This window comes from Campylobacter concisus (genome assembly GCF_902460595.1).
GTDB lineage: Bacteria > Campylobacterota > Campylobacteria > Campylobacterales > Campylobacteraceae > Campylobacter_A > Campylobacter_A concisus_BL.
Map to the genome: position 1 here is coordinate 92,154 of NZ_CABPVA010000003.1, position 51,218 is coordinate 143,371.

General features: G+C 40.8%; 51 protein-coding genes and 1 pseudogene. 31 read left to right on the plus strand and 21 right to left on the minus strand.

Annotated elements, in window-relative coordinates:
- Positions 1–115 precede the first annotated feature (115 nt).
- The 10 genes from F3G86_RS06680 (at position 116) to F3G86_RS06725 (ending at position 11,427) form a co-directional block, all read left to right on the plus strand.
- Positions 116–1,063: a formate dehydrogenase subunit gamma gene (locus tag F3G86_RS06680; RefSeq protein ID WP_149723390.1), complete on the plus strand. Its 948-nt coding sequence runs from the start codon at positions 116–118 to the stop codon at positions 1,061–1,063.
- 146 nt (positions 1,064–1,209) lie between these two features.
- Complete coding sequence (gene yedF, locus F3G86_RS06685; protein WP_103570650.1) at positions 1,210–1,812, plus strand: sulfurtransferase-like selenium metabolism protein YedF; 603 nt, start codon at positions 1,210–1,212, stop codon at positions 1,810–1,812.
- The gene (gene selD / locus F3G86_RS06690; RefSeq protein WP_188116436.1) at positions 1,809–2,831 is read left to right on the plus strand and encodes a selenide, water dikinase SelD; all 1,023 of its coding nucleotides are present in this window, start codon (positions 1,809–1,811) and stop codon (positions 2,829–2,831) included. Before yedF ends, selD begins: the two co-directional genes overlap by 4 nt.
- Positions 2,832–2,943: 112 nt before the next feature.
- On the plus strand, positions 2,944–3,573 hold the full coding sequence (locus tag F3G86_RS06695; protein WP_149723391.1) for an NAD(P)H-dependent oxidoreductase: 630 nt from the start codon (positions 2,944–2,946) through the stop codon (positions 3,571–3,573).
- A 120-nt stretch (positions 3,574–3,693) separates the two neighbouring features.
- The gene (locus tag F3G86_RS06700) at positions 3,694–7,746 is read left to right on the plus strand and encodes a diguanylate cyclase domain-containing protein (RefSeq protein WP_223228574.1); all 4,053 of its coding nucleotides are present in this window, start codon (positions 3,694–3,696) and stop codon (positions 7,744–7,746) included.
- Positions 7,739–8,599: an ATP phosphoribosyltransferase regulatory subunit gene (locus F3G86_RS06705; RefSeq protein WP_103617229.1), complete on the plus strand. Its 861-nt coding sequence runs from the start codon at positions 7,739–7,741 to the stop codon at positions 8,597–8,599. The genes F3G86_RS06700 and F3G86_RS06705 overlap by 8 nt, the downstream gene beginning before the upstream one ends.
- A 2-nt stretch (positions 8,600–8,601) precedes the next feature.
- Positions 8,602–9,852, plus strand: a complete 1,251-nt coding sequence (locus F3G86_RS06710; RefSeq protein ID WP_012140419.1) for an adenylosuccinate synthase — start codon at positions 8,602–8,604, stop codon at positions 9,850–9,852.
- The gene (locus F3G86_RS06715) at positions 9,849–10,271 is read left to right on the plus strand and encodes a flagellar export protein FliJ (protein WP_021086090.1); all 423 of its coding nucleotides are present in this window, start codon (positions 9,849–9,851) and stop codon (positions 10,269–10,271) included. Before F3G86_RS06710 ends, F3G86_RS06715 begins: the two co-directional genes overlap by 4 nt.
- Positions 10,271–10,834 (plus strand): MotE family protein, encoded by a 564-nt coding sequence (locus F3G86_RS06720; RefSeq protein ID WP_149723393.1) that lies wholly within the window; start codon positions 10,271–10,273, stop codon positions 10,832–10,834. Before F3G86_RS06715 ends, F3G86_RS06720 begins: the two co-directional genes overlap by 1 nt.
- 92 nt (positions 10,835–10,926) lie before the next feature.
- A complete protein-coding gene (locus F3G86_RS06725) occupies positions 10,927–11,427 on the plus strand; it encodes an NAD(P)/FAD-dependent oxidoreductase (RefSeq protein WP_149723394.1) in 501 nt (166 codons plus the stop codon).
- A gap of 54 nt (positions 11,428–11,481) precedes the next feature.
- Here F3G86_RS06725 and carB read toward each other — a convergent pair whose 3' ends face one another.
- The 12 genes from carB to F3G86_RS06785 all read right to left on the minus strand — a co-directional run bounded on the left by carB (position 11,482) and on the right by F3G86_RS06785 (position 24,944).
- Positions 11,482–14,742: a carbamoyl-phosphate synthase large subunit gene (carB, locus tag F3G86_RS06730; protein WP_149723395.1), complete on the minus strand. Its 3,261-nt coding sequence runs from the start codon at positions 14,740–14,742 to the stop codon at positions 11,482–11,484.
- Positions 14,742–15,497 (minus strand): rod shape-determining protein MreC, encoded by a 756-nt coding sequence (gene mreC, locus F3G86_RS06735; RefSeq protein ID WP_149723396.1) that lies wholly within the window; start codon positions 15,495–15,497, stop codon positions 14,742–14,744. Before mreC ends, carB begins: the two co-directional genes overlap by 1 nt.
- Positions 15,487–16,524, minus strand: a complete 1,038-nt coding sequence (locus F3G86_RS06740) for a rod shape-determining protein (protein WP_002939972.1) — start codon at positions 16,522–16,524, stop codon at positions 15,487–15,489. Before F3G86_RS06740 ends, mreC begins: the two co-directional genes overlap by 11 nt.
- Before the next feature lie 9 nt (positions 16,525–16,533).
- The gene (gene clpX, locus F3G86_RS06745; protein WP_021088133.1) at positions 16,534–17,766 is read right to left on the minus strand and encodes an ATP-dependent Clp protease ATP-binding subunit ClpX; all 1,233 of its coding nucleotides are present in this window, start codon (positions 17,764–17,766) and stop codon (positions 16,534–16,536) included.
- Entirely contained in the window at positions 17,766–18,554 is a 789-nt protein-coding gene (gene lpxA, locus F3G86_RS06750) for an acyl-ACP--UDP-N-acetylglucosamine O-acyltransferase (RefSeq protein ID WP_149723397.1), read from the minus strand. The genes clpX and lpxA overlap by 1 nt, the downstream gene beginning before the upstream one ends.
- A gap of 26 nt (positions 18,555–18,580) precedes the next feature.
- Positions 18,581–19,027 carry a 3-hydroxyacyl-ACP dehydratase FabZ gene (fabZ, locus tag F3G86_RS06755; RefSeq protein ID WP_004317884.1) on the minus strand — a complete coding sequence of 149 codons (447 nt, stop codon included), beginning with the start codon at positions 19,025–19,027 and terminating at the stop codon, positions 18,581–18,583.
- 110 nt (positions 19,028–19,137) lie between these two features.
- On the minus strand, positions 19,138–20,214 hold the full coding sequence (locus F3G86_RS06760; protein ID WP_149723398.1) for an epoxyqueuosine reductase QueH: 1,077 nt from the start codon (positions 20,212–20,214) through the stop codon (positions 19,138–19,140).
- Between the two features lie 26 nt (positions 20,215–20,240).
- Positions 20,241–20,990: an ATP-binding cassette domain-containing protein gene (locus tag F3G86_RS06765; protein WP_149723399.1), complete on the minus strand. Its 750-nt coding sequence runs from the start codon at positions 20,988–20,990 to the stop codon at positions 20,241–20,243.
- The gene (locus F3G86_RS06770) at positions 20,987–21,667 is read right to left on the minus strand and encodes an ATP-binding cassette domain-containing protein (RefSeq protein WP_149723400.1); all 681 of its coding nucleotides are present in this window, start codon (positions 21,665–21,667) and stop codon (positions 20,987–20,989) included. The genes F3G86_RS06765 and F3G86_RS06770 overlap by 4 nt, the downstream gene beginning before the upstream one ends.
- Positions 21,664–22,464 (minus strand): ABC transporter permease, encoded by an 801-nt coding sequence (locus F3G86_RS06775; protein WP_149723401.1) that lies wholly within the window; start codon positions 22,462–22,464, stop codon positions 21,664–21,666. Before F3G86_RS06775 ends, F3G86_RS06770 begins: the two co-directional genes overlap by 4 nt.
- On the minus strand, positions 22,461–23,399 hold the full coding sequence (locus F3G86_RS06780) for an ABC transporter permease (RefSeq protein WP_149723402.1): 939 nt from the start codon (positions 23,397–23,399) through the stop codon (positions 22,461–22,463). The genes F3G86_RS06775 and F3G86_RS06780 overlap by 4 nt, the downstream gene beginning before the upstream one ends.
- Before the next feature lie 12 nt (positions 23,400–23,411).
- A complete protein-coding gene (locus F3G86_RS06785; RefSeq protein WP_149723403.1) occupies positions 23,412–24,944 on the minus strand; it encodes an ABC transporter substrate-binding protein in 1,533 nt (510 codons plus the stop codon).
- Positions 24,945–25,119: 175 nt separating this feature from the next.
- Here F3G86_RS06785 and F3G86_RS06790 point away from each other — a divergent pair, with 175 nt between their 5' ends.
- A complete protein-coding gene (locus F3G86_RS06790; RefSeq protein WP_149723456.1) occupies positions 25,120–28,440 on the plus strand; it encodes a DUF748 domain-containing protein in 3,321 nt (1,106 codons plus the stop codon).
- Here F3G86_RS06790 and F3G86_RS06795 read toward each other — a convergent pair.
- Positions 28,437–28,841, minus strand: a complete 405-nt coding sequence (locus F3G86_RS06795; protein WP_002940014.1) for a hypothetical protein — start codon at positions 28,839–28,841, stop codon at positions 28,437–28,439. The two genes, F3G86_RS06790 and F3G86_RS06795, sit on opposite strands and share 4 nt — an antisense overlap.
- 113 nt (positions 28,842–28,954) lie before the next feature.
- On the opposite strand from F3G86_RS06795, the gene F3G86_RS06800 reads away from it, so the two are divergent.
- The 8 genes from F3G86_RS06800 (at position 28,955) to F3G86_RS06835 (ending at position 34,255) form a co-directional block, all read left to right on the plus strand.
- Positions 28,955–29,158 (plus strand): tautomerase family protein, encoded by a 204-nt coding sequence (locus tag F3G86_RS06800; RefSeq protein ID WP_149723404.1) that lies wholly within the window; start codon positions 28,955–28,957, stop codon positions 29,156–29,158.
- A complete protein-coding gene (gene bcp / locus F3G86_RS06805; protein ID WP_149723405.1) occupies positions 29,155–29,652 on the plus strand; it encodes a thioredoxin-dependent thiol peroxidase in 498 nt (165 codons plus the stop codon). The genes F3G86_RS06800 and bcp overlap by 4 nt, the downstream gene beginning before the upstream one ends.
- Positions 29,653–29,661: 9 nt before the next feature.
- Positions 29,662–30,303: a thiol:disulfide interchange protein DsbA/DsbL gene (locus F3G86_RS06810; RefSeq protein WP_149723406.1), complete on the plus strand. Its 642-nt coding sequence runs from the start codon at positions 29,662–29,664 to the stop codon at positions 30,301–30,303.
- A gap of 100 nt (positions 30,304–30,403) precedes the next feature.
- Complete coding sequence (locus F3G86_RS06815; protein ID WP_002939975.1) at positions 30,404–31,318, plus strand: branched-chain amino acid transaminase; 915 nt, start codon at positions 30,404–30,406, stop codon at positions 31,316–31,318.
- A 16-nt stretch (positions 31,319–31,334) separates the two neighbouring features.
- Entirely contained in the window at positions 31,335–32,447 is a 1,113-nt protein-coding gene (locus tag F3G86_RS06820; RefSeq protein ID WP_004317857.1) for a prohibitin family protein, read from the plus strand.
- Between the two features lie 2 nt (positions 32,448–32,449).
- On the plus strand, positions 32,450–33,184 hold the full coding sequence (gene hisIE / locus F3G86_RS06825; RefSeq protein WP_149723407.1) for a bifunctional phosphoribosyl-AMP cyclohydrolase/phosphoribosyl-ATP diphosphatase HisIE: 735 nt from the start codon (positions 32,450–32,452) through the stop codon (positions 33,182–33,184).
- A complete protein-coding gene (locus F3G86_RS06830; protein WP_149723408.1) occupies positions 33,174–33,704 on the plus strand; it encodes a DUF2393 family protein in 531 nt (176 codons plus the stop codon). The genes hisIE and F3G86_RS06830 overlap by 11 nt, the downstream gene beginning before the upstream one ends.
- Entirely contained in the window at positions 33,704–34,255 is a 552-nt protein-coding gene (locus tag F3G86_RS06835) for a DUF2393 family protein (protein WP_103607799.1), read from the plus strand. Before F3G86_RS06830 ends, F3G86_RS06835 begins: the two co-directional genes overlap by 1 nt.
- Positions 34,256–34,425: 170 nt before the next feature.
- Here F3G86_RS06835 and F3G86_RS06840 read toward each other — a convergent pair whose 3' ends face one another.
- The 3 genes from F3G86_RS06840 to F3G86_RS11030 form a co-directional block, all read right to left on the minus strand.
- A complete protein-coding gene (locus F3G86_RS06840) occupies positions 34,426–35,757 on the minus strand; it encodes an acetyl-CoA carboxylase biotin carboxylase subunit (protein ID WP_004317853.1) in 1,332 nt (443 codons plus the stop codon).
- Positions 35,757–36,209, minus strand: coding sequence for an acetyl-CoA carboxylase biotin carboxyl carrier protein (gene accB, locus F3G86_RS06845; RefSeq protein WP_087583527.1), 453 nt, complete (start codon positions 36,207–36,209; stop codon positions 35,757–35,759). The genes F3G86_RS06840 and accB overlap by 1 nt, the downstream gene beginning before the upstream one ends.
- Before the next feature lie 185 nt (positions 36,210–36,394).
- Positions 36,395–36,556 carry a hypothetical protein gene (locus F3G86_RS11030; RefSeq protein ID WP_188116437.1) on the minus strand — a complete coding sequence of 54 codons (162 nt, stop codon included), beginning with the start codon at positions 36,554–36,556 and terminating at the stop codon, positions 36,395–36,397.
- A gap of 73 nt (positions 36,557–36,629) precedes the next feature.
- Between F3G86_RS11030 and F3G86_RS06855 the strand changes: the two genes are divergently transcribed.
- From F3G86_RS06855 to F3G86_RS06905, 11 genes and pseudogenes are all read left to right on the plus strand, one after another.
- A complete protein-coding gene (locus tag F3G86_RS06855; protein WP_149723409.1) occupies positions 36,630–37,718 on the plus strand; it encodes a nicotinate phosphoribosyltransferase in 1,089 nt (362 codons plus the stop codon).
- Between the two features lie 8 nt (positions 37,719–37,726).
- Positions 37,727–38,221, plus strand: a complete 495-nt coding sequence (locus F3G86_RS06860; RefSeq protein WP_149723410.1) for a chemotaxis protein — start codon at positions 37,727–37,729, stop codon at positions 38,219–38,221.
- A 112-nt stretch (positions 38,222–38,333) separates the two neighbouring features.
- Complete coding sequence (locus F3G86_RS06865) at positions 38,334–39,149, plus strand: menaquinone biosynthesis family protein (RefSeq protein WP_239389814.1); 816 nt, start codon at positions 38,334–38,336, stop codon at positions 39,147–39,149.
- Positions 39,146–39,415, plus strand: coding sequence for a flagellar biosynthesis protein FliQ (fliQ, locus tag F3G86_RS06870; RefSeq protein ID WP_223154231.1), 270 nt, complete (start codon positions 39,146–39,148; stop codon positions 39,413–39,415). Before F3G86_RS06865 ends, fliQ begins: the two co-directional genes overlap by 4 nt.
- A complete protein-coding gene (locus tag F3G86_RS06875) occupies positions 39,412–40,209 on the plus strand; it encodes a UDP-N-acetylmuramate dehydrogenase (RefSeq protein ID WP_149723411.1) in 798 nt (265 codons plus the stop codon). Before fliQ ends, F3G86_RS06875 begins: the two co-directional genes overlap by 4 nt.
- Before the next feature lie 8 nt (positions 40,210–40,217).
- Entirely contained in the window at positions 40,218–40,706 is a 489-nt protein-coding gene (locus F3G86_RS06880; protein WP_107914851.1) for an addiction module antitoxin, read from the plus strand.
- A 62-nt stretch (positions 40,707–40,768) separates the two neighbouring features.
- Entirely contained in the window at positions 40,769–41,866 is a 1,098-nt protein-coding gene (recA, locus tag F3G86_RS06885; RefSeq protein WP_002940852.1) for a recombinase RecA, read from the plus strand.
- Positions 41,866–43,116: a phosphopyruvate hydratase gene (eno, locus tag F3G86_RS06890; protein ID WP_002940828.1), complete on the plus strand. Its 1,251-nt coding sequence runs from the start codon at positions 41,866–41,868 to the stop codon at positions 43,114–43,116. The genes recA and eno overlap by 1 nt, the downstream gene beginning before the upstream one ends.
- Positions 43,117–43,220: 104 nt before the next feature.
- On the plus strand, positions 43,221–43,403 hold the full coding sequence (locus F3G86_RS11035; protein WP_180385140.1) for a hypothetical protein: 183 nt from the start codon (positions 43,221–43,223) through the stop codon (positions 43,401–43,403).
- A 5-nt stretch (positions 43,404–43,408) separates the two neighbouring features.
- Positions 43,409–44,269, plus strand: coding sequence for an AMIN domain-containing protein (locus F3G86_RS06900; RefSeq protein WP_149723412.1), 861 nt, complete (start codon positions 43,409–43,411; stop codon positions 44,267–44,269).
- 33 nt (positions 44,270–44,302) lie between these two features.
- Positions 44,303–44,428: pseudogene (locus F3G86_RS06905) on the plus strand (integrase); the annotation flags it as partial.
- 433 nt (positions 44,429–44,861) lie between these two features.
- Here the strand turns inward: F3G86_RS06905 and F3G86_RS06910 are convergent.
- From F3G86_RS06910 to F3G86_RS06925, 4 genes are all read right to left on the minus strand, one after another.
- The gene (locus F3G86_RS06910) at positions 44,862–45,992 is read right to left on the minus strand and encodes a glycerate kinase family protein (protein WP_149723413.1); all 1,131 of its coding nucleotides are present in this window, start codon (positions 45,990–45,992) and stop codon (positions 44,862–44,864) included.
- Positions 45,989–47,383 (minus strand): GntP family permease, encoded by a 1,395-nt coding sequence (locus F3G86_RS06915; RefSeq protein ID WP_149723414.1) that lies wholly within the window; start codon positions 47,381–47,383, stop codon positions 45,989–45,991. Before F3G86_RS06915 ends, F3G86_RS06910 begins: the two co-directional genes overlap by 4 nt.
- Before the next feature lie 165 nt (positions 47,384–47,548).
- Complete coding sequence (locus F3G86_RS06920) at positions 47,549–48,511, minus strand: phospholipase A (protein ID WP_149723415.1); 963 nt, start codon at positions 48,509–48,511, stop codon at positions 47,549–47,551.
- Complete coding sequence (locus tag F3G86_RS06925; protein ID WP_149723416.1) at positions 48,504–49,067, minus strand: molybdenum cofactor guanylyltransferase; 564 nt, start codon at positions 49,065–49,067, stop codon at positions 48,504–48,506. The genes F3G86_RS06920 and F3G86_RS06925 overlap by 8 nt, the downstream gene beginning before the upstream one ends.
- A 302-nt stretch (positions 49,068–49,369) precedes the next feature.
- Here F3G86_RS06925 and F3G86_RS10785 point away from each other — a divergent pair, with 302 nt between their 5' ends.
- Positions 49,370–49,507 (plus strand): hypothetical protein, encoded by a 138-nt coding sequence (locus F3G86_RS10785; RefSeq protein WP_262974879.1) that lies wholly within the window; start codon positions 49,370–49,372, stop codon positions 49,505–49,507.
- A 371-nt stretch (positions 49,508–49,878) separates the two neighbouring features.
- Here the strand turns inward: F3G86_RS10785 and leuC are convergent, their stop codons facing one another.
- Positions 49,879–51,144 (minus strand): 3-isopropylmalate dehydratase large subunit, encoded by a 1,266-nt coding sequence (leuC, locus tag F3G86_RS06935; RefSeq protein WP_149723417.1) that lies wholly within the window; start codon positions 51,142–51,144, stop codon positions 49,879–49,881.
- Between the last annotated feature and the right edge of the window lie 74 nt (positions 51,145–51,218).

Here is a 51,218-nt window from a genome sequence, read left to right on the forward strand (position 1 = left end):
AAGGTTTGCTTGTGATTAGCTCTGATATAATAGCCGCAAAACGGCATAGCTGTGTGATTTTAGCATATTTAACCAAAGCTTAAATCATTTAAGCTTTAGCAAATAAAGGAATAAAATGACGAGAATTCTTACTCTACTTTTTACATTGTCCGTTGCGGCAATGGCCATTGAAGGACCAACTGGTGTAAATCAATTTGACAGCACCATTTGGGCAGCACAGAGGATAGAAAATATCAAGCCTTATGAGCATGGCTGGGGCCCGATATTTACTTTTATACAAGGCAACGACTACTTCGCGATAGCTGCACTTTCTATCATTTTAGCTGTTATCGGTGCGTTCGTGCTACACTTCTTGATCATCGGACCAAAACACTTTAGTCATGATGGCAAAAAAGTATTTGCGTTTTCATTGATCGAACGTATAGCTCACGGCTTAGCTGCGATCTCTTGGATCATCTTAGTGCCAACTGGCATCATCATCATGTGGGGTGCAGAGCTTGGCGGTGGCACATTTGTGCGTTTCTGTAGATACTTGCACGATATAGCGACTATTATATTTGCTATTTCTGTGCTTCCTATGTTATTTGCTTGGACTATCAGAATGCTTCCAGCTGTTTATGACATCAGATGGATGATGATAGTTGGTGGTTATCTATCAAAGAAGAAAAAACCAGTCCCTGCTGGTAAATTTAACGCTGGTCAAAAGGCATGGTACTGGATCGCTATCCCTGGTGGTATCGTGATGATCATCACTGGTGCGATCATGTATTTCATGGATATTAAAGAGCCTGCAGTTGCTAGTTGGTTTGGTATCTCTCAAATCGATCTTTTAAGATATAGCGTAGTTATCCACAACTGCCTTGGCATCGTCTGTGCGGTATTTTTCTTAGTTCATATCTATATGGCTGCGATCGCTATACATGGCGCTATCTGGTCGATGATCACTGGATACAAAGAAGAAGAAGAGGTCTATGTGCTTCACCACTACTGGTATCAAGAGCTTGTTAAAGAAAACAAGATCCCGGTATCTGACTACGAAAAATCATATACAAATTTAAAATAACTAACCTTGACCTTGCGACTTGCGCAGGGTCAAACTCTCTTTTATAGCAAATTTCAAAGCACAAATCCTTTTAAAAAATTAATATTTTTTAGCTATAATCCAAAATCAGTTTCAAGGTTTGAAATACTAATCACAAAGGAAAAACAATGACAAGAACAATTGATTGTAGAAATTTAGAGTGCCCAAAACCAGTCATCATGACTAAAAACGCACTTGAGGGTTTAAATGAAGGAGAGAGCTTAGAGATCATCGTAAATGCCCTAGCTCCAAAAGAAAATATCTCAAGATTTTTAAAAAATCAAAATATAGAATTTAGCCTAGAAAGCAACGGCAATGAGACTAAAATTTTAGCCATCAAGGGCAAAAGCGCACTTGAGCTTACAAATTTTGACGAATTTGTCTGCGATATAACACCAAAAAACGAAAAAGTGCTCTATCTAAACGAAGAGCGCGCAGGTAGCGGCGAAGTTGGCATAAATTTGCTATCAAAATTCCTAGGCGCACTTCTTCAAGTAGAGAAAAAACCAAAGATAATCATCTGCGTAAATAACGCCGTTAAGATGACCACAAACCGCGCACATCCAAGCTTTAAGCCACTTAAAGATCTTGAAGCTGCTGGCGTTCAAATTTTAAGCTGCGGAAGCTGCTTGGAGGCTTATAAGCTAGTGAGCGATCTTGCAGTTGGCGAAATTTCAAACGCTTATGAGATCATCGACATACTCTCAACTCACGAGCAAATCAAACTATGATCTATCACGACAAAAAGCTTACGCAGTTCGTTAAAGCCGCTGGTTGAGCTGCTAAGCTTGACCCGTCGGGTCTTCACAAAACGATTAGTAGTTTAAATTTATCTCATCCAAACCTGCTCTCAAGCATCGGCTCAAACGAAGATGCGAGCGTTTTTAAGCTCTCAGACGATCTTGCACTCGTTCAGACGCTTGACTTTATCACGCCAGTAGTCAATGACCCATTTATCTACGGTCAGATCGCTGCTGCAAATAGCCTAAGCGACGTCTTTGCAATGGGTGGCGAGGTGATAAACGCCCTAAATATCGTGGGCTTTGATAGCTGCAACCTTGCACCTGAAATTTTAGGCGAAATTTTACAAGGTGGAGCCGATAAAGTAAGAGAGTGTGGCGGCGTCATCGTTGGCGGACACACGATAGAGACGCAGCAGATGTATTATGGGCTAAGCGCGACTGGCAAGGTGAGCCCACAAAATTTCTGGGCAAACAACACAGCAGAAGTTGGTAATGTCCTCATCCTCACAAAACCTCTTGGTAGCGGTATCTTAAGCACAGCGATCAAGGCTGATCTACTAAGCATGGAGCAAATAAATGAGGTCGCAGGCATCATGGCTCAGCTAAATTTCTACGCTCTAAAAGCGCTAAGTGGCATCAAGGTTTATGCTGCTACCGATGTGACTGGATTTGGATTTTTAGGGCATTTAAGTGAGATGTTAAACGACAAGATCAGCTTTAATGTCTTTGAAAAAGATGTGCCAGTGATCGCAAGTGCAAAAGAATTTGCCGATATGGGCATCATCCCAGAGGGAAGCTACAAAAACCGCGAATTTGCAAAGCATTTTGTGAGCAAAGAGGCTGATATATTGCTATATGACGCGCAAACTTCTGGCGGACTTTTGCTAGCTGTTAGCGAAAATGATGCAAATTTAGCTCTATCACGCCTAAAAGAGGCTGGCTATGAGCACTCAGCCATCATCGCAGAAACGATCCAAAAAGGCGAGTTTGATATATTTTTAAACTAGGCTTTTTGCTAAATTTAGCCTAGTTTTCATGCACTAGATGATAAAATTTCTAAATTTCTTTTAATTTACCTAACCGCTTTATAATGTTAAGAAATTTAACAAAGGAGATATGATGAACTATCTTGAAATTTTAAAATTTCGTCACGCTTGCAAAATTTTTGACGAGAGCAAAAAGATAGGCGCTGGCGAATTTGACTTTATCTTAGAGGCTGGCAGACTAAGCCCAAGCTCGACTGGGCTTGAGCAGTGGGACTTTTTAGTCGTGCAAAACAAGGAGCTTAGAGAAAAGATAAAAGCTGTTTCGTGGAACCAAGTGCAAATCACCTCTTGCTCGCATTTGGTTGTCATCTTAGCTAAGATCAAAGAGGTAAAAGTTGGCAGTAGCTATATCGATAAAATGATCGCTAGAAGGGCTGATAAAGATCCTGAAGCTATCGCTGCAAGGCAGAAATTTTATCACGACTTTTTGCTATCAAATTTCAAAAATGACGATGAGCTAACCTTTCAGTGGTCGCACGAGCAGTGTATGATAGCTGCGACAAATATGATGAACGCAGCTGCAAGCCTTGGGATTGACAGCTGCCCGATTGAAGGCTTTGACAGACACGCTTTAAATGAAATTTTAGGGCTTGATGAGAGCGAAAAAAGAGTGGCTATCATAGTGCCATTTGGCTACCGCCTAAATCCACAACCTGAAAAACTACGCAGACAAAGATCTGAAGTAGTTACTTGGATCTACTAAGTCACGGGGCAAAACGCCCTGTGATCTCTTTAAATTTAAACAAAAAGGCATTTTATAAGCTAAAAAAAGTAAATTTGCGTTAAAATCATGGCTAGTTTTAAAAAGCGAGGCTTAAATTTAATGCAAAAAAATAGCGCTAAACCAGTTTTGCAGATTTTTAAGAGGTTCTATGTAAAGATAGCACTACTTCTTTTTGCCTTCATCTTTCTTGCACTTTTTGTCATATTTGCTGGCATAAACGATATAAAATATGAAATTTCAACGCTAAATTTAATCACTAGAAACAATATCGTCAATACATTTGTAGAGGTAAAAGACAATATCACCACAAAGGCAAGACTCATTTCAAACGGCGTAGAGCCATTTTATGAAGATACTGTTGTAAGTAAATTCTACGCCGCTTTTTACGTGATAGCAAAAGATAACTCCTTACTTTATGAGCGTAAATTTGATGATGCCTTTGAGCTTCATAGCTACGATATCTCGTGGTTTTCAGATATCAAAGAGGGCGAGTTTAGGCTCTCTGATAGATTTTACAAAAATAGGCGCTTTAAAGATATCTACATAGCTTACGGGCTAAAAAATGGCAATAAAATTCTTGCCCAGCTAAATCCAAATCTTTTAAAAAACAAGGTCGATACAGGCTACAATAAAAACCTTGCCGCATACGTCTTTTTGGTCGATAAAGATGGCAACCTCTCAAGAGATGAGTTTTATAGAAAATTTATAAAAGAGGACTTTAACAAATACATCTCACAAGGTGGCGAGTTTAAAAGTGACAAGATCATTTTTATGCTAAAGGATATGAATTTTTACAAGATCAGCTACCTAGAAGAGCAAAAGCTATTTGTCATAACAGGCTCTAGCAGACAAGCACAGATCTTTATCCAGCTAGTTCTAGTCGTGCTTTCGTTCTTGTGTTTTGTCACATTTAGCATACTTTGGCTACGTGATAACTCATATATAAAAGATAAAATTCTCTCTCCATTTACTAGGATCGCTCTTTTTGCGGCAGATAAAAGTAAGCCAACTAATGAAGAATTTGACATAAAAGAATTTATCTCACTAAATAACAGCATCAAAAAACTCTACGAAGATAGAGATAAAGCTTACGAGACAGCACAAAGCTACGAGAGTAGATTTGGCTATGTATTTGAAAAGAGCTTTTTAAAGATCGTGGTCTTTGACGCTTATACTGGCGTCATAACGGACATTAGCAACGCTCTTTTAGAAAAACTAGGCTACAAAAAAGATGACGTAGCAGATCTAAATATAAAAGAACTTCTTGAAGATGAGTCTAAGAATTTAGCAGAAGATAGAAAAAATGCTATCAACAATAATCTATCATACGAGGCTAAGCTAAGGCGTAAAAATGGTGAAATAATCGATGTTTTAGTAACCCAAAGTAGCTTTGAGCTAGAAAACACTAGGCTAAATTTCATACTTATAAAGGATATCACTCAAGAAAAGATGACCCAAAGAAATGACGATATCATCAAAAGCTACGTCTTTTTATCGCCAAATGTTATCGCTATCGCTTCAGCAAAAGAGCCATTTTTGATCATCCAAAGCACAAACAATGTCGAGAAAATTTTTAATGTCCAAAGCCAAAGTCTCATAAATTTAGAAGATATCATCGCAAGCGAGGACTTTGATAGCTTTAAAGCTGCCGTGCTAGCAGGTAAAAAAGCCTTTTTGCAAGCAAGCTTTAAAAATGAAGAGCTAAATTTCATAGCAAATATGACAAACGCTTATGGCAAGAAAATTCCATTTAAGATAAAGGCTAAATTTATCGATGCAGACGAGCAAAAGGTCATCTACTCATTTACCGATCTTAGCGATATGTTAAAGCTTCAAGAGAGATTTGAAAAACAAAGCAAAGAGAGCAAGGCGCTGCTTTGGGCGAGTGAAGCAAATGTCTTTACTTGGGATAAAAGAAGCGACATGCTCAACATCTCAGACGAGCTAAGTAAAATTCTTGGCACGCAAAGCACTCTAAATTTCGAGCAAGCAAAGTCGGTCTTTGTCGATGAGTTTGATAGTTTTTATAGCTTTTTTGAGAGCTTAAGAGATGCTCAAACATACATCAAAGATATCAAACTTTATAGCATAGATAAAGAAATTCTACACTTTAGACTAAGAGCAAAAGCACTTGAATACGATGAATTTGGCGAAGTAAGCTTGATAAAAGGCACACTAAAAGATCTTAGCCTAGAAGATAACTTCTTTGTCTGTCAAGACCTACTTGCAAAAATTTTCTCATTTAGCAAAGAAGAGGTCATCTTGCTTGATGAGGAGCTAAAGGTCATTGATGCAAATGATACATTTTTTGAAAGTGCTGGCTCAAAAGATAGTGTATATCTAAAAGATATCACATTTATAAAGCAAGGCTTAAGCGATATAAAGCACCAGATCATAGATACTATAAACAGCGGTGGCTCATGGAGTGGTAAGGTTTGGAGTGAAAATAATAAAAACAAAAGCAAGCTTGAAGTCATAGAAATTTTACCACTCATCGATGCGAGCGAGAAAAGAACTGGCTACATCATGCTCGCAATGCTTGCAAATAACGAAGCTCAAAATGAGAAATATCTAGAATTTATCGCATATCACGATCCGCTCACAAAGCTACCAAATAGATTTTTACTCTACAACAAGCTAAATTCTCTCATACAAAAAAATGAACAAAAAATAGCCGTCATCTACCTTGATATGGATGATTTTAAGGGCATAAACGACAACTTCGGCCACCAAATAGGCGATAAATTTCTAGTAGCTATCTCTGAAAAAATAGGCGCTATGTTTAATGGCAAAAATATCTTTGCAAGGATAGGCGGAGATGAGTTTGTAGGCGTTATAAACTACGAAAATTTAGGTGAAGTCTATGAGATAGCGCAAAATATGCTAAGGCTAGCTTCAGATGAAGTAAAGATAGACGAGCTAAAACTAAAAGCAAGCGCTAGCGTAGGCATAGCCTTGGCTGATAGTGAGCTTGGGGCTGATGATGTGCTACAAAGAGCCGACTGGGCGATGTATCAAGCCAAGATAAGTGGCAAAAACAGAAGCTATACATTTGATGCGAAAAAAGATGTCTATTTTAAGAGCCAGTACGAAGATGGCTCAAAAATTTTAAAAGCGCTTGACGCTGGTGAGATGTTTTTAGAATTTCAACCAGAGATCAGCTTTAGCACGGGTGAGACTTTAAGTTTTGAAGCACTGATTAGATGGAGAAAAGATGGTGAGATCATCTATCCAAGTGACTTTTTACCACTTATAAAGACAAGTAGCGCATCGAGTAATATCGCTTTATTTACGATAAAAGAGGCGCTTTTAGCAAGAAAAATGTGGCTAGAAAATGGCATAAGCGCAAAGGTTCGCGTAAATTTAAGCGTTAAAAAGCTCTTTACAGAAGAATTTTGGCATAAATTTAAAGCGATATTTGACGAGGATAAAAGCCTTGATCCAACTGGGCTTATCATCGATGTTATCGACGCTGCAACAGCTACAAATTTAGAAGTTTTAGAAATTTATGTTAGAAAGTATAAAGAGCTTGGCATACACTTCTCGCTTGACGACTTTGCCTCATACTCAAGCTCGATCGAAGCTCTTGGTATGCTAAAGACAAACCGCTTTAATATAGATAATAAATTTTGCAAACATATCTTTAACTCAAAAGAGGCACTTGAGAGCATAAATATGATAAGGTTTGTGGCTGATAAATTTGGACTAAATGCTACTATAAAAAATATCGATGACAAAAGAACGCTTGAGTTTTTACTTGGCCTTGGTTTTGATAAATTTCAAGGCAACATTTTCTCAGTGGCGCTTTTGGCAAAAGACGCTGCTTCATTTAAATTTGAAAGACCATATCTACACATAAAAGATTATAAAAATAGTGAAAATTTCGAGCTTTTTAAAGGTTTAGTCGTGCTAAAAGAGCTTGCAAATGAAGTGATAACAAATTTAAATCAAGACGACAAACTAGCACAAAGCCTAAAGCAAAAAATAGAAGATGAGATAAAAAATATAGGTAAATTTAATCAAGAAATTTCCATAAATTTAAGCAAACTAGCAAGCAGTAGTGACAGCGGCGAACTCTATAATCTAGCCATGTCCATCATCAAAGAGTGCGATATAAATTTAGGTTTTAGTAAGGAGATAAGAGTTGAGTGATGTAAATGTTTATGAGCACGAGATCCCAAACGGAAGCAAACTTTACTTTGCAAAAAGTGCAAAACTAAAGAGAAAAATCGAGCAAAAAGCGAGTGAAATTTTAGAAGATGAAGGTTTTAGCGAGATCGTAACGCCGTTTTTTTCGTATCATCAACATCTAAGCGTAGATGCGACAAATCTTCTGCGCTTTAGCGACAGTCTAAATCACGAGATAAGCCTAAGGGCTGATAGCACGGTTGATACCGTTAGGATCGTGCTTAGAAGACTTAAAGCGAACGAGCCAAAGAGATGGTTTTACATCCAGCCAGTCTTTCGCTACCCAAGCCAAGAAATTTATCAAATAGGCGCTGAGCTTATCGGCGAAAACGACATTTTAAAGAGTATAAACATTGTAGCAAAGCTTTTTAGCGAGCTTGAGATCGGCGCTTGTTTGCAGCTTAGCAATATGCAAATCCCAAGGATAATTTGCGAAATTTTAAACTTAGAGATAGAAATTTTTGAAAATTCATGGCTAGAAAAAATTTTAGCCCAAAACGTGCCGTGGCTTAGCAAACTAGCCCTTTTAAAGGACGCTAGCGAGCTTGATGAGATAGTAAATTTAGTCCCTGATAAGCTAAAAGAGGCGCTAAAAAATTTACAAAGCGTAGCCAAATCACTAGAATATAAAAATTTAAGAATAGTTCCGCTATATTACTCAAAAATGAGATATTATGATAGTTTATTTTTTAGATTTTTAAAAGACAACGCCATCTTAGCAAGTGGCGGAAACTATGAAATAGACGATATTTCAAGCAGCGGGTTCGCTGTATATACTGATGCATTGATAGAAGAAAAAATTAATTTAAGGAAGTAAGAATGAGAAAGGCTGATTTAGTAGTTGGTGTTCAATGGGGTGATGAGGGCAAAGGCAAGATAGTTGATATGCTAGGACTAAACTATGACATGATTTGTCGCTCTCAAGGTGGCCACAACGCTGGTCATACGATCTGGGTCGATGGCGTAAGATACGCACTTCACCTTGTCCCAAGCGGGATTTTGCACAAAAATATCATAAATATCATCGGCAACGGCGTCGTTGTCTCTCCAGAGGTGCTCATCACTGAGATGGCGCAATTTGACAACTTAGAGGGCAGACTTTATATAAGCGACAAAGCGCACTTAAATTTAAGCTACCACAGTCAAGTCGATCAAGCAAAAGAACGCTTAAAAGGTGAAAAAGCGATCGGAACGACTGGCAAAGGCATCGGACCAACATACGCAGATAAGATAAGCAGAAGCGGCCACAGAGTTGGCGAGCTACTTGAGCCAGAGCGCTTGTGCGATGCTTTGATGCATGATTTTGAAACAAATAAACCAGTATTTGACGCTCTTGGCGTAAAGATACCTGAAGAAAATGAGCTACTTGAAGAGCTAAAAAGATATAAAGAGGTGCTTGCTCCATTTATCGCAAACACTACAAATTTAGTTTGGAAAGCGCTTGATGAAGATAAAAAAGTCCTACTTGAAGGCGCTCAGGGCACACTTCTTGACATCGATCACGGCACATATCCTTATGTAACTAGCTCAAATACCATAAGCGCTGGCGCTTGCACAGGCCTTGGGCTAAATCCAAAAGAGATAGGCAAGGTAATAGGCGTCATCAAAGCATATACAACTCGCGTAGGACACGGACCTTTCCCAACTGAAGACAAAGGCACGAACGGCGATAAGATGTGTGAGATCGGTAAAGAATTTGGCACAACAACAGGCCGCCGCAGACGTTGTGGCTGGTTTGACGCAGTAAGCGTAAAATACGCTTCAAGACTTGATGGCGTCGATACTTATGCGCTTATGAAGCTTGATGTGCTTGATGGCTTTGAGGTGGTAAAAATTTGCAAAGCATATCAATATAACGGCGAAACTATCGACTACGTGCCAACAGATCTTGAAAATGCAACGCCTATCTATGAAGAGCTTGCAGGCTGGGACAGCGTAAAAGGCATCAGCAGGTATGAAGACCTGCCAGCAAACGCAAGAGCTTATATCGAGCGTATCGAGGAGCTAACTGGCGTGAAGGTCGGCTATATCTCAACAAGCCCTGAAAGAAGCGATACGATCATTAGATGAAAAGTAAATTTACCTCCGTCGTCCGCGTCAAAAAGCAGGAGATGGATAAGGTAGAGGCTAAGCTCGTCGTTGCTAGGCTAAATGTAAGAAATGCTGAAGAAAAAATAGCACTCTTAAGGGCTAAGCTCAACGAGTTTAGCCTGCCAAAAAGTGGCAACATAGGCGAGCTAAGAGAAAATTTAGAGCTCATAAATATAGCAAGAGCCGAGCTAAGTGCCTGCAAAGAGAGCTTAGAGATAGCAAAAAAAGAGGTCTTGCACTACGAGCACAAATATAAAAATGCAAATTTAGAGTATGAAAAGATGAAATATCTAGAAAAAGAAGAATTTAAAAAAGAGATAAAACGCATACAAAAGGCTGAAGCGCTTGCTCTTGATGAGTTTGCGGTTATGAAATTTGCAGCCAAAAGCGAGGCGTAATGAGAGCTGTTTTACTCTTTTTTATAGTTATAAATTTTGCATTTTGCTTTGAAGTGCCGGTTGATTGCACTCAGATCTTTGAAGCTAGAAAAGAGGAAATTTCAAAGGAGCTTGAGGTCATCGACGAGCAGCGCCAAGCCCTAGAGGTCTTTCGAGCAAGCTCGGCTGCAGCTTATGAAGAAAACAACAAAAAGCTCGCCAAAAAAGAGGCTGATCTAAATGCGACGATGAAAGTGATCGAGCAAAAACGCAAAGAGATCGACGAAGTTGTCGCTAAAAATGAGAAAATTTTAAAAGAGCTTCGCACGATGACTACCGATAAAGTCAATGAATCCTACGCCAAAATGAAAGATGGCGCAGCAGCCGAAGTGCTCTCGCAAATGCCAAGATCAAACGCTGCTACCATACTTTACGCCCTTGATGCAAAAAAGATCTCAACCATCATGGCCAAAATGGATCCAAAGGTTGCCTCTGAGATCACAGCCCTACTTCAAAAAGGCCCTCCATTTATCGACGAAAAAGGCGATATGCCAGCCCCTGCTGGAAGTATAAATATGCAGTAAATTTAACTTACTGCTGCTCTATAAAAGCCAAATTTAACTAATAAATTTAACCTATTTGCTCACCCTTTCTCAAATTTTTACCCCCGCTCTTGTTGTATAAATTTAGTGGCGATGTGCTTTTTACGCACAGGGGCGTAAGTGGTCCAGTGATACTAAACGCCTCACTTTTTTGGCAAAAGGGGCGAATTTGCATAAATTTTTTGCCTAAATTTAGTGAGAAAAATTTAGTAAATGGCAAAAAACAGCTTAGCTCTGTTTTGCCTTTGCCAAAGAGATTTGTACTTGAGTTTTTAAGAAATTTTGGCTTAAAAGATAGGGCTTTTTATGAGTTTAGCGACGATGAAAAGAGCATCATAAAAAGGCTTTTTGCCTATGAGTTTGCCCCAGCTGGGACATTTGGCTTTGAAAGGGCTGAAGTTACAAAAGGCGGTGTAAAAACAGAGTTTTTAGATAAAAATTTAGAGTGCAAAAGCGTAAATGGGCTTTATTTTATAGGAGAAGTTTTAGACATTACCGGTATGCTTGGCGGATATAACCTGCATCTAGCCTTTGCAAGCGCTCTAAAGGCGGCTAACGCTTTAAAAAATAGCTAATCAAATAGAAAAGTGAAATTTAGCTAGTGGCAGCCAAAACTGCCACTAGATTTATTATTTCTCGCTTAGATACTCTTGCAAGCTTTTTACTTCGAGTGCTTTGCCAGTTTGAACTGTGCTTAGAGACTTAGCAGCTGCGAGTGCTGCGCGGATCGTTGTAAAATATGGAATTTTAAATCTAAGTACATTTTGGCGGATCTTTTTGCCATCATCCACGCTTGATTTTGTATCGCTTGTGTTTATAACAAGTGCTATATCGCCATTTTTAAGCCTATCTTCGACGTTTGGTCTACCCTCGCTTATCTTATAGACAAACTCAGCCTCCACGCCAGCTTCGGTTAAAATTTTATGCGTGCCGCCAGTTGCGATGATGTTAAAGCCAAGGCCGATTAAATCCTTTGCAAGGTCTGGCGCGTAAGTTTTATCAGCGTCAGCTAGCGTTAAAAATACCCTGCCCTTGCTTGGCAAAGTGTTGCTCGCAGCGATCTGGCTCTTTGCAAATGAGCTTGCAAAGTCGTGGCTGATACCCATGACCTCACCCGTGCTCTTCATCTCAGGGCCAAGGATGAGATCGGCACCACTTAGCTTGTTAAACGGCAGCACACACTCTTTTACGCAAACATGCGAGCTTACGCGAGGTTTTAGGATGTCGCCGTCCTCATAAACGACCTTGTAATCATCATAAAATTTAAGTGCCTCACGTAAATTTCCCTGCCACATAACTCTTGTCGCCACCTTTGCCATAGGCACGCCAGTAGCCTTGCTCACAAATGGCACGGTCCTGCTTGCGCGAGGATTTACCTCGATCATATAAAGCTCGTTTTCATAGATGGCAAACTGGATATTCATAAGGCCGACAACGCCTAAATTTAGCGCGATATCTCTGGTTTGCCTCTCCACTTTTTTTATCATTTCTGCGCTTAAACTCATCGGTGGCAATATGCAAGCTGAGTCGCCAGAGTGAATTCCAGCCTCCTCGATGTGCTCCATTATAGCACCTATATAAACCTCTTTGCCGTCACATATCGCATCCACATCGAGCTCTTTTGCATCTTGTAAAAATTTATCAAGTAGCACTGGTGAGTGGTTACTAACCTTTACCGCCTCGCTCATATACTCTTTTAGCTCGCTCTCGTTATGTACCCTTCTCATCGCCCTGCCGCCTAAGACGTAGCTTGGGCGAACAAGCACTGGATAGCCGATAGTCGCGGCCTTTTGCAAGGCTTCTTCTAGGCTAGTGGCGGTGTCGTTTTTAGGCTGAAGGACGCCTATTTTATTTATAAATTCGCTAAATTTCTTTCTATCCTCGGCCACGTCGATCACTCTTGCAGTTGTTCCGATGATCTTTGCGCCGATCACGCTTAGGCGTTTTGCAAATTTAAGCGGAGTTTGGCCGCCAAAATGCACGATGACGCCGTCTGGCTTTTCACGCTCGATGACTGATCTAACGTGCTCAAAATCGATCGGCTCAAAGTACAAAATATCGCTCGTGTCGTAGTCGGTTGAGACGGTTTCTGGGTTGCAGTTATACATTATCGTTTTTACGCCAAGGTCTCTTAGTGCGTAGCTTGCATGCACGCAGCAGTAGTCAAATTCTATACCCTGACCGATCCTGTTTGGACCGCCGCCTATTATCATCACCTTTTTAGCGTCTTTTACAGGCTCTTTTTTAGGAAATTTAGTGATATTTGTGGTTGAGTAAAGGTACGGCGTTAGCGCCTTAAATTCGCCAGCACAAGTATCGACCTCGTTGTACTCAAGCTCGATGCCAAGCTTCTCTCTCGCAAAATAGATATCATTTTGACTAAGCTCAAGATCGTCTTTTTCATTTATAAGCACCGCTATCATCTTGTCTGAAAAGCCCATGCTTTTGGCCTCTCGCAGCAACACTTCGTTGTTTAAGATATCCATGTCTATCTTATCTTCAAATTTAACTATCTCATAAATTTGCTCTAAAAACCAAGGATCGATCTTACTAAACTCATACACATCAGCCACACTAAAGCCATCTCTAAATGCCTGCGCTAGATATAAAATTCTTCTCTCATTTGCATTTCTAATGCCATAAATCAAAGCGTTTTTCTCTAAACTAAGGCTGTTAAATCCGCAAAGATCACGCTCTAAACTACAAAGCGCCTTTTGGATACTCTCTTTAAATGTCCTACCTATCGCCATAACCTCGCCAACTGACTTCATAGCAGTACCTAAGTATGGGTTTGACCCTGGAAATTTCTCAAATGTAAAGCGTGGGATCTTTGTCACGATATAGTCGATCACTGGCTCAAAGCTAGCAGGCGTGCCTGTGATGTCGTTTTTGATCTCATCTAGGCTAAAACCAACTGCAAGCAGCGTTGCAACCTTTGCGATCGGATAGCCAGTAGCCTTACTTGCTAGCGCCGAGCTACGGCTCACACGTGGGTTCATCTCGATAACGATCATGCGGCCCGTTTTTGGGTCTATGGCAAACTGCACGTTACTGCCGCCCGTATCAACGCCGATCTCGCGAAGTATGGCAAAGCTAGCATCACGCATAGCCTGATACTCTTTATCTGTGAGCGTTAAAGCTGGTGCGACCGTGATGCTATCGCCTGTGTGCACGCCCATTGGGTCGAAATTCTCGATCGAGCAGACGATGATGCAGTTATCGTTGCGGTCACGGATAACCTCCATCTCGTACTCTTTCCAACCAAGCAAGCTCTCTTCTATCAAAATTTCATGTATCGGGCTTGCGTCAAGGCCGGTGTTGGCTAACTCTTTAAACTCATCCATATTATAAGCCACGCCGCTTCCTGCGCCGCCAAGCGTATAGCTAGCTCTTATGATGAGCGGAAAGCCTATCTCATTTGCCGCATTTAGCGCGTCGTCCATGTTGTAGGCGTATCTACTCTCAGGCAGGTCCATGCCGATCTTTTGCATGGTTGCTTTAAAAATTTGTCTATCTTCGCCTTTTTTTATCGCCTCTGGGTTTGCACCAAGAAATTTAACATCCTTTAAAAGGCCACTCTCAAAGACCTCCATGGCGGTGTTTAGTGCCACTTGACCGCCCATAGTTGGCAAAATGGCATCAATCTTTTCTTTTTCTATGATCTTTAAAATGCTATCTTTTGTGATAGGCTCTATATACGTTGCGTCGGCGAAATTTGGGTCAGTCATGATGGTGGCTGGGTTTGAGTTGATAAGCACTACGCGGTATCCAAGCTCTTTTAGCGTCTTGGCTGCTTGCGTGCCTGAGTAGTCAAATTCGCAGGCTTGACCGATGACGATAGGGCCTGAGCCGATTAGCAAAATGGTATTTATATCTGTTCTTTTTGGCATCATTTTTCCTTTGTAACAACGTATAGGTAGTTTGGTATGTTTAGCTTCGCATAGGGCTCAACTATCACGCTTTGATAGGAGCTCTCTTTTAAAATTTTACTCACGCGCCCTACTGGCACCCCACTAAAAAATATCCCGTCAAGTCCGCTCGTAAAGACCTCGTCGCCCTCTTTTGGGCTGAGCCATTGTGGGATAAATTTCACCATTATTTGGCCTTGATTTCCATGCGCTACGCCTGGAATTTTCTCGTTTCCTATATAGACTGCAAATATACTTTTTGGGTCATTTTGCAAGTAGGCTAGTGGCTTGCCGTCTTTTGCGATGACGATGCCAGCGCTGCTTCCTTGGTAGATGAGCCCGTAAATTTTATTTGGATCGTATCCTTCAAACTCGCTTATCCAAATTTTATTATAATCCCCGATATGCACGTAACTAAGCCCTTTTACTAGCTTTACGGCTGGGGCGTAGGCAGTTGAGTTTTTATCTTTTAAAATTTGATTTAGCTCGTTTGCAAAAGTAGATAGAAGCGTGGCTGAGCGCTCTAGCTCTTTGTTTTGCGCTCTTAGTTTTTCTATCTCGCTAGCCTGCCTAAAATATTCATTTATATAATCTTTCACGCTTTTAGCAAAATTGTCGTATGAATTTATAGCGTAGTTGCTAAATTTGATAGAGATGTTGCTTAAAATTTCGCCCTTAAATATCGAGGCGCCAGCAAGCAACGCTATAAAAACAAAAAGAACAATCTTACTCTTCATTTGTTAGCTGTTGCAAAAGTCCGATCTCTTGAAGTGCCTTGCCTGTGCCTCTAGCAACAGCAAGAAGCGGCTCGTCAGCTACAAATACTGGAAGCTTAACGATATCAGATAAGAACTTATCAAGCCCTCTAATAAGCGCCCCACCGCCAGTTAGCACGATACCAGTCTCGACGATATCGCCAGCAAGATCAGGCGGCATCATCTCAAGCACGGTTTTTAGCGCGTCTGCGATCTCTTTTAGCGGCTCTCTCATCGCCTCTCTCACATCCTCGCTCGTTAGCTCAACCCTGCTTAAAAGACCACTCACTTGGTCGCGTCCTTTTACCACTACGCTTAGCTCTTTTTCTAGCTGCACAGCAGAGCCCACAGCGATCTTTATCTCCTCGCCTGTTCTCTCGCCTATTAGTAAGTTGTATTTTTCTTTTATGTAATTAACTATGCTGCTATCTATCTTATCGCCAGCTGTGCGGATAGACTTTGAGATAACTAAACCGCCAAGTGAGACGACGCCGATCTCAGTCGTACCACCGCCGATATCAACTACAAGGTTGCCTTGTGGCTCGCGAACTGGTAAATTTGCTCCGATAGCCGCTGCCATAGGCTCTTCTATCAAAAATACCTCTCTTGCACCAGCACTTAGCGCGCTCTCTCTAACAGCCTTTCTCTCAACCTGAGTAAGTCCGTAAGGTACTGAGATGATGATCCTTGGGCGTAAGAAATTTTTTCTTCTATGAGTCTTTTCTATAAAGTAGCGTATCATCCTCTCTGTCATGTCAAAGTCCGCGATAACGCCATCTCTCATCGGTCTTATCGCCTCGATGTCGCCAGGAGTTTTTCCCACCATCTCTTTTGCAGCGTGACCGACTGCTAAAATTTTTTGTTTTCCATATTTTTCACGTCTTACCGCAACAACTGATGGTTCATTTATGATTATTCCCTTATCTTTTACCAAAACCAAAGTATTTGCCGTACCTAAATCTATACCCATATCACTTGAGAAAAAACCTATAACCTGATCTAAAAACATCTATTTCCTTTATGCTGTTAATTTATTGTGCTTTACCAAAATCGGCTTTGCCTTATCTTTTACCGTCTCTTTTGAGATCACGATATCGTAGTCTTTTAGCTCTGGCAGATCATACATTATATCTGTCATGAGCTCTTCCATTATGCTTCTAAGCCCTCTTGCTCCAGTTTTTCGCTCGATAGCAAGGCTCGCTATCTCTTCAAGTGCCTCATCATCAAATTTAAGCGTAGCGCCGTCGATCGCACAAAGCTTTTGATATTGTTTTAATATCGCATTTTTTGGCTCGGTCAAAATTTTAACCATATCCTCTTTTGTTATCTCATTTAAAGTAGCCACCACGTGAAGTCTGCCGATGAGCTCTGGGATGAGGCCATATTTCACAAGATCGTCTGGCTCAAGCAGGCTTAGTAAATTTTCTTTTTCGTTTTTGCCACGTTTTTCTTGGTTAAAACCAAGTACATTTTTACCAACTCTGCGCTCGATAATGTCAAGAAGTCCGTCAAATGCACCACCGCAAACAAATAAGATATTTGTCGTATCTATCTGGATGAAGTCTTGATTTGGATGCTTTCTGCCGCCTTTTGGTGGGATATTTACAACGCTACCTTCGATGATCTTTAAAAGCGCTTGCTGCACGCCCTCACCTGAAACGTCTCTTGTGATGCTTCTGTTTTCGCTCATTCTAGCGATCTTATCGATCTCATCGACAAATACAATGCCCTGCTCCGCCTTTTTCACGTCGCCATTTGCAGCTTGCAAGAGCCTTGTTAAGATATTTTCAACGTCCTCGCCGACATATCCAGCCTCAGTTAGGCTTGTCGCATCGCAAATCGCGATAGGCACGTCAAGAAATCTCGCCAAAGTCTGAGCCATCAAGGTCTTGCCACTTCCAGTTGGACCAACAAGCAAGATGTTTGACTTTGAAATTTCGGTGTCGTCTTTGATGTCGCTTTGTTTAAAAATTCTCTTATAGTGGTTATATACGCCGACGCTAAAGACCTTTTTAGCCCTATCTTGACCGATCACGTAGTTATCAAGTACTGCTTTTAGCTCCTTTGGTGTGAGCTTTTGGTACTCTATCGCCTCATCGTTTTTACTCTCTTCTACACTTGTATCACCATGTATCATATCGTATGCTGCTGCTATACAGTACTCGCATATATAGGCGTTTCCTTCGATATCTGCTAATAATCTTCTCTCAGCAGACTCAGCCTCGCCACAAAAATTACACTTTCTAGCCATTAATCTCTTCCTTTTGCAAGCGGAATTCCTCTTGTCGTTTCTAATATAAATTTACACATTTTTTTAACATTTTCGTCGCTGGTTTTTGCGATAAGCTCGTTTGCTTGATCTTTTAGGCTAATGCCTTGATTAAACAAAAATTTATAAGCGCGAACAAGCTCTTCAACCTGCTCTTTGTCAAATCTACGCCTAATGCCGACTAAATTTAAGCTTCTTATATAGGCTCTGTTACCCTCAGCTAGGCAAAATGGCACTACATCTTGGCTGAGCGCACTAGCACCTGCGACCATGCAACTTTCCCCCACTCTAACAAACTGATGAATAGGTGTAAGACCGCCCACAACAGCGTAGTCGCCAAGCTCGACGTGGCCTGCTAGAGTTGCGTTATTTGCCAAAATGACGTTGCTACCTATTATGCAGTCGTGTGCGATGTGAGAATATGCCATGATAAAGGCGCTATCGCCGATCCTCGTTATGCCATCGCCCTTGTGCGTGCCTGAGTTTATCGTGCAAAACTCACGTATAGTTGCGTGCTCGCCAATGATGACGCCAGTATCGACCTCGTCTTTATAGCTGATATCTTGTGGGATGTCGCCAACGATCGCGTAGCTAAATACACGAGAGTTATCGCCGATCTTCGTCTTGCCAAGCACCCTTGCGCCTTGTTTTATCGTGACGTTGTTGCCAAGGACTGCATCTTTACTTACAAATGCGTAAGCCTCGATATTTGCGTCATCTCCAATGATCGCTCCATCTTCTATAACAGCTGTTTGGTGGATATTTTTCATTATTTCTCTTTTTCTTAAGCAAAAGCCTATTTATCGACTATCATCGCTTTAAGTTCAGCCTCGGCGCATAGCACGTCATCTACGTATGCTTTACCCTCAAGCACCCAGATATTGCCTTTGTGTTTTAATACATTTAATCTATACTCCAGCCTATCTCCAGGACGGACTGGATGGCGAAATTTCGCTCCGTCTATGCTCATAAAATAGACCACTTTGTTCTCGATGCCAGCTTGGTGCTCGTCGCTCATGCTCTTAAACGCTAGCACGCCGCCAGCTTGCGCCATGCCCTCGATGATCATCACGCCAGGATAGATCGGGTGACCTGGGAAGTGCCCCTGAAATATCGGCTCGCCAATGGTTACATTTTTATAAGCGACGATGTTTTTCGCAGGCTCTAGCTCGACAACTCTATCGATAAGCAAAAATGGAAATCTATGTGGGAGAATTTTTTGAATTTCTACGACGTCTATCACGTTTTAGCCTTAGTAATGTAAATTTTGGCAGATTGTAACAAATTTATACTAAGAAAAAAATTATTAGCCTCTTTTACAATCTCTGAAATTTAGCCTTAATAGGTCTAAATTTAGCCCTCTAAAACCAAAATTTCTTCGCTGTCGTTATAAAAAGCAGCCTTTGCGTAAATTTCGTAGCTACCCTTTTTGACCTCGTCTAAGATGATGATAGGATTTTGCGAAAACTCCCCGCTTATATTACGGCGAAATTTCATCTCAGCGTCAAGCTCAAGCGGCTTTTTACAAAGCTCATCAACGCTTTTAAATTTGCTATTTGTAAATTTATTAAAGCGCTCTATGCTCATAAATATCGCGCCCTCTTTTAGCTCATCGTCCATTTCGCACGCACGCTCTACGTTAAGCTTTAAGCTCTCTCTTTTAAAGCCAGAGTAGAGCACAAAGTAGCTTGGCACCACAACTGCTTCAAATTTAACACTAGCGCGCAATAGCCTGTAGTTTAAAAATCGTCTTCTAAAAAGGTGAAATTTCTCTCCTCTCGCCTCGCACTCGCGCACCTTTTTATAAAGCTCAAGTCTAGCTTCTATACTGCCATAAAGCGCCCTTGCATGCAGCTCGCTCATCAGCTCACTTTGGGGCAAATTTTGCGAGTCGCGCTGTTTTTTTAGCGCAAAGACGCAGCCGCAGTAGTTTTGATGATAGAGTTTGTCTTTTTTAGCGAGGATAAACTGCTCGCTTGTGCCGCCATTTTTTCTATAATCAACCGCAACCGCTTCTAAATTTGATCCAGCCACCGCCTCATCGAGCGCCTTTTTAAGCTGAGAAAAGTCCTTTTTTGGGCTCATCAAAAGTGTCGTCGTGATCTTACTAAGTCCTAGCTCTATCGCCTTTTTAGCGGAGTCCGCCATGCGAAAATCAAAGCAGTACTCGCACCTTTTGCCCTTTTCTGGCTCATCTTCAAGTCCTTTTGTGCCACCAAGCCACGCTTCGTAGTCGTACTGGCCGCATATTAGCTTGATGCCAAGCTTCTCGCAGCTTCGCTTCACGTCCTCAAAACGCAGTAAAAACTCGCTATATGGATGTATGTTTGGATCGTAAAAATAGCCTACTATTCGCTCGTTTGGGAAGTCTTTTCGTAGGCGCTGTAAAAAATAGTGGCTATCGACCGAGCAGCAGATATGAACTAACAAATTTGACCTTTTTTGCTTGCATTATATCAAAGTTTGTCATCATAAAATTTAGCTGCATAGAGGTATTTTTTAAGGACATTTTGGCTTGCAAGATCCTCAAATTTACCCCACGCCACTTGCTTGCCAGATTCGATTATTAGCACCTTTTGCGCTATCTTCATCGCGCTTATGATATCGTGCGTGATGAAAATAATGCTGATCTTTTCATCCAAGCTTAAAAGCAAATTTATGATCTTTTGCTTCGTCTCGTTGTCAAGTCCGCTTGTTATCTCGTCGCAGATTAAAATTTTTGGTTTTGAAAGAAGCGCTAGCAGTATCCCAACCCTTGTCGCCTCGCCGCCACTTAGCTGTGATGGATATTTTTCTAAAATTTCATCTTTTAAATTTAAATTTACCATAAGCTCTTTGAGCTCATTTTCGCTAAAGCTAAGCTTAAGATATGACCTCACATGAGCGATGGCTGTTTTTACTTTTAGTGCTGGATTTAGGGCTTGTTTTTGGTTTTGCAAGATATATCTGATATCTTTTTTGAGCTCATTTTTGTCCGTGATCTCTTCACTGTTTATATAAATTTTACCCCCGCTTTTTGGCTCGCTAAATGATATGAGCTTTGCAAGCGTGCTTTTGCCACTGCCACTTTGACCCAAAATGGCTAAATTTTCGCCATCGTCAAGCTCGAAATTTATCCCCTCTAAAAGGTGCAGCACTTCAGCTCTAGCGTTAAAATGCTCCTTAAAACTTAAACTTTTTGAGACGTTTTTGAGCCTTATTTTCACGCATTTTCCTTTAAATTTAGCCGCCCATCTCTCATCTGCCAAATTTCATCGCTAAGATAGTTCGTCAGCGCCTCATCGTGCGAGATAAATATGACGCTCATCTTGCCCTTTAAGCTCTCTAAAATGCCTGCCACGTGGCTACCGCTAATGCTATCAAGACCGCTTGTTATCTCGTCGCAGACTAAAATTTTTGGCTTCAAGCAAAGCGCAAGAGCGATCTGTACGCGGCTCGCCTCACCGCCACTTAGCTCGTATGAATATTTGTGCCAGATGAGATTTGCGTTATCTAGCCCAAACTCCCTAAAATAAGCAAACGCAAGCTCTTTATTCGCCCTTTTGTCGCCATCAAGATAGGCGTTAAAATGATCGCCCACGTTTAAGAGCGGATGAAGGCTAGCAATAGAGTTTTGAAAAACAAGCGCGGCGACCTTTCTTCGGTGTTCTTTTAGCTCATTTTGACTAAGTTTTAAGATATCTTTTTTGTAAATGCTAAATTTATCTGCCCTCACTTTAAATTCATCATCAAAAAGCCTTATTAAGCTCTTTGCAAAGAGCGATTTACCGCTGCCACTTGCACCCGTGATACCTATAAATTTACCCTCACTCATATCAAAATCAAGCCCGCTCAAAAGCTTCTTATCCTTATAAAAAACGTTTAAATTTCTAATCTCTATCATATTTTTATATTGCCATTTTTTGAATTTGACGTGATGATCGAAGTTGCAAGGATGAGCAAAAAGAGCGTCACGCCAGGGAAAAGCACCATCCACCAAGAGCCAAGAAAAAGTGCCTCTTTGCTTTCATTTAGCATGATGCCAAGGCTTATTTTATTAGCGTCACTTCCCACGCCAAAAAAACCAAGTGTGGCCTCCATGACGACAGCGTTTATCGCATTTATACCAAAGATACTAACTATTAGGTGCTTTAAATTTGGCAAAATTTCAAAGCAGATAAGGCTAAATTTACTAGCGCCATTTATCACGGCCTGCTCGGCATAGTCGCACTTTTTATTAAGTCTTAAATTTTGCATAAAGACCTTTGCGCCCTGCATAAAGGAGCAAATGGCAATGATAAAAGAGGTTATAAGCAGATCTCCGCTACTAAATGAGCTAAAAAGCATGATAAAAACGATGTTTGGTATGCTTAAAAAAGCATCAAGCCCCTTATCAAAAAGGCTCTCACAAACTCTGCTCTTGCTCGTGCCAAAATATGCGTAGATGAGCGAGAAAAGCGTCGTTAAAAAGCCAGCTAAAAGCAAAACAAGAAGCGAGTTTTTAAGCGCATAGGCCACTCTTATGAGATTGTCCCTGCCTAGGATATCCGTGCCAAAGATATGTTCGCCGTTTGGGGCTAAATTTACCGCCATAAAGTCAGTGAAATTTGGCTCAAATTTAGAAACAAATGGCGTTACAAAGGCAAATGTGGCAAGCACTAAAAAGACAAAACAGGCTAGGAAAAATATGACTTTTCTCATAAATTTCTCTTATCTGCCAAGATAGCGAAAATTTTAGCCAGTAAATTTGCAAAAACGACAAAAACAGCCGTTAGCAAAATGGTCGCAAGTGCAACTGGATAGTCCTTGGCGATCACCGCATCAAGGCTAAGCTTGCCAATGCCTGGAAATGAAAAAATGCTCTCAATGACGTATGAACCAGCAAAAACGCCAGCCACAAGGGTTGCAAAATAATAAACTATATCGGTGCTTGCGTGCTTTATCGCAAAGAGATAAATTTTGCCCCGCCCAAGCCCTCTAGCGTGAGCCGTCTGGATGAAATCGGCGTTTAGGCTTTGATTTAGCCTGTCACGCACAAATTTCACGTTTGCGCCAAGGTGTGGCAAAATGATGGCGAGCGTTGGCAAGATGATAAATTTCACCCCAACACCGCTAGAGCCTAGCTCGTTTGCCCCAGAGCTTGGTAGTACGTTTAGATAGATGCTAAAGATCGCTATTAGCACAAGAGCGATGTAAAAATGTGGCAGTGAGGCCAGCAAAAAGGAGCTAAAATTTATAAAGATATCGGCAAATTTATTCTTATAAATGGCACTTAAAAGCCCCAAGAAAAAGGACAAAAGAGCTATCAGAAAAAATGAAGCAAAAAATAAAATGAGCGAGTTTAAAAGCCTCTCTTTAATGAGCAGCGACACGCTTGCCCCGCTTACAAAACTAGTGCCAAAGTCGCCTGTCACAAAGTGAGCCAGCCATCTAAAATACTGCACGAAAAAGTTATCTTTTAGCCCTAAATTTCTTAAAATTTGCTCTTTTATGGCTAAATTTATCGCCTCACTCCTTGAAAACATCGCGTCAGTGACATTTCCTGGCAAAAAGTATATGAGCAAAAATAGAAAAAATGAGATGAAAAACAGCAACCCAAGGCTTGAGATCGCTGTTTTTAAAATGGCTCTAAACAAAGTTTTTATCCACTATTTTACTTGCCACTCTCTTATGTTCCATAAAAATCCAGCCCCGTGATGACCTAAAATTTGCGTCTTTATGCCTGAAATTTTGTTATTAAAGGCGAGCGGATAGTCAAGATAGGCTATAAAAATGTAAGGTGGGTTTTCATGAAGCGCTTTTAGAAATTCTTTGTAGTATTTTTTCCTAAGCTCCACGTCCTTTGTATATCTCGCGTTTTTTAGGGCATTATCGACGTTTGCGTCCTTGTAGTGGCTAAAGTTCCAGCCATTTTCATTTACGCTCACATCAGCAAAGCCGCCAAAAATTCTATATGTATGAAAGTCTGGATCAAATGGGCTTCCCCAGCCGATCACAAAGCTATCTACTTTGCTTATGCTAAAGGCTGTTCTTGGCTTTGCGTAGGCTTTGGCTTTTACGCCAAATTTCTCAAACTCGCTGCTTAAAATCTTGGCTAGATTGACCCTTAAAACGTCGTTATTAAAGGCATAGATGTCAAAGCCAAGCTCCTTGCCGTCCTTTTCAAAAAAGCCAGCCTTATTTTTCTTAAAGCCGCTCTTTTCAAGTAGCTCCCTAGCCTTTTGCGGATCGTAGCTAAATTTAAACTCGCTGTCGTTTGCAAAGCTTTTTTCTATCGGATTGTTCGCTACGCTTGCATATCCGTGAAATAAGCTTTTAACGATCTCATCTTTATTAACCGCGTAGTTTAGGGCGATCCTTACATTTTTATCTTGAAAGATAGGATCTTCAAGGTTAAACATCAAAGCTCTATAGTCCGCACTTTTAAACTTAAGCAAGCTTAATTTCTTATCATCTTTTATGAAATTTACACCAGTTGGAGAGATGAGCGCAACGTCGATCTCACCGCTTTTTAGTCCAACTAGTCTTAAATTTTCATCGCCAACAATCTTAAAAAATACCTTTTTTATCTTTGGCTCGCCCTTGTAAAATTTCTCATTTGCCGCAAATTCCAAGCTCTCATCTTTTTTCCATTTTACAAGCTTGTATGCACCAGTGCCGATAGGTGCGTCATTAAATTTATCAGTTGCGATATCTTTGCCCTTTAGGATATGCTCAGGCAAAACGCCAAAACTAAGCGCATCTAAAAACGGCGGAAATGGCTCACTAAGCGTGATCTTTACTTTATAATCGCCCAAAATTTCAACGCTTTTTACCACCTCGTAGTTTGAGATAGCAGGCGCGTTTAGCTTCTTATCTTGAGCCGCTTCGATAGTAAATTTAACGTCCTTTGCGCTAAATTTCACCCCGTCATGCCAAAAAGCATCATCTCTTAGCTCAAAAACATACTCCAGCCCGTCATCACTCACCTGCCAAGACTTGGCAAGCTCTGGCACTACATGGCTATTTTCATCGTGGCTAGTAAGGCCAGAAAAAACCAGCGAAAGCGTAGGATCGTGATCCTCGTCGTAGAGTGGATTTATACGAGGTGTTTGCTCCTCGATAGCGACTACAACGGCATTTTCATTTGCATAAGCAAAGGCAGAAAACAACAAAAACAATAAAGCCAAAAATCTCTTCATCACTCGCTCCTTTGTTTAAAAAATATTTGACGAATGGTAATACGAAATGCATAAAAGTATTATTAAGATAAATGTAAATTCAATGTATAAAAAATTTGAAATTTCTAACTATCTTTTAACCTTTTTTAAAGTAAAATCAGGGCTCATTTTAGCTGACAAAAAGGTAAATTTCACAATGGATAAAAAGAAAAAAATAGCCCTGATCACTGGCATCTGCGTAGTTTCACTTTTGCTTATCTATACGCTACTTGGCTTTTTTGGCCTGCCTTATGCTATCAAAAATATCGCGCCAAAATACCTAAAAGACTACAACGCAACGCTTTTTGTAAGTGATGCTAAATTTAACCCCTTTACCTTTGAGCTAAACGCTACAAATGCCGAGCTAAACACCACTTCGCCGCTTTTTAGCACGAAGCAGATCGACCTTAAGCTAAAGCCATTTTCTATCTTTAAAAAGCTAGTTGAGATAGACATTTTTAGGCTAGATGAGCCAAAAGTAAAGATCGCAAGAGATAAAAAGGCAAATTTTAACTTTAGCAATTTTATAAGCGATGATAACGCAACTAGCGAAGATAACAGCACTAGCTCGATAAATTTCGCGCTAAATAATGCAAAAATCATCAAAGGCTCATTTTCATATAGCGACCAAAATTTAACAAAGCCATTTAATGTAAGTTTTGATGATATAAACTACGAGCTTAGCTCGCTAAATACGAAGAAAAATAGCGCAGGTAGTCACATATTTGACTCAAACTCAAGCCTGGCGCACAAGATCGATCTAAATGGCGATATCAAGCTAAATCCACTAAAAATAGAGGGTAACGTCAGCATAAAGGACTTTAGCATAAAGCCAGTTGCGATAAGTTTTATAGATAATGACACGTTAAATCTCAAAAATGCCATTATAAACTTAAAGATAAACTACGCTTTAAAAGCCGATGAGAACGCAACTAAGATAAATTTAAAAGATGGCTTTTTAAATGTAAAAGGGCTAAATTTAAACGAGAGCGAAAATGAATTAAGCCTTGGCGAGTTAGAGCTTCCAAAATTTGATCTTGATAGTAAGATAGCGGACAAAACGGAGGCTGCGCTAAATTTAAGCGCTATAAATTTAAATGACATCTCTTTTAAAAGTGCTATCGCTGCGAGCGTAAAATCACTAAATTTAAATGAGATCTCGCTGCTTGCAAATTTAAATGAAAAAAGCGAACTAAACGCCACAGCCAAGCTAAAAAATATGGGTGCAAACGCTTTAAAAATAGATGAAGCAGATAGAAATTTAGCAAATTTAAAAGATATAAATGCTTCAAATTTAAATCTAAATTTAGTAAATAACAAAACCGCTCTAACGCTTGAAAAAATGGCACTAAATGGCATCAACGCGCCACTTAGCAAAAGTGCAAGTGCAAATGTAGCAAGCGCTGGCGTGACAAATACAAGCTTTACAATGGATGGTAACAAGAGCCTTGCGAGCCTTGATGAGCTAAACGTAAAAAACATAGAGCTTAAAGCAAAAAATAAAGATATAGCAAGCGTTGCTGATGTGGCGATAAAGAGCATAAGCTTTGATCTTTTAAAAATGGCTCTAAATATCGCTAGTGTCGATGTTAATAAGCCTAAATTTGCTTCAGAACTAAATGACAATGGTCTAAGCGCTGTAAGTGAGCTAGGGTTTGGCGAGCAGAGCACAAAACCTGCAAAAGCGGCAAAACACACTAAAAAAGTAGAGAAAAAGGTTGAAAATAAAAGCGCTTCAAAAAGCAAAGAAAATGAGTTTAAATTTGATGTAAAAAATATAAGTGTAAATAACGCAGACATCGCTTTGACGCATCTTTTTGAAGGCGAGAAGATCGCTCATAAATTCGATAATCTTTTTATAAAAGTAGCAAATTTAAGTAGTGATTTTAGCAAGCCATTTGACGCAAAAGTGGCGATGAAAAGCTCACAAAAGCTAAATTTAGATGTTGAGTCCAAGATAAAGATCGAGCCTCTTGATGTGAGCGCTAAAATAAAGCTAAATGATACAAATTTACCAAAGTATTTTGCCTACGCAAAGCCCTTTTTAGAGGCCGATCTAGTTAGCGGACAGATGAGCGCAGATGCCCAGCTTCACTACGCAAAAGATATCAAAGCAGATGCAAAACTTAGCATCAAAGATATAAGGCTAAATGGCAAAAAAGCTGAAAAATTGGTCGCCTTTAAAAGCCTTGATCTTGAAAAAATTTCATTTGCCAAAAACGACCTTACTATAAACGGAGTGAGCTTAAATTCGCCATTTATCAAGGCTCATCTAAGCAAAGAGCGTAAATTTAACCTATCTCAGATCATAAAAGAGGATAAAAATAAAGCTAAAACTGAGGCAAAACCTGAGACCAAAAAAGTAGCTAGCAAAAAAGAGGACGAGCTAAAATTTAGCGTGAAAAATTTCTCTCTAAAAAATGGCGAGGTTGATTTCTCGGACGCATCGCTATTTATGCCATTTGCCACAACGATCTCAAAGCTAAATGGCAAGCTCACCGACATCGATAAAAAGCGCCCAAGCTCAGGCGAGTTTCAAGGTGTGGTTGGCAAAAATGGCTTTGCGCAGATCACTGCAAAACTCTTTCCGTTTGAGCTAAAGCAAAATACCGATATAAAGCTTGACTTTAAAGATATCGATCTAGTTAACGTGACACCTTATAGCGGGCAGTTTGTGGGCTATAAGATCAAAAAAGGCAAGCTAAATTTAAACCTAAACTATAGCGTCACCGACTCAAAACTAAATGGCTCAAATTTCATAAATTTTGACTCTCTTACACTTGGAGAGAAGGTTGAGTCAAAAGATGCTGTAAATTTGCCACTTTCACTTGCTATCTCGATACTTAGCGATCAAAATAATCAAATAAACATCGATCTGCCAGTTGAGGGAAATTTAGACGACCCTGACTTTAAATATGGCGGCGTCATCTGGGCTGCTGTGAAAAAGCTCTTTGCCGACATCACGCTAGCTCCATTTAGATTTTTAGGCAACGCCCTAGGACTTGGCAACAAAGATCTTAGCTCTATTGATTTTCTTGCTGGAAGTAGCGAGCTTATAAGCTCAGAAGCGCCTAAGATAGCTGATTTTATAAAGCTAACTGGCTCAAAACCTAAAATGAAGCTTAGCATAACGCCAACATACTCAAAACTCGATGAGAGCTTTTATAAAAACAAAAAACTAGATCAAAAGATCAATCAAATCATCGCTTCAAGTGGCAAAGACTACATCGCGGTTTTAAATGAGCTTGTGCCAAATTTAAAAGATAGAAGCGAAAAAGCCTTAAGAGAAGAGGCGCTAAAGGGCATCGAAGTCGATAAAGCAAAGCTAGTAGAGCTTGCAAATGAGCGTGCAAATGCAGTAAAAGAGGCACTTATAAAAGCTGGGCTTGAGGCTAGCCGCATAGATACAAACGATGCAACAAGCTCAGAGCCTAAGCAAAACACCTACACAAGCGTGCTAATGGGAGTGGCGAACTAAATTTCATTTATTTCGCTGCTTCTTGCATTATAGACAAACCAGCTAAGAAGCATAAGCATCATAAATGCGCCAAAAACGAGGCTTGCGTAAAAATATAAGTTAAAATCAGCTCCGAGCAAATTTGCGTTGTGAAGGGCGATCATGACACCAGCTAAAGCGATTAAGTAGCCAATTAGCTTGATGATGAAAATTTTTGGATTTACAAGGATCAGCAAAAGACCGCAAAGTATGATGCCAAGGGCTATTTGTAAATTTGAAACATCAGCTTGAGCGCTTGAGCTAAGTGTTAAAAAGCCAGCTAAAAGTGCCATTAGTATCATCAAAACTGCATAAACCGCCCTGCTTCGTCCAAAGCCATACATAAAGCAAACAAAGCCCTTATTTTGCCTGTTATAATCCATTTTCGCTCCTTTTGGAAGTTTGCTTATTTTAATGCCAAATTCTTAAATAACGGCTTTAATCTGAAATTTCACTCATTTTGGCTAATATTTTACATCTTAAAAAAGGAGCAAAAATGCCTTATGTAAATATAAAAATAGCAGGCCCAGAGCCTACAAAAGAGCAGAAAGATCAAGTTTTTAAAGAAGTGACCGAGACGCTTGTAAGAGTGCTTGGCAAGAAAAAAGAGGCGGTTATGATATTTTTAGAAACTCACGATGCTGGCAATATCGGCGTAGCAGGCGAGAGCGTAGAAGATAAGAGAAAGGGGACAAAATGAGCGAATTTAGCAAAGCAGACATGGAAAGAAAGATAACACTTGAGGTTGGCGACAAGGCGCCAGAATTTGAAGCGCTAAATCAAGACGGCGTAAAGGTCGCGCTAAAGGACTTTATAGGCAAAAATGTGGTGCTTTACTTCTACCCAAAAGACAACACTCCTGGCTGCACGACTGAAGCTTGCGAATTTAGCGCAAACTACGATCAGTTCATCAAAAATGATACCGTTATCATCGGCGTTAGCCCAGATAGCGTGAAGTCTCACGTTGGCTTTATCGCAAAGCAAAATTTAAAGCACATCCTCTTAAGCGACGAAGATAAAGAAATTTCAAAGCTTTATGGCGTTTGGCAGGTCAAGAAAAACTACGGCAAAGAGTATCTTGGCATCGTTAGAAGCACCTTTGTGATCGGTAAAGACGGCAAGATAGCTAAAATTTATAAAAGCGTAAAAGCCAAAGACCACGCCGCAAAAGTACTAGCTGATCTGGTGAAGTAAGGAGCAAAGATGAAGCTTATAAAAATGCTAATTTTAAGTGCGTTTTTTGCGCTAAATTTATCAGCACTGACTGAAGGCGTTGAGTATCAAACTCTGGCAAAACCGCTTAACGTGCCTAAAAACTCAGTCGTCAAGGTCTTTAGCTACGACTGCCCTCACTGCTATAAATTTGACCGAACTATCACAAAAAAGCTGATGTCAAAGCTTGACGGGGTTAAATTTATCCCATATCACCTAAGCACCAAAGGCAAGCTTGGCGAGACTACAAGTAAAATTTTCGCCGCTCTTATATCGATAGATGAGGCAAATGGGACTGATCTGCTAAGCGATGAGTCTAAATTTAAGCAAGCTAAATTTGCGATCTACAAAGCAAGACACGATGAAAAAGATGACTTTAATGACGGCAAAGATAAGCAAAGATTTATAGATCTAGCGCTAAATGCGGCTCACGTGAGCAAAGACGAATACGAAAAAGCGCTAAGCTCAGATCGTGCAAAAGAGCTTTTAAACGAGTGGTTTGCCTCTTATGATGTAGCAAGTATCAGCGGTGTGCCAGCCTTTGTGGTAAGTGGCAAATATCTGATAAATTTAAACGCAGCATCATCAATCGATGAGATGGCAAAGACGATAAAAGAGCTTTTAGATAAGTAACTTTAGCCTAAAATTTACGGACATTTTGGGCTTAGAAATGTAAATTTAAAGCAATTTTAGATAAACTCGGATCAAATTTCTAAAAAAGAAAGGTTTAATTATGAACGCTTCAGAATTCATCTGGATGGATGGAAAACTAGTAAAATGGGACGATGCGAAAGTACACGTTCTAACTCACTCTTTGCACTACGCTAATGCCGTATTTGAGGGCACAAGAGCTTATAAAACAAAAAAAGGTCTAGCTATTTTTAGACTAAAAGACCACACAAAAAGACTTTTAAGATCAGCAAAAATGACCGTTTTAAACGTGCCTTACACTGAAGAAGAGCTTGAAAAAGCACAGATCGAGCTACTTCGCGCAAATAAATATAACAGCAACGTCTATATCCGCCCACTTATCTTTTTAGGATACGGCGTAATGGGCGTAGCGCACACAAAAGCACCAGTGCAAACTGCTATCGCTTCATGGGAGTGGGGTGCATATCTTGGCGATGAAGGCTTGGAAAAAGGCATTAGAGTTAAAATTTCAAGCTTTGCTAAACTTGCCCCTGCTGCTCAAATGAACAGAGCAAAAGCTAGCTCAAACTACCTAAGCTCACAAATGGCAAACTACGAAGCAAAAGAGGCTGGATACGACGAGGCGCTGCTTCTTGATAGCGAGGGCTTTGTGGCTGAAGGTCCAGGCGAGTGCTTCTTTATCGTTGAAAATGGCGCATTGATCACTCCACCAAACGACAACAGCCTACTTAGCATCACTCAAGATACAGTCATAAGACTAGCTCACGATCTTGACATCGAAGTAAGAAGAGAGCGCATCACAAGAGATCAAGCATACACAGCTGACGAGGCATTTTTCACTGGCACTGCAGCTGAAGTAACGCCGATAAATAGCATAGATAACCGCATCATCGGCAACGGCGCTAGAGGCGAAGTGACAAAGAGACTACAAAAAGCTTACTTTGACGTAGTTTATGGTCTAAACAAAAAATACGAATCATTTTTAACATATATTTAAGATTTAAAGGAACGAAATGCCCGCTGATTTAAATGATTATTTCAACAAAAAAAAGCCAGGTAATGACAACAGGGGCTCAGGTCAAAATAACGACAAAGAGCCACCTTTTAAAAAGGATTTTAAAATGCCAAATATACCAAGCGGCTTTGGCAAATTTGGTGCGCTAGCCTACATCATAATCGCCATTATCGCGATCCTTGCTATCACTCAGCCATTTAAAGTGATACACTCAGGCGAGGTCGGCATCAAAGCCACAGCGGGTAAATATGAGCCAAATCCTTTGCAACCAGGATTTCACTTCTTTTTGCCATTTATCCAAAACATCATCGTAGTTGATACTAGAGTTAGGATCATCAACTACACTTCAGGCGAAGATATGGGCGAGAGCTTGCAAAAGTCTTATCAAGGGGCTGGAATTTTACGCAAAAACTCAATCTCAGTTTTGGATGCTAGAAATTTACCAGTTAGCATAGATATCACCGTGCAATACCGCCTAAATCCAGAAAATGCACCACAAACTATCGCATCTTGGGGTCTTAGCTGGGAGAGCAAGATCGTTGATCCTGTCGTGCGCGACGTGGTTCGCAGCATCGCTGGTAAATACACAGCCGAAGAGCTACCAACTAAGAGAAATGACCTAGCAAGACAGATCGATGAGGGCATAAGAAAAGACATCGACTCTCAGCCAAACAAGCCAGTCGAGCTCCTAACCGTGCAGCTTCGTGAGATCATCTTGCCTTCAAAGGTAAAAGAGCAGATCGAGCGTGTCCAGATCGCTAAACAAGAGGCTGAGAGGACAAAATACGAAGTAGAAAGAGCAAATCAAGAGGCACTAAAACAAGCTGCCCTTGCAGAAGGTAGTGCAAAAGCTGCTATCATCGAAGCAAAGGGTAAGGCTGACGCTATCAAGATCGAGGCTGATGCGACTGCTTATGCAAACAAAGAGATCGCAAAAAGTGTCGATCAAAATTTATTAAATTTAAAGCAGATCGAGACGCAAAATAGATTTAACGATGCTCTTAAAGAGAACAAAGATGCCAAAATTTTCTTAACACCTGGCGGAGCTGTGCCAAATATCTGGCTAGATGCAAAAGATAGGGCAAAAGCTAGCTCGGTTAGCGAAAGGTAAAAATGAATAGCGTAGCAAAAAGTATAGACTGGCAAAAGATTGGTGGATTGCTCCCGGTGGTGGTTTGCGATCACGCTACAAACGAGGTTTTGATGCTTGCTTTTATGAATGAAGAAGCACTAAATTTAAGTCTATCTAGCCGCTACGCTCACTACTTTTCACGCACTAAAAATAGAATTTGGAAAAAAGGCGAAGAGAGTGGCAACACGCAAGAGATCAAGGCTGCGTTTTTAGACTGCGACAACGACACTTTGCTTTTAAAAGTCGTTCAAAATGGAGGCGCTGCTTGTCACACTGGGGCAAGGTCTTGCTTTTTTAACGAGATAAATTTAGAAAATTTAGAAATTTCTGATCAAAAAAGCGAGGTTAAAAAGCCAAGTTACGGCGTTATTGACGAACTTTATCACGTTATAGAAGATAGAAAACTAAATGCTGATCCGCAAACTTCATACGTGGCAAGTCTTTTTAAAAAGGGTGAAAATCAAATTCTAAAAAAAGTTGGCGAAGAGGCTACAGAGCTTGTCATGGCGGCAAAAGAGCTTAGTTTTGCCAAGCAGATAAAACAAGATGAGCAAAAAGCAAAAAATGACCTCATCTATGAAGCAGCCGATCTTTGTTTTCACACACTTGTGACACTTTCAGCCCACAACATACATCCAGATGCCGTCAAAAACGAGCTTGCAAGGCGTTTTGGCATGAGTGGCATCGAAGAAAAAAGATCGCGAGATGTTAAATAGCATCAAGCATAACATACTTTTCATACTTCAAAACGCCAAACTTATCGACTTTCTAGCCTATGGCTGGGTGTTTTTAGCCTTTATATTTATCGTGCTTTTAGGAATTTTCGTCGCGATAAAATCATGGTGGCAGATAGGATTTTTATTTATCCTAGCTGGTTTTTTGGGACTTTTTGCGGGCAACTACTACGCAAACAAATATATAAATGAAAGCCTAAGACCTGTTAGCATAAGCAAAATAAACACAAAGCAGCTTCAATATGTAGATGCGTTGATGGTCGATTTTAACATCACAAATAATTCAAACTACACATTAAACATTTGCAAAATCGAGCTTGGCTTCTATCTTGGCTCAAAGCAAAGCACGAGAAATTTTCTAAATTCACTAAACCCTTTTGCTAAAAAAAGGATCATTTTAAATGAAGTGCTTTTGCCAAAGCAGAGCAAGCAGATAAGAGAATTTGTCAATGATTTTGCCTTCATTGACTACAATATCACCAAAAAAGCGGAGTGTTTTTGATGAGTTCAAACTACTTTACCATCGTGCATATCATCGTGCTTTTTGCGATCGCACTACTTTCTATTTTATTTCTTGTGCTCTCGCTTAGAGCCGAGCGAAAATTATTTTTATCGCTACTTTTTACAAATATTTTGGTATCAACCACGCTTGCCATTTTTTTGATGCTAGTTCTTGATAAATACACCAAAAAAGGCATAGTCGAAGGCGTAAAAAGCGAGCGAGTGCTAAGAAATGAAAGCATTGTATTTCGCGGTCAAGTAAGAAATGTCGGTAAATTTACCATTAGCAAATGCACTCTTACAATTAAGCTCATTAATCAGCCACTAAACAAAAACGATCTTGGCGGTGAGGCGCTATTTAAACCAAGCGGGATCTCATTTTTCTCATGGGTTTTTGGAGGCGATGAGGACGAGAAACCAAACACTGTGGCATATAAATTTGACGTAGCTCAAAATTTGCCAAAGCAAAAAGCAGTGCCATTTACAGTGACCATGCCCTATCCGCCATATTTTAAAAACGGTATGAATATCACAAAACTTAGCTGCTACTAATAAATTTAGATAAATTTTTTAGTATTTATTACGTTTTGCAAGTAGTTATAAACTGGCTAAATTTCTCTTAAATTTAAAATAGCTCAACTCATAAAAATTTGGCTTTATAAAATAAATTTAAATATGAAATTTTAAACCAAAGCCAAAGGGCAATGGTTTAAAATTTAGTTTTAATGTCTTGAAAGATAGTTTGTATCGTAGTTGTTGCTTAAAAAGTCTTTGTTTTCCATCATGGCGATGTGAAAGTCTTTTGTTGTTTTGATGCCACTTATTATGAGCTGATCAAGAGCAACTTTCATCTTGTGAATAGCTCTATTTCTATCAGTGTCCCAAACTACGAGCTTGCCGATCATACTGTCATAATACGGCGGTATAGAGTAGTCTTGGTAGATGTGGCTATCCATTCTCACGTTGCGACCGCCTGGGCAGACATATTTTGTGATCTTGCCAGGGCACGGAGTGAAGGTGTTTGGATCCTCGGCTGTGATCCTGCACTCGATCGCATGGCCTTTTAGCTCGATGCTCTTTTGTGACGGTAGCTTTTCGCCCTCGGCCACTTTTATCATAAGCTCTATAATATCAAGTCCGCTTACCATTTCGCTTACTGTGTGCTCGACTTGAAGCCTTGTGTTCATCTCGATGAAGTAAAAGTCTAAATTTTTATCAACCAAAAACTCAAACGTACCTGCTCCCTCGTAGCCGATCGCTTTTGCCGCTTTTATGGCAGTTTCATGTAGCCTCTCTCTTGTCTTTTCATCAAGCAAGATAGCTGGGCTCTCTTCGATCAGCTTTTGGTGACGGCGCTGCATAGAGCAGTCACGCTCGCCTATGTGAAGCACGTTACCGTGGCTATCGCCGATGATTTGAACCTCGATGTGGCGTGGATTTAGGATGTATTTTTCCATATACATCGTGCCATCGCCAAATGCACTCATCGCCTCGCTCTCAGCAGACCAAAACGCTTTTTCTAAATCAGCCTCTTTTTCAACCACGCGCATACCGCGTCCGCCGCCGCCTGCTGCAGCTTTTAAGATGACAGGATAGCCGATCTTTTTAGCTAGCTCTTTTGCAGCTTTTGTATCAGCCACAGCGCCATCTGAGCCAGGGATGACTGGCACGCCAGCTCTTTGCATGACCTGTTTTGCCTTGCTCTTATCGCTCATCAAAGCCATCGCAGCAACGCTTGGTCCAATGAATTTGATCTTGTGGTGTGAGCAAATTTCAACAAAATTTTGATTTTCACTTAAAAAGCCATAACCTGGGAAGATAGCGTCTGCTTCGCTGATCTCAGCTGCGCTTATGATAGCTGGGATGTTTAGGTAGCTGTCGCTTGAGCGCTCTTTGCCGATGCAAATGGCTACGTCGGCGTATTTTACGTAAAGCGCGTCTTTGTCAGCGGTTGAATAAACTACAACGGCTTCTTTACCCATCTCCTTTATCGTTCGCAAAGCACGAAGAGCGATCTCACCGCGGTTTGCAATTAAAATTCTTTTTAATTCCATTAATTTTTCTCCACGCCAAATAACGGCAATCCAAACTCAACTGGCTGTCCGTCAGAGACTAGCATCTCAGTGATTTGGCAGTCAAACTCAGCCTCGATCTCGTTCATGATCTTCATAGCTTCGATGATGCCTACTACATCGCCTTTTCTCACTCTTTGACCTACTTTTACAAATGGGGCAGCGCCTGGGCTCGGAGCAGCGTAGAAAGTACCTACCATAGGAGATTTTATGCTATCTTTTGGCGAATTTGCAGCTGGTTTTACCTCTGAGCTAACGACAACATTTACAGGTGTTGGTGCTGGAGCTGCTGCTTGTGCTACTGGCTTCGCAGGCGCGCAATAATCAGCAAATTTCTCTACCTCGACCTCAAAATCACCACTTTTTATCTTGATATGATTCATCTCCATACCATTAAAAAATTCGATAAGCTCTTTTATATCTTCTTTTTTCATAGAAAATTCTCCTAAATTTTTATATAAGCCCCTAATTGTAGCGAAATTTAAATAAATTTAATTTTTAGCTGGCATAAAATTTGTGCTAAATCCTACTTTTTTCTAGCAAATTTATAACCCAAAACAAAATAAAACTAAGCATAACCAAAACAAGGCTTAAAGCGAGTGCCTGATCGCTTCTGCCGTCACAAGACTGCGTTGTAGATAGCAAGTGAGATGGTGTCTGTTTTGCCTATGATATTACCGCCTAAAATGAGCGTTATGCCAACCTCGCCAAGCCCTCGTGAGAGCGCTAGGATAAAGGCTGTAGCCACGATATTTTGAGGCATAAAGATTGCTTTTTGCATAAATTCACTAGCCCTTTTGCCTACGCCAAATTTCGCTAAAATGGTATAATCTCGCAAAAACAAAAGGACAGACATGAACGAACTTGAGCTAAAGATGCAAGGCAAGATAGAGAGGCTAACAGATAAGACTTTTAGGCTAGATCCTAGGATTGGCGAGGGCTATTTCACGGCGAAATACTTTCTAAAAGTAAATGAGATAATTAAGCAAAACCTGCCAGATCAGCACGTGACGATGCAGTTTTTCCAAAGGCGTGATGATATCATGCTTTGCGGTATCGACGAGGTTTTAGCTATCATCAATAAATTTGCTAAAAACCCAAGCGAGCTTGAAATTTACGCACTTGATGATGGCGATATCATAAATGCAAACGAGCCAGTTTTAAAGATAAGCGGCAAGTATGAGGATTTTGGCTTTTTAGAAAACGTCATCGATGCGACGCTCACTAGAAGAAGCTGCGTGGCGACAAACTCCAGAGACGTGATAAAAGCAGCAAATGGCAAGGACGTCTTTAGCATGGCAGACAGACAAGATGACATCTGCACGCAGCCAGGCGACGGATATGCTTCATTTATCGGCGGTATAAAAAAGGTCGCCACAGACGCTCAGGGCGAGCTTACAGGGTTAAAAGGTGGTGGCACCATGCCTCACGCACTCATTCAAATGTGTGGCGGAGACGTGGTGAAGGCTTGCCAAATTTACGCTAAAACCTTTGAAAACGAGCAGATCACGGCCTTGGTTGATTACAACAACGATGTGATCACGGACGCGCTAAAGGCTGCAAATGCCCTAAAAGAGAGGCTTGGCGCGGTTAGAGTGGATACTAGTAAAAATTTGATAGATAGGTATTTTGAAGGCAAAGATACGAGTAAATTTGACCCGCATGGCGTTTGTAAGGAGCTTATATTTGCCCTAAGAGAGGCGCTTGATAAAGCTGGCTTTAAGCACGTCAAAATCGTCGTTAGCTCAGGTTTTAATCCGCAAAAAATGAGCGAATTTGAGAAATTTAACACCCCAGTTGATATTTATGGCGTGGGAAGTTATCTTGTTAAAAATGACATTTGTGGCTTTACAGGCGATCTAGTCGAGCTAAACGGCAAAAGTGAGGCTAAATTTGGCAGAAAAAATTTCGCTTCAGATAGGCTAAAAAGAGTTAAAATTTAGGAGAAAAGATGAAATTTATAAAAATTTTAACGATTCTGTCACTTTTACTGACTGCTTGCACCGCCGCAAACTACGCTAATGCCTTTGAAAAAGTTGGCATACTTGAAGACGGAGTTTATCGCTTTAGTCAAAATGGCATCGGAGTCAAAAAAGACCTGCTTGTAAAGGTGATCTCGTTGCAAAACGCGGACAGCTCGAAAAAGATCATCTCCATGCTAAATATCCCTAAAAAATCTAAGATTACGGACTTTAAGACAAGCGACGCAGGCGTGATAGTCTGGCCATTTTACGAGTTTGAGGATAAATTTATAACGACAATAATCGTTGAAAATATAAAAAAAGAAGATAGCGATCAAAAACTGCTTAAGATGCTAGAACTTAAGCATCCATTTTACTCGACGCTCCAAGCTCGAAGAAAAGGAGCTAAAGACGCCATAGACGTGAAATACGTGCTAAATTTCAAAGAGGCAAAGCTGGTAAAATCGTTTCAAAACCGCCCTTAAAACTTTATTTTAAATAAATTTCATTAAAATGGCGTAATCAAAAAAAGGATCATCTTTGCACAATCTAAAAACCATAAACGTCGCTCACTCGCCAGACGCTGACGATATTTTCATGTATGCCGCGGTCAAATTTGGCTGGGTTAGCAGTAAAAATTTAGCCTTTACATCAAAGGCGCTTGATATAGAAACGCTAAATGAAGAGGCGTTAAAAGGCACTTATGAGGCAACGGCGATCAGCTTTGCGCTCTATCCTAAAATTTGCGATGAATTTGCGCTTTTACGCTGTGCAGTGAGCTTTGGTAATGGATATGGTCCAAAGCTTATCAAGCTAAAAGATAAGCAACTAAAGCGAAATTTCAAGGTCGCTCTCTCTGGCAAAAACACGACAAATGCCCTGCTTTTTCGCATAGCCTACCCAGAGGCAAGGATCGTTTATAAAAATTTTCTTGAGATTGAAAATGCCGTGCTTAGCGGCGAGGTCGATGCTGGCGTGCTCATACATGAAAGTATCTTAAATTTCTCAGACCAGCTCTGCGTGGAGCGCGAAATTTGGGACATCTGGAGCGAGCTAAACGGCGAAAATTTACCACTTCCACTTGGTGGCATGGCGCTTAGACGAAGCCTACCCATAACCGACGCGATCGAGTGCGAGAGAGTGCTTAGCGAGGCCGTTAGGATCGCCACTTCTCACAAGCCATTTTTATCTCACATGCTAATGGAGCGAAATCTCATCAGAGTTGGCAAAGATGAGCTAAAAACGTATCTAAATTTATACGCAAATGACGAGTCAATAAGCATGAACGAAACGCAGCTAAAAGCGCTAAATAAGCTCTATCAAATAGGCTACAACAAAGGCTTTTTTGAAAAGCCAATCGACGTAAACGACTACCTAATCCCAACTGAATACAACGAAGTAAGGTTTAGCTGATGCAAAGTACGCTTGTCTCACTTGGAGTTGAAACCTTTAAGATCGCCCTTTATATCAGCCTCCCGATGCTGTTAAGCGGCCTCATTGCAGGTCTTATCATCTCCATCTTTCAAGCGACCACGCAGATAAACGAAACCACGCTAAGCTTCGTGCCAAAAATTTTGCTAGTAGTCGTTGTCATCATATTTTTAATGCCTTGGATGATCTCGATGATGGTTGAATTTACCACTCGTATGCTTGATTTTATACCGGAATTTATCCAGTGACGAGGCTTGTTGATTTTTCTAAATTTACCTCAGTTAGGATAGGCGGCGTGCATGAAATTTTCGAGGTTGATAGCCTTGAAGATTTAAATTCGCCTCACTTTTTAGGCTCTGTGATGATAGGCGGGGGTAACAACCTTCTTATCTCGCCAAATCCCCCAAAAATGGCGATGCTTGGCAAGAGCTTTGACTATATAAATTTAGAAATTTGTGACGAGAAAATTTACCTTGAGATAGGTGCTGCGACAAAATCAGCTAAAATTTATAACTTCTGCAAGCAAAACAACATAGCTCACCTTGAGTTTTTAAAAAATATCCCAGGCACGCTTGGCGGACTTATAAAAATGAACGCTGGACTGCTTAAATTTAGCATAAGCGACAATCTCACGCATGTGCGTCTGGCTCGTGGCTGGGTGAGCAAAGAGGAGATAAGCTTTAGCTACCGCCATAGCGGCATAGATGAGGCTATTTTGGGGGCTAAATTTAAGCTTTCTAGCGGCTTTGACGCAAGCATATCTGATGCTATAAGCGCAAAAAGGGCAAATCAGCCAAAAGGCGCTAGCTTTGGCAGCTGCTTTGTAAATCCAGAAGGGCACTTTGCAGGGGCAATGCTTGAGGCAGTTGGACTAAAGGGATACGCTATTGGCGGAGCTAAATTTAGCGAAGAGCACGCAAATTTTTTGATAAATTTTAACCACGCAAGCTTTGAGGACGCCACTAGCCTTATAAATTTGGCGAAGGCTAGAGTTTTAGAGAAATTTGGCGTAGAGCTTAAGACTGAAGTTTGCATTTTATAAGGATGATAATGAGTGAGTTTTTAGCAGAAGTTTTAACACTTTCATTTTTGTTTATTATGATTGGTTTTTATGCCGTTTATAGGGCTAAAAAGGCACAAAGCGAGCATGAGAAAAATATGGCTGATCATGATAAAAATCTGCTAAATTTTGCTCAAATTTTAGGTGTGCAAAACTACATCGACCTAGTTAAATTTGATGAAATTTTAGCGCAGGCCTTAAAAGAAAAACTAATTTTTAAATTTAATAAATCTACCTCGCAAGAGAAATTTATCTCTTTTATAAAAGATGAAAATTTCAAAACCAAACCCCAAATTTCACAAAATCATATCGATGAAGCTTTTTTAAACATTTGCGCAAGCTCCCTTGTAGAGCCGCTTAAGCTTGCAATACTAAAAAACGAAGATCAAATTTATGGATTTTTGTTTGAAAAAGAGCAGCTTTTTGCTCTTATTGATAGCGCTGCGCTGCTTGGCGAAAATATTATAATTTGCGAGTAAATCAAGTAAAATTCATCTCTTTTTAGATAAAATCAAGCCAAATTTCAACTATAAGGTAAAAAATGGCAAAAGAAAAAGATAGTGACAAAAAGATAGCTATCCCAGAGAGCGAAGCGGACAAGAAAAAGGCGCTCGAGCTTGCGCTAAAGCAGATCGATAAAGCTTTTGGCAAAGGCACGCTTTTAAGACTTGGTGACAAAGAGGTTGAGGCTATCGAGTCGATACCGACTGGCTCGCTAGGACTTGATCTGGCTCTTGGCATAGGCGGCGTCCCAAAAGGCAGGATCATCGAGATCTACGGACCAGAAAGCTCTGGTAAGACTACTCTAACGCTTCACATCATCGCTGAAGCGCAAAAAGCTGGCGGAATTTGTGCATTTGTCGATGCAGAACACGCACTAGACGTAAAATACGCTTCAAATTTAGGCGTAAATACCGACAACCTTTACGTCTCTCAGCCAGACTTTGGCGAGCAGGCACTTGAGATCGTTGAGACGCTTGCAAGAAGTGGTGCTATCGATCTTATCGTGGTTGATAGCGTCGCTGCGCTTACTCCAAAGAGCGAGATAGATGGCGACATGGGCGATCAGCACGTGGGCCTTCAAGCAAGGCTAATGAGCCAGGCGCTTAGAAAGCTAACTGGAATTTTAAGCAAGATGAAGACAACTGTTATCTTCATCAACCAAATTCGTATGAAGATCGGTATGATGGGATATGGCACGCCAGAGACCACAACTGGCGGTAATGCGCTTAAATTTTACTCATCTGTAAGGATCGATGTTAGAAAGATAGCCACACTTAAACAAAATGACGAGCCTATCGGCAACCGCACAAAAGCAAAAGTCGTTAAAAACAAGGTCGCACCTCCATTTAAAGTGGCTGAATTTGACATCATGTTTGGCGAGGGTGTGAGCAAAGAGGGCGAGATCATCGACTATGGTGTAAAACTAGACATCATCGACAAATCAGGTGCGTGGTTTAGCTACAAGGCCGAAAAACTAGGTCAAGGTAGAGAAAACGCCAAAGCCTACCTAAAAGAGCACCCAGAAATTTCTGACGAGATAGTAGCGGCGATCAAAGGCTCAATGGGGATAGATCACCTAATAAGCAGCGGCGCAAAAGACGAAGACGACGATACAAACGAAGCAGGAGATGAATAATGGTATTTATTGAAGATGTAGAAGCTCACGAGGTTTTAGACAGTAGAGGCAACCCAACAGTTCGTGCGACAGTTAGACTAAGCGACGGAACCGAGGCAAGCGCGATCGTACCAAGCGGCGCAAGCACTGGCAAGCGTGAGGCGCTCGAGCTTCGCGACAAAGACGAAAGATATGCTGGCAAGGGCGTTTTAAAGGCTGTTTCAAACGTAAATGAAAAGATCGCTGAAGCAGTGATAGGACTTGATGCTTATAACCAAAAAGCAGTCGATGCTGAGATGCTTGAGCTTGATGGCACGCACAACTACTCAAATTTAGGCGCAAATGCGGTCCTTGGCGTATCTATGGCAGTAGCTCGCGCAGCTGCAAAGAGCCTAAATATCCCGCTATACCGCTACCTTGGCGGTGCAAACGCTAGCATCTTGCCAGTGCCGATGTTTAACATCATAAATGGCGGCGCACACGCAAATAACAGCGTTGATTTTCAAGAATTTATGATCATGCCATTTGGCTTTAGCACATTTAGCGAAGCACTTAGAGCTGCAACTGAAATTTACCACAAGCTAAAATCTATCCTAAACGCAGCCGGACACAGCACTGCTGTCGGCGACGAGGGCGGATTTGCTCCAAATTTAAAAGACAACGAAGAGCCACTAAAACTAATCTCACAAGCCGTAAAAGAGGCTGGATATGAGCTAGGCAGCCAGATAAAACTTGCCCTTGACGTCGCTTCAAGCGAGCTTTACAAAGACGGCAAATACGAGCTTGAGGGCAAGAAATTTAGTAGCGACGAGCTCATTAGCTACTACGAAAAACTTTGCGAAAAATATCCGATATTTTCTATCGAAGATGGTCTTAGCGAGGATGACTGGAGCGGCTGGGCTGAGCTTACAAAAAGGCTTGGCAGCAAGGTGCAGCTAGTTGGCGACGATCTTTTTGTCACAAATGAGAAAATTTTACGCGAGGGCATCGAGAAAAACATTGCAAACGCGATTTTGATCAAGCCAAATCAAATAGGCTCAGTCACGCAAACTATGCAAACTGTCCGCCTTGCTCAAAGAAACGGCTACCGCTGCATCATGAGCCACAGAAGCGGCGAGAGCGAAGATGCGTTTATCGCTGACTTCGCAGTCGCACTAAACACTGGCGAGATAAAGACTGGTGCCACTTCAAGAAGCGAGCGCAACGCAAAATACAACCGCTTGCTTGAGATCGAGCTTGAGGCGGGTGAGTTTTTAGGGGATAATATTTGAGCGAAATTTTAGATGAATATGGCAAAGAAGATGGCATATTTCATAAAATCGTAAAATTTGTTCGGCCGACACTGCGCTACGTCATAGCCACCATTTGCGTGGCTATGTTTGCCTTTTACGTGGGCAACATGATGTTTGGCAAACGCTCACTTGACGTGATGCTAAGCCTTCAGAGCAAAAAAGAGAGGCTTAGCGAGGACGTGGAAATTTTGAAAAAACTAAACGCACGTCTGCAAAAAGATTATTTTGAACTACAAGGCCTTGAGCCAGACTCTAATAAAAAGTAGGAACGATGAAGAAAATTTGGTTAGTTTTATCTATCTTGACTGCGAGCTTATGCGCTAGAGAAAACCCATTTATGCCTATTAGCGAGCTAAACACAAGCGTTATGACGACAAACGTCGTAGAAAAATATGACAGCTTCAACTCGCTCTCGTTTAAATTTCCAAGCGATGCGATGCTTTTGCTTGATGTCACCATAAGATACAGAGCAAATGACGGCAGCATAAAAGAAAAAAGACTAACCGATATAAACAAAACTATCGACTGGAACGATGAATTTGCCCTAAGCAAGATGAAAAATCCAGAACCAGTCGCAGCTAAAAAACTAGATGTTTCTGTCACGATGGCAGAGGTACCAGCTCAAAAGGTTAGCACGCCAGTGATAATAGAAAAAAATGAGACTAAAATTTCAAACAAAGATAGAAATAAAAGCTCAGATGTGCCAACTCCAAACGTCGTAGTGATCGACCTTGGCACAAAAAAAGTAAAAGAGTCTGCTAAGCCTGAGCAAAAAGTAGTCGAAGTAAAGATCGAGCCAGCCTCAAAGCCTGTTGGGGAGATAAAAAGCAGCGAAAAAGAGGTGAAATTCTTAGGATTTGTGAGCTTTTTAACACATGAAAAAGAGCTAAATATCATCACAAAAGCTAAAAATTTAAAACACTTTGCCTACGAGAAAAACAAGATCGTGCTTGACTTTGCAAAACCTCCAAGAAGCTTTAAAACTAGAAATTTAAAGCTTGAAAACGAAACTTTTAAAAACGTAATAATCGGCTGGCATGACAAATATTTCAGAGTGGTTTTAGAGCTTGATAAGATGCATAAATATAAGCTTGAAGCCGTTGAAAATGGATATGTGCTTAAGCTTTTATAGTTTTTATATTTAAATTTCTCTTGGTCGTAACCAAAAAAGCTGACACTAGTGCAAAAAGCTTTTAGATATGCAAGCCTAAATGCCTCGCGAATTTACACACACTTTGATAGTGACAAGCTAAAACTAACCACAAAAGTGGCTGAGGATCTAGCGAACTAGAGCGCTCAATAATAGAGCAAACTAGCTATACTAAATTTAACCCATATAAATTTAAAACATCAAATTTAACTACGAAACTCTATAGATATGTGAGAATTTTTAGCTTGCAAGCAGCCTCAAAGCTTGCCCTACATATAAATTTACGCCAAACGGACAAAAAGCTATCACGAAAATGAAATTTGGCAAGCAAATTTTACTCTGCTCGCCAAATTTATCAAACTAGCCTATCTTTCTTATCTTTGCAGGGGAACGTTTGCCCAGTGCGAGTGCCCACGAGCCAGTCATTTAGGCTAAATTCACCATTTACTTTTAAGAGTTTTTATTTTTGCAAAATGTATTAAATTTTGAGAATTTTTGTAGCACTTTGTGAGTAAAATTTGAAGTTAAATTTTGGGAGAAAAAGATAGAAATTTAGCTTCTATCTTTTTTAAATTTATGCTTTGTGATTTAGCATATAAAGGCGGATGACTTGCTCGGCGGTCATCTTTAAATTTCTAATGGCATTATCTTTTCGCATGGCTTCTTCAAGGCTCATTGGCTCATTTAGTATGCAAAAATACGCATCTATGCCGTGTTTATGGCAGTCTTTGGCGCACCTTTGCACGCTTCCAGCAAGCGCGATGACTGGCTTATGATGCCTCTTAGCTATCTTTGCCACGCCTGTTGGGGTCTTGCCCATGGTGCTTTGAAAGTCCATACGACCCTCACCAGTGATGACAAGATCGGCCTTTTTTATCTCATCTTCAAGCGCTATTGTCTGCGTGATGATCTCGATGCCAGGCCTAAGCTTTGCGCCCAAAAAAGCGACAAAAGCAAAGCCAAGTCCGCCAGCTGCTCCAGCGCCCTTTTGCGTGTGAAATTTAGTGCCATTTTTCTCTTTTACAAGCCCCGCAAAGTGCTTTAGCCCATCATCAAGCTGCTTTACCATGCGGCCATTTGCACCCTTTTGTGGGGCATAGACGTAGGCTGCGCCCTTTTGACCGTAGAGTGGATTATCCACGTCACAGGCGATTAAGAATTCACACTCTTTTAGCTCTTTTATAGCCTCTTCATCTGAAAACTCGCAAATTTGAGCCAAGTCCTCGCCTTTGCCCTCAAGCAAAGAGCCATTTTTATCATAAAATTTAAAGCCAAGAGCACTTAGCATACCTATGCCAGCGTCGTTTGTCGCACTTCCGCCAATACCTATGATAAATTTCCTAGCACCCTTGCTAATGGCATCTTTTATCATCTGACCAAAGCCAAATGTGCTAGTTTTCATGGGATTTCTCTCATCAGGATTTATAAGAGTAAGCCCAGAAGCGCTTGACATCTCAAGTATGGCAAGGTCATCTTTTAGGGCATATCTAGCTAAAATTTCAGTGCCAAGTGGGTTTTTGACGATGGTATCTATAAATTTAGCATCAAGTGCGTCAGCCATAGCCTCCACACTGCCCTCACCGCCGTCAGCTACAGGCTTTACGACGACATCGCAAAAGTCTTCAAGGGCTTCTTTTATAGCAAGGCCCGCCTCAAGCGAGCTTAGCGAGCCTTTTAATGAATCTATCGCAACCAAAATTCTCATAAAAGCACCAAAGATAGTATATAAACGCTAATCATACCAACAACGCCCATGATAAATGTCATCGCAGTTTGTGTGCGGTAACCTTGATCTGCGGTCATCTTACTAAAGTTTGTCACGACCCAGAAATAGCTGTCGTTTGCGTGAGATACGCACATCGCACCAGACGCTATCGCCATGACACAAAGAGCGGCTGAAATTTCACTCGTAAAGCCAAGTGTGTGCATGAGCGAGTTGTCAGCGCTAAATGCGCCCATGATAGAGGCTGTCGTGATGATAGCAACAGTCGAGCTTCCTTGAGCGGTTTTTAGCACGGCTGAGATGATGAATGGGAAGAAAATTCCTATCGCTTTTATAGTTGAGGCATTTTCTTTTATGAAATTTACAAAGCCAGCCTCAGTGATGACGTTGCCCAAAACGCCGCCAGCTGCGGTGATAAAGAGTATAGGACCAGCGATCTTTAAAGACTCGTTTGTTATATGATCAAATTCTCTCATCTTTTTAGTTTCAGCTAGTAAAAATACACAAAAGATAACGCCGATAGCTAGAGCGATGATAGGATTACCTAAAAATAAAAATATCTTTGGCAAGAGCGCAGCTTTATCAAGCATGCCTTGTTTTGCCAAAACGTCGATCACAGAGCCAACCGCCATGAAAATGATAGGCATGATGATAGGTGCGATGCTTAAAAATCCGCTTGGCAATTTGCCAAATTTATTTAAAAGCTCCTCGTAGCTCGCTGTTATCGTAGCGTCAGCCTCTTTATCGCTGATAGTTACGCTTTTAGCGATACTTTTTGAAAAGAAATAAACAGCTACCAAAACAGGCACCGAAACTACTGTACCCATGATGATGACAAGAAGTAAATTCCCTCCAAGTCCAAGTGTGCCAGCAGCGGCTATCGGGCCAGGAGTTGGCGGGATGAAGACGTGAGAAGCGTATAGACCGCCACTAAGTGCTACTGACATCGCGACCGGGCTTGCTGAAATTTTCTTATAAAGTGCCTCGCGGATAGAGTTTAAGACGACAAAACCGCTATCGCAAAATACCGGTATGCCTACAACCCAGCCCATTATAAGCATGGCAAGCTCAGGGCGTCTTTGTCCGACTAGCTTTACGACCATGTCCGCTAGCTTTAGCGCGGCTCCCGTTTTTTCAAGCACTGTGCCGATGATCGTTCCAAAGATGATGACGATGCCGATGCTCTTAAATGTGCCACTAAAACCAACGCCTATCATCGCTGGGATCTTGGATAGATCGATGCCTGCGACTATTGCTAGCACCAAAGATATACTCATAAGTGCCAAAAATGGATGCACCTTGAACTTTGAGATCATAAGGATCATAAGGATGATTGCTATAACAAAACAGACAATCAAAGCCATACCGCTCATGAAAACTCCTTTATTGTGAGATTTTGCTAGTGATTTTAGCAAAATTTGCTTATATTTTTTCTAATATTTTTAAGTTTTTCTATTAGTTAAATTTTTTTCATTATTTTTCTGAAATTTGCATCATCTGCCCAAATTTAGTCACTTTATAAGATTAAATTTTTAAGGCTATTTTAAAATAACAAAGCCAAGACCGACCTTATCTGTGTGCCTATCATAATCAATCAAGCTCTCGCCATATCCTGTAAAATACTGCAAATAGCCATAAACGCCGCTTGAAAATATCGGAAACATATATGAAATTTCAGCTGCACCTTTATTTGTTTTATCAAAATGTAAGTTATTTCTTAGCATTAGGCTAAAAATTTGATCATTTAGCTTGTAGCTAAGCCTTAGATCTCCGTGTCCGATGTAGTTTAAAATTTCTTTGTTGTCGTTCTTTTCGCCGATCACGCTCCAAACTCTTGGCGAGACGCTAAAGTTGCCATAGACAAAGTCGCTTTGCACGTAGGCTCTGTTCCAGCTTCTTGATTTGCTGCCATCTCGTCCGTTTGACTCATGCAAAAGGCCAAATTTTAGATTTTGGATGCCTATTTGCTCTAGGTATTTTGGAGAGGCAAAATTTAAGAAAATTTCAGGCTGATAGTTTGTCTCGCGAAACGGCGATGACTTTTTAGCGATCTGCCACCACGAAGTCTGTGTATAGGCTGCCACAAGGCTCTCTCTAAGACCAAAAACGTCGTAAAATAGCGGCTTTGCAAGGCTTATTTGAAACTTGGTCTCAACGCTCTTTCGCCCATCATCTGGCACAGTTTTAGCGTAAGTTACTGGTAAAAGGTAGTTAAATTTATAAAGCTCGATACCAAGTGCGTTTTGTAAATTTTTATCGCTTTTATCTCTTAAAAGATCAGCCTGCTTTAGCTTCGCTTCATTTGTTGCAGGCTCGCTTGCTTGCACATTTTGCGCCGCTTCTTGCTCGCCTAAAGAGCTTTTGGCTAGCTCTTTATAAATTTGCATAGCAGCCCTTATATCGCCACTTTGCTCAAGCTCTTGCGCCCTCTTAAAATCATCCGTCCTGCTAGCCATCAAAAATGTAAGGCCAAGGCTTAAAAGTAGTATAAATTTACTCATTTTTCATCTTTTCATTTGCTATTTTGTATTCTTCCGGGAAATTTACGTTAAAAAACTGCTCTTTATCATCAAAATTTACTATCTTGCACTTGCAGCTTTTTCGTAAAAGTCCGATTTTGTGTTCATTTTTTTGGTAAAGCTCATGCGCAAACGGGGCTAAGCTTGGGCTAAAAAAGCCACAAAGCGAGTGGATATGCTCATCATCGCCAGCTACGACCATGTCAAATTCATCTTTAAATTTAGCTAGCTCGTCAAGACTTACAAGATCAAAAAATGGCATATCAGCTGGGATGATAAAGACGCTATGATCAAAGCTTTTAAGCACAGAGTAAAGCGCTAGCATCGGCGAAAAATCCTCACTACTCTCATCTTTTATGAGCTTTATAGGTGGGTTAAATTTCTCAAATTTGGAGCTTACAAAAACCTCATCAAAGACTTTGCTAAATTTAGAAGCTTGATAGTGCGTAAGCGTTTCAAAGCCCCCAAATGGCAGCAAGGTCTTATCCTGACCCATGCGTGAGCTCTTGCCCCCTGCTAAAATGACGCAAGTTTGCATTTTTATCCTTTTAAATTTTAAAAATTACAAAAGTATAACCAAATTTTCTAACTCATCTTGTTTTAAATTTATTATCACTTGATAAAAGCTTCGCCCTTAAATTTGCAAAAAAAGGGCAGTTTTGCCAACGCAAGAGCTACTTTCTAGCAGATAAAATAATTTTTACCTCGCTAATCATAAAACTAGAAAATAACTGCTTACTTTTAAAGGAGATCACATGAGTGAAAGAAATTTACAAATTTTAGGCTAGATAGGTACGTGCTTACCAGTTATTATGTACTTTTTCATATATCCCACAAATAATGGGCAACCTTGATGGCAACAAAACACCTTTTATCCAGCCCTTAGCTGCTGCGCTAAACTGCACGATCTGGACAAGTTACGGCTTGCTAAAAGCTAAAAAAACTATCCACTTTCTGCTGCAAACCTACCAGGTATAATCTTTGGACTTTTGGCAACTATAACAGCATTTTAATGCGCTAGCTTCAAACCTTTTATGCTAAAAAATAGCCGATAAATTTGCAAATTTATCGGCTAAATTTAATTTATACAAAATGCTTTTGAATTTCTTTGATTTTTACAGATAAAACCAGATATTACAACGAAAATTTCACAAAAAAAATATTTCACCAAATTTTGTCACAAATATAAGGCAAAGTATCGTGAGATGGGTTTAAAGGCTTTACCCCCTTGAGGTCGCAACTGCAAGCAGAAGCGACGTAAAAATTTAGCAAAGATAAGACAATTCAGTCTATCGAGCTAAATTTTTACTAGCTCCATTAAAAGCGCTCGCGAGACGAGCCGTTAAATTCTAAAGATCACGCGGATCGGCGATTTTACCTGCTATCGCGCTCGCCGCCACAACTGCCGAGTTAGCCAGATAAATTTCACTCGTTCTATCGCCCATACGGCCGACGAAATTTCTATTTGTCGTTGAGATACAGCGCTCATTTGCGCCTAAAATGCCCATATATCCGCCAAGGCAAGCGCCACATGTTGGGTTGCTGACAACCGCTCCTGCTTCGATGAAAATATCTATAAGCCCCTCTTTTTCAGCAGCTCTTGCGATCTTTTGCGTCGCTGGAGTGATGATGAGCCTTGTTTTGCGAGCTACTTTTTTGCCTTTTAGGATCTGCGCTGCTATACGAAGGTCGCTTAGACGGCCATTTGTGCATGAGCCGATAAATGCCTGATCGATAGTTAGATCGTCGCGAACTGCCTGTCTTACGCTCTTGCCGTTGCTTGGCAAAAATGGATATGCGATGACTGGATCAAGGTTTGTGACATCTATCTCTAAAATTTTGTCGTATTTTGCGCCCTCGTCTGAGTAGAAAAATTTTGGTTTATCGCGCAAATTTTTATCTTTTAAAAACTCTTTTGTGATCTCATCAACTGCGATGATACCGCTCTTTGCGCCAGCTTCGATCGCCATGTTGCACATTGAAAATCTATCATCTATACTAAGGCCATCTATCACCTCGCCGCTAAACTCAAGCGCCTTGTAAAGTGCGCCATCAACGCCTATTTGGCGGATGATCTCAAGGATGAGGTCCTTGCCGTAGACGTGCTTATCAAGCTTGCCTTTAAAGACGACCTTGATACTCTCAGGCACTTTAAACCAGTTTTTACCAGTGATCATCGCATAAGCTAGGTCGGTGCTACCCATGCCGGTGCTAAAGGCCCCAAGAGCGCCGTGCGTACAGGTGTGGCTGTCTGCGCCGATGATGACGTCGCCTGGGATGACTAGCCCTTTTTCAGGCAAAAGCGCGTGCTCGATGCCCATATCTTTTTCGTCAAAATAGTTTTTAAGGTCGTGTTTATAGGCAAATTCGCGTGAAATTTTGGCTTGATTTGCGCTTAGGATGTCCTTTGTCGGGATGTAGTGGTCCATCACGATGGCAAAGCCGTCTGGGTTAGCTAGCTTTTTTGCGCCACTTCGCTCAAACTGCTTGATCGAAATAGGCGTCGTGATGTCGTTGCCTATGATCATATCGATCTTGCTCTCGATGATCTCTCCTGCGCTTACCTCTTTGCCAACGTGATCTGAAAATATTTTTTCTGTGATGGTTTGTTTCATAAATTTCCTTTAAATTTTGAGGCGATTTTAACGAAATTTGTATAAAAAGATATTTAGCCAGCGCTTTAAATCAC

Bases quoted from the DNA above. Each gene is read 5' to 3' on its own strand.
- F3G86_RS06775 (WP_149723401.1), bottom strand. From the start codon at position 22,464: ATGAGAAAAGTCATATTTTTCCTAGCCTGTTTTGTCTTTTTAGTGCTT.
- F3G86_RS06910 (WP_149723413.1), bottom strand. From the start codon at position 45,992: ATGAGAATTTTGGTTGCGATAGATTCATTAAAAGGCTCGCTAAGCTCG.
- F3G86_RS06740 (WP_002939972.1), bottom strand. From the start codon at position 16,524: ATGTTTTTAGATCAGGTTATAGGTTTTTTCTCAAGTGATATGGGTATA.
- F3G86_RS11030 (WP_188116437.1), bottom strand. From the start codon at position 36,556: ATGCAAAAAGCAATCTTTATGCCTCAAAATATCGTGGCTACAGCCTTT.
- eno (WP_002940828.1), top strand. From the start codon at position 41,866: ATGGTATTTATTGAAGATGTAGAAGCTCACGAGGTTTTAGACAGTAGA.
- F3G86_RS06700 (WP_223228574.1), top strand. From the start codon at position 3,694: ATGCAAAAAAATAGCGCTAAACCAGTTTTGCAGATTTTTAAGAGGTTC.
- F3G86_RS06790 (WP_149723456.1), top strand. From the start codon at position 25,120: ATGGATAAAAAGAAAAAAATAGCCCTGATCACTGGCATCTGCGTAGTT.
- mreC (WP_149723396.1), bottom strand. From the start codon at position 15,497: ATGAAGAGTAAGATTGTTCTTTTTGTTTTTATAGCGTTGCTTGCTGGC.
- F3G86_RS06680 (WP_149723390.1), top strand. From the start codon at position 116: ATGACGAGAATTCTTACTCTACTTTTTACATTGTCCGTTGCGGCAATG.
- clpX (WP_021088133.1), bottom strand. From the start codon at position 17,766: ATGGCTAGAAAGTGTAATTTTTGTGGCGAGGCTGAGTCTGCTGAGAGA.
- F3G86_RS06880 (WP_107914851.1), top strand. From the start codon at position 40,218: ATGAGTGAGTTTTTAGCAGAAGTTTTAACACTTTCATTTTTGTTTATT.
- F3G86_RS06915 (WP_149723414.1), bottom strand. From the start codon at position 47,383: ATGAGCGGTATGGCTTTGATTGTCTGTTTTGTTATAGCAATCATCCTT.
- leuC (WP_149723417.1), bottom strand. From the start codon at position 51,144: ATGAAACAAACCATCACAGAAAAAATATTTTCAGATCACGTTGGCAAA.
- F3G86_RS06785 (WP_149723403.1), bottom strand. From the start codon at position 24,944: ATGAAGAGATTTTTGGCTTTATTGTTTTTGTTGTTTTCTGCCTTTGCT.
- F3G86_RS06900 (WP_149723412.1), top strand. From the start codon at position 43,409: ATGAAGAAAATTTGGTTAGTTTTATCTATCTTGACTGCGAGCTTATGC.
- F3G86_RS06835 (WP_103607799.1), top strand. From the start codon at position 33,704: ATGAGTTCAAACTACTTTACCATCGTGCATATCATCGTGCTTTTTGCG.
- lpxA (WP_149723397.1), bottom strand. From the start codon at position 18,554: ATGAAAAATATCCACCAAACAGCTGTTATAGAAGATGGAGCGATCATT.
- F3G86_RS06860 (WP_149723410.1), top strand. From the start codon at position 37,727: ATGAAATTTATAAAAATTTTAACGATTCTGTCACTTTTACTGACTGCT.
- carB (WP_149723395.1), bottom strand. From the start codon at position 14,742: ATGCCAAAAAGAACAGATATAAATACCATTTTGCTAATCGGCTCAGGC.
- yedF (WP_103570650.1), top strand. From the start codon at position 1,210: ATGACAAGAACAATTGATTGTAGAAATTTAGAGTGCCCAAAACCAGTC.
- F3G86_RS06800 (WP_149723404.1), top strand. From the start codon at position 28,955: ATGCCTTATGTAAATATAAAAATAGCAGGCCCAGAGCCTACAAAAGAG.
- F3G86_RS06695 (WP_149723391.1), top strand. From the start codon at position 2,944: ATGAACTATCTTGAAATTTTAAAATTTCGTCACGCTTGCAAAATTTTT.
- F3G86_RS06795 (WP_002940014.1), bottom strand. From the start codon at position 28,841: ATGGATTATAACAGGCAAAATAAGGGCTTTGTTTGCTTTATGTATGGC.
- F3G86_RS06815 (WP_002939975.1), top strand. From the start codon at position 30,404: ATGAACGCTTCAGAATTCATCTGGATGGATGGAAAACTAGTAAAATGG.
- F3G86_RS10785 (WP_262974879.1), top strand. From the start codon at position 49,370: ATGGGCAACCTTGATGGCAACAAAACACCTTTTATCCAGCCCTTAGCT.
- F3G86_RS06715 (WP_021086090.1), top strand. From the start codon at position 9,849: ATGAAAAGTAAATTTACCTCCGTCGTCCGCGTCAAAAAGCAGGAGATG.
- hisIE (WP_149723407.1), top strand. From the start codon at position 32,450: ATGAATAGCGTAGCAAAAAGTATAGACTGGCAAAAGATTGGTGGATTG.
- F3G86_RS06925 (WP_149723416.1), bottom strand. From the start codon at position 49,067: ATGCAAACTTGCGTCATTTTAGCAGGGGGCAAGAGCTCACGCATGGGT.
- F3G86_RS06855 (WP_149723409.1), top strand. From the start codon at position 36,630: ATGAACGAACTTGAGCTAAAGATGCAAGGCAAGATAGAGAGGCTAACA.
- F3G86_RS06720 (WP_149723393.1), top strand. From the start codon at position 10,271: ATGAGAGCTGTTTTACTCTTTTTTATAGTTATAAATTTTGCATTTTGC.
- F3G86_RS06820 (WP_004317857.1), top strand. From the start codon at position 31,335: ATGCCCGCTGATTTAAATGATTATTTCAACAAAAAAAAGCCAGGTAAT.
- F3G86_RS06710 (WP_012140419.1), top strand. From the start codon at position 8,602: ATGAGAAAGGCTGATTTAGTAGTTGGTGTTCAATGGGGTGATGAGGGC.
- F3G86_RS06840 (WP_004317853.1), bottom strand. From the start codon at position 35,757: ATGGAATTAAAAAGAATTTTAATTGCAAACCGCGGTGAGATCGCTCTT.
- F3G86_RS06810 (WP_149723406.1), top strand. From the start codon at position 29,662: ATGAAGCTTATAAAAATGCTAATTTTAAGTGCGTTTTTTGCGCTAAAT.
- F3G86_RS06770 (WP_149723400.1), bottom strand. From the start codon at position 21,667: ATGATAGAGATTAGAAATTTAAACGTTTTTTATAAGGATAAGAAGCTT.
- F3G86_RS06865 (WP_239389814.1), top strand. From the start codon at position 38,334: ATGTATGCCGCGGTCAAATTTGGCTGGGTTAGCAGTAAAAATTTAGCC.
- F3G86_RS06920 (WP_149723415.1), bottom strand. From the start codon at position 48,511: ATGAGTAAATTTATACTACTTTTAAGCCTTGGCCTTACATTTTTGATG.
- F3G86_RS11035 (WP_180385140.1), top strand. From the start codon at position 43,221: ATGTTTGCCTTTTACGTGGGCAACATGATGTTTGGCAAACGCTCACTT.
- accB (WP_087583527.1), bottom strand. From the start codon at position 36,209: ATGAAAAAAGAAGATATAAAAGAGCTTATCGAATTTTTTAATGGTATG.
- F3G86_RS06830 (WP_149723408.1), top strand. From the start codon at position 33,174: ATGTTAAATAGCATCAAGCATAACATACTTTTCATACTTCAAAACGCC.
- recA (WP_002940852.1), top strand. From the start codon at position 40,769: ATGGCAAAAGAAAAAGATAGTGACAAAAAGATAGCTATCCCAGAGAGC.
- bcp (WP_149723405.1), top strand. From the start codon at position 29,155: ATGAGCGAATTTAGCAAAGCAGACATGGAAAGAAAGATAACACTTGAG.